41 protein-coding genes and 1 riboswitch are annotated in these 57,671 nt (G+C 72.5%); of the genes, 21 read left to right on the top strand and 20 right to left on the bottom strand.

The annotated features are described in order from the left end of the window. Window positions 1–249: 249 nt before the first annotated feature. Window positions 250–1,359, bottom strand: a complete 1,110-nt coding sequence (gene nicT / locus LN042_RS26560) for a Nickel transporter NicT (protein WP_230053908.1) — start codon at window positions 1,357–1,359, stop codon at window positions 250–252. 34 nt (window positions 1,360–1,393) lie between these two features. Next, a riboswitch (cobalamin riboswitch) is annotated at window positions 1,394–1,608 on the bottom strand. 83 nt (window positions 1,609–1,691) lie between these two features. On the opposite strand from nicT, the gene LN042_RS26555 reads away from it, so the two are divergent. From LN042_RS26555 to LN042_RS26535, 5 genes are all read left to right on the top strand, one after another. After that, window positions 1,692–2,057, top strand: a complete 366-nt coding sequence (locus LN042_RS26555; RefSeq protein ID WP_230053907.1) for an ArsR/SmtB family transcription factor — start codon at window positions 1,692–1,694, stop codon at window positions 2,055–2,057. Between the two features lie 301 nt (window positions 2,058–2,358). Beyond that, window positions 2,359–3,768, top strand: coding sequence for a Y4yA family PLP-dependent enzyme (locus LN042_RS26550; protein ID WP_230053906.1), 1,410 nt, complete (start codon window positions 2,359–2,361; stop codon window positions 3,766–3,768). Further along, on the top strand, window positions 3,765–5,084 hold the full coding sequence (locus LN042_RS26545; protein ID WP_230053905.1) for a pyridoxal-phosphate dependent enzyme: 1,320 nt from the start codon (window positions 3,765–3,767) through the stop codon (window positions 5,082–5,084). The genes LN042_RS26550 and LN042_RS26545 overlap by 4 nt, the downstream gene beginning before the upstream one ends. Window positions 5,085–5,096: 12 nt before the next feature. Next, window positions 5,097–6,281, top strand: a complete 1,185-nt coding sequence (locus LN042_RS26540) for an aminotransferase class V-fold PLP-dependent enzyme (protein WP_230053904.1) — start codon at window positions 5,097–5,099, stop codon at window positions 6,279–6,281. A gap of 117 nt (window positions 6,282–6,398) precedes the next feature. Continuing rightward, the gene (locus LN042_RS26535) at window positions 6,399–7,184 is read left to right on the top strand and encodes a class I SAM-dependent methyltransferase (RefSeq protein ID WP_230053903.1); all 786 of its coding nucleotides are present in this window, start codon (window positions 6,399–6,401) and stop codon (window positions 7,182–7,184) included. A gap of 159 nt (window positions 7,185–7,343) precedes the next feature. Here LN042_RS26535 and LN042_RS26530 read toward each other — a convergent pair whose 3' ends face one another. From LN042_RS26530 to LN042_RS26500, 7 genes are all read right to left on the bottom strand, one after another. Continuing rightward, window positions 7,344–8,573, bottom strand: a complete 1,230-nt coding sequence (locus LN042_RS26530) for a GTP-binding protein (protein WP_230053902.1) — start codon at window positions 8,571–8,573, stop codon at window positions 7,344–7,346. A 103-nt stretch (window positions 8,574–8,676) separates the two neighbouring features. Then, window positions 8,677–9,888, bottom strand: a complete 1,212-nt coding sequence (locus tag LN042_RS26525) for a GTP-binding protein (protein ID WP_230053901.1) — start codon at window positions 9,886–9,888, stop codon at window positions 8,677–8,679. Window positions 9,889–9,956: 68 nt separating this feature from the next. Continuing rightward, a complete protein-coding gene (locus LN042_RS26520; protein ID WP_230053900.1) occupies window positions 9,957–10,208 on the bottom strand; it encodes a type B 50S ribosomal protein L31 in 252 nt (83 codons plus the stop codon). A gap of 21 nt (window positions 10,209–10,229) precedes the next feature. Next, window positions 10,230–10,394, bottom strand: coding sequence for a 50S ribosomal protein L33 (rpmG, locus tag LN042_RS26515; protein ID WP_109886461.1), 165 nt, complete (start codon window positions 10,392–10,394; stop codon window positions 10,230–10,232). Between the two features lie 189 nt (window positions 10,395–10,583). Further along, entirely contained in the window at window positions 10,584–13,400 is a 2,817-nt protein-coding gene (locus LN042_RS26510; RefSeq protein ID WP_372495826.1) for a SpoIIE family protein phosphatase, read from the bottom strand. A gap of 285 nt (window positions 13,401–13,685) precedes the next feature. After that, window positions 13,686–13,982, bottom strand: a complete 297-nt coding sequence (locus tag LN042_RS26505; RefSeq protein ID WP_230053898.1) for a hypothetical protein — start codon at window positions 13,980–13,982, stop codon at window positions 13,686–13,688. 196 nt (window positions 13,983–14,178) lie between these two features. Next, the gene (locus LN042_RS26500) at window positions 14,179–15,045 is read right to left on the bottom strand and encodes a class I SAM-dependent methyltransferase (RefSeq protein ID WP_230053897.1); all 867 of its coding nucleotides are present in this window, start codon (window positions 15,043–15,045) and stop codon (window positions 14,179–14,181) included. A 72-nt stretch (window positions 15,046–15,117) separates the two neighbouring features. Between LN042_RS26500 and LN042_RS26495 the strand changes: the two genes are divergently transcribed. After that, window positions 15,118–15,783: a PadR family transcriptional regulator gene (locus LN042_RS26495; protein WP_230053896.1), complete on the top strand. Its 666-nt coding sequence runs from the start codon at window positions 15,118–15,120 to the stop codon at window positions 15,781–15,783. Window positions 15,784–16,110: 327 nt separating this feature from the next. Here LN042_RS26495 and LN042_RS26490 read toward each other — a convergent pair whose 3' ends face one another. Next, window positions 16,111–16,809 carry a hypothetical protein gene (locus LN042_RS26490; RefSeq protein ID WP_230053895.1) on the bottom strand — a complete coding sequence of 233 codons (699 nt, stop codon included), beginning with the start codon at window positions 16,807–16,809 and terminating at the stop codon, window positions 16,111–16,113. A 109-nt stretch (window positions 16,810–16,918) separates the two neighbouring features. Here LN042_RS26490 and LN042_RS26485 point away from each other — a divergent pair, with 109 nt between their 5' ends. From LN042_RS26485 to LN042_RS37395, 5 genes are all read left to right on the top strand, one after another. Then, window positions 16,919–17,353, top strand: a complete 435-nt coding sequence (locus tag LN042_RS26485; RefSeq protein ID WP_230053894.1) for an Hsp20/alpha crystallin family protein — start codon at window positions 16,919–16,921, stop codon at window positions 17,351–17,353. Between the two features lie 433 nt (window positions 17,354–17,786). Continuing rightward, the gene (locus LN042_RS26480) at window positions 17,787–18,311 is read left to right on the top strand and encodes a PadR family transcriptional regulator (protein ID WP_230053893.1); all 525 of its coding nucleotides are present in this window, start codon (window positions 17,787–17,789) and stop codon (window positions 18,309–18,311) included. Beyond that, complete coding sequence (locus LN042_RS26475) at window positions 18,311–19,045, top strand: ABC transporter ATP-binding protein (protein WP_230053892.1); 735 nt, start codon at window positions 18,311–18,313, stop codon at window positions 19,043–19,045. Before LN042_RS26480 ends, LN042_RS26475 begins: the two co-directional genes overlap by 1 nt. Continuing rightward, window positions 19,039–21,378 (top strand): FtsX-like permease family protein, encoded by a 2,340-nt coding sequence (locus tag LN042_RS26470; protein ID WP_230053891.1) that lies wholly within the window; start codon window positions 19,039–19,041, stop codon window positions 21,376–21,378. Before LN042_RS26475 ends, LN042_RS26470 begins: the two co-directional genes overlap by 7 nt. 263 nt (window positions 21,379–21,641) lie before the next feature. Further along, window positions 21,642–21,980 (top strand): cupin domain-containing protein, encoded by a 339-nt coding sequence (locus LN042_RS37395; protein WP_283843917.1) that lies wholly within the window; start codon window positions 21,642–21,644, stop codon window positions 21,978–21,980. Between the two features lie 12 nt (window positions 21,981–21,992). On the opposite strand, the gene LN042_RS26460 is transcribed toward LN042_RS37395, so the two are convergent. From LN042_RS26460 to LN042_RS26410, 11 genes are all read right to left on the bottom strand, one after another. Continuing rightward, window positions 21,993–22,835: a hypothetical protein gene (locus tag LN042_RS26460; protein WP_230053890.1), complete on the bottom strand. Its 843-nt coding sequence runs from the start codon at window positions 22,833–22,835 to the stop codon at window positions 21,993–21,995. A gap of 116 nt (window positions 22,836–22,951) precedes the next feature. Further along, complete coding sequence (locus tag LN042_RS26455; RefSeq protein ID WP_230053889.1) at window positions 22,952–24,289, bottom strand: MFS transporter; 1,338 nt, start codon at window positions 24,287–24,289, stop codon at window positions 22,952–22,954. 118 nt (window positions 24,290–24,407) lie between these two features. Continuing rightward, complete coding sequence (locus LN042_RS26450; RefSeq protein ID WP_230053888.1) at window positions 24,408–25,919, bottom strand: aminopeptidase P family protein; 1,512 nt, start codon at window positions 25,917–25,919, stop codon at window positions 24,408–24,410. Between the two features lie 49 nt (window positions 25,920–25,968). Next, window positions 25,969–26,529 (bottom strand): MaoC family dehydratase, encoded by a 561-nt coding sequence (locus tag LN042_RS26445; protein ID WP_230053887.1) that lies wholly within the window; start codon window positions 26,527–26,529, stop codon window positions 25,969–25,971. Window positions 26,530–26,622: 93 nt separating this feature from the next. Further along, window positions 26,623–27,981, bottom strand: coding sequence for a hypothetical protein (locus LN042_RS26440; RefSeq protein ID WP_230053886.1), 1,359 nt, complete (start codon window positions 27,979–27,981; stop codon window positions 26,623–26,625). Beyond that, window positions 27,968–28,996 (bottom strand): ornithine cyclodeaminase family protein, encoded by a 1,029-nt coding sequence (locus LN042_RS26435; protein WP_230053885.1) that lies wholly within the window; start codon window positions 28,994–28,996, stop codon window positions 27,968–27,970. The genes LN042_RS26440 and LN042_RS26435 overlap by 14 nt, the downstream gene beginning before the upstream one ends. Then, window positions 28,993–29,880, bottom strand: a complete 888-nt coding sequence (locus LN042_RS26430) for an HpcH/HpaI aldolase/citrate lyase family protein (RefSeq protein WP_230053884.1) — start codon at window positions 29,878–29,880, stop codon at window positions 28,993–28,995. The genes LN042_RS26435 and LN042_RS26430 overlap by 4 nt, the downstream gene beginning before the upstream one ends. Next, window positions 29,877–31,130: an 8-amino-7-oxononanoate synthase family protein gene (locus LN042_RS26425; RefSeq protein ID WP_230053883.1), complete on the bottom strand. Its 1,254-nt coding sequence runs from the start codon at window positions 31,128–31,130 to the stop codon at window positions 29,877–29,879. The genes LN042_RS26430 and LN042_RS26425 overlap by 4 nt, the downstream gene beginning before the upstream one ends. Next, entirely contained in the window at window positions 31,130–31,996 is an 867-nt protein-coding gene (locus tag LN042_RS26420; RefSeq protein ID WP_230053882.1) for a cupin-like domain-containing protein, read from the bottom strand. Before LN042_RS26420 ends, LN042_RS26425 begins: the two co-directional genes overlap by 1 nt. 29 nt (window positions 31,997–32,025) lie before the next feature. After that, window positions 32,026–33,069, bottom strand: a complete 1,044-nt coding sequence (dmpG, locus tag LN042_RS26415; protein WP_230053881.1) for a 4-hydroxy-2-oxovalerate aldolase — start codon at window positions 33,067–33,069, stop codon at window positions 32,026–32,028. Further along, complete coding sequence (locus tag LN042_RS26410) at window positions 33,066–33,995, bottom strand: acetaldehyde dehydrogenase (acetylating) (RefSeq protein ID WP_230053880.1); 930 nt, start codon at window positions 33,993–33,995, stop codon at window positions 33,066–33,068. Before LN042_RS26410 ends, dmpG begins: the two co-directional genes overlap by 4 nt. Window positions 33,996–34,736: 741 nt before the next feature. Between LN042_RS26410 and LN042_RS26405 the strand changes: the two genes are divergently transcribed. The 10 genes from LN042_RS26405 to LN042_RS26360 form a co-directional block, all read left to right on the top strand. Next, window positions 34,737–36,017: an MFS transporter gene (locus LN042_RS26405; protein WP_230053879.1), complete on the top strand. Its 1,281-nt coding sequence runs from the start codon at window positions 34,737–34,739 to the stop codon at window positions 36,015–36,017. A gap of 99 nt (window positions 36,018–36,116) precedes the next feature. Continuing rightward, the gene (locus tag LN042_RS26400; protein ID WP_230053878.1) at window positions 36,117–37,508 is read left to right on the top strand and encodes a hypothetical protein; all 1,392 of its coding nucleotides are present in this window, start codon (window positions 36,117–36,119) and stop codon (window positions 37,506–37,508) included. Between the two features lie 318 nt (window positions 37,509–37,826). Continuing rightward, on the top strand, window positions 37,827–38,933 hold the full coding sequence (locus LN042_RS26395) for a PP2C family protein-serine/threonine phosphatase (RefSeq protein WP_230053877.1): 1,107 nt from the start codon (window positions 37,827–37,829) through the stop codon (window positions 38,931–38,933). 100 nt (window positions 38,934–39,033) lie between these two features. Next, the gene (locus LN042_RS26390; protein ID WP_372495825.1) at window positions 39,034–40,842 is read left to right on the top strand and encodes a SpoIIE family protein phosphatase; all 1,809 of its coding nucleotides are present in this window, start codon (window positions 39,034–39,036) and stop codon (window positions 40,840–40,842) included. 164 nt (window positions 40,843–41,006) lie between these two features. Further along, entirely contained in the window at window positions 41,007–41,363 is a 357-nt protein-coding gene (locus tag LN042_RS26385; RefSeq protein ID WP_230053876.1) for a helix-turn-helix transcriptional regulator, read from the top strand. Between the two features lie 108 nt (window positions 41,364–41,471). Beyond that, the gene (locus LN042_RS26380; protein WP_230053875.1) at window positions 41,472–41,882 is read left to right on the top strand and encodes an STAS domain-containing protein; all 411 of its coding nucleotides are present in this window, start codon (window positions 41,472–41,474) and stop codon (window positions 41,880–41,882) included. A gap of 153 nt (window positions 41,883–42,035) precedes the next feature. Beyond that, window positions 42,036–43,529, top strand: a complete 1,494-nt coding sequence (locus LN042_RS26375) for an SDR family oxidoreductase (protein ID WP_230053874.1) — start codon at window positions 42,036–42,038, stop codon at window positions 43,527–43,529. A gap of 453 nt (window positions 43,530–43,982) precedes the next feature. Next, window positions 43,983–44,942 carry a TauD/TfdA dioxygenase family protein gene (locus LN042_RS26370; protein WP_230053873.1) on the top strand — a complete coding sequence of 320 codons (960 nt, stop codon included), beginning with the start codon at window positions 43,983–43,985 and terminating at the stop codon, window positions 44,940–44,942. Between the two features lie 472 nt (window positions 44,943–45,414). Further along, window positions 45,415–46,077 carry a DUF1707 SHOCT-like domain-containing protein gene (locus tag LN042_RS26365; protein ID WP_230053872.1) on the top strand — a complete coding sequence of 221 codons (663 nt, stop codon included), beginning with the start codon at window positions 45,415–45,417 and terminating at the stop codon, window positions 46,075–46,077. Window positions 46,078–46,505: 428 nt separating this feature from the next. Beyond that, on the top strand, window positions 46,506–57,671 hold an 11,166-nt coding region (locus LN042_RS26360; protein ID WP_283843916.1), incomplete at its 3' end, for a type I polyketide synthase.

The following is a 57,671-nucleotide window of genomic DNA, read 5'->3' as shown; positions in this document are numbered from 1 at the left end:
GCCGGACTCGCCCGCGTGCACGGGCCCACCGGCTTCGCTGCCTGGCGCGCTGCCGGATACCCGCATGATCGTGCAGGTGTCCGACCGCGGCACCCTAACATGTCGGCCACCTGGGAGCCCGGTGCGGCCGAGTGCTCTTCGGCCCCTTGCACGGGTCGACCGGATCCCGTGGGACCGGGACCGCGCCGTCCGCACTCGGCGGTGCGGACCCGCGGTCCCGGCTGAGTCCTGCGGATCGGCCTCATCGCCTCATCGGCCGCTGGGCCAGCGGCTCTCGACCTTGGCGAGGCGCCAGTACGCGAGTGCGCAGGCCCAGACCACGACGAACAGGCCGACGATGACGAAGCCGACGTTGTTGAGGTCGATGCCGGAGATCCAGTCGGTCACCGGGTCGGTGAGGTCCAGCTGGTCGTGGAACACGCCGATCAGCTCGATGCTGCCGATCAGGAAGGCGACGGCGATGGAGAGCCCGGTGATGGTCAGGTTGTAGTAGACCTTGCGGATGGGGTTGGAGAACGCCCAGTGGTAGGCGAAGTTCATGAAGGTGCCGTCGAGGGTGTCGAACAGGCTCATGCCGGAGGCGAAGAGCAGCGGCAGGCACAGGATCGCGTACCAGGGCAGGCCCGCGGCGGCGCCGGAGCCGGCCATGGCCAGCAGGACCACCTCGGTGGCGGTGTCGAAGCCGAGGCCGAAGAGCAGGCCGATCGGGAACATCTGGCCGGGGCGGGTGATGGACTTGGTGAGCCGGCCGAGGATGCGGTTCAGGAAGCCGCGGTTGTCGAGGTGCTTCTCCAGCTCGTGCTCGTCGAACTGTCCCTGCCGCATGGCCTTGAAGACCCGGTGGATCCCGGCGAGCGAGACCAGGTTGAGCGCGGCGATCAGGTAGAGGAAGCCGCCCGAGACGCTGGTGGAGACCACGCCGAGCACCTGCTTCGTGCTGGAGTTGTCGCTGGTGAGAGTGGTGGCGATGTGCGCGCCGGCTGCGACCAGGCCGGCCAGCAGGCACACGATGGTGGAGTGCCCGAGCGCGAACCAGAAGCCGACCGAGACCGGCCGCTTGCCGTCGGCCATCAGCTTGCGGGTGGTGTTGTCGATCGCGGCGATGTGGTCGGCGTCGAACGCGTGCCGCATGCCCAGGGTGTAGGTGGTGACGCCGAGTCCGAGGCCGAAGACCTGGGTGCCGACGCTGTAGTGGTGCGGGGCGACCATCGTCAGCAGTACGCCGAAGGCGACCACGTGCATGGCCGCGATCACGGCCACCAGGCCGCCGGTGCGGATCCAGTCCCTTCTCTCCCACCGCAGCGACGTGGTGGCCGCACTCGTGGGGGCGGGCGCAGCAGCGGTTTCGGGCATGGTCATCTAAGGCAGCCTCTCCAACACCTCGTGGACAGTTCTCGTGGCTCATGCCGTGGCCGGTCTCCTGGCTGACGGGTCAAGCGTTCCCGCACCCGGCCTTCCCAGACGCACAGCGCCCAGTGACCGCCCGCCGGCACGCGGCGGGGATGGTGCGGAGACTTCCCGATTCACAGTGGCGAGGGCCGCTCCGGACTTGCTGTGCCAAGGCACAGTGCACCGGTCTTCCCGAACACCACGGCGGGAGACACCGTAGGGGCCGCGAGTCCTCGCCCACAAGCCTGCAAAGCTGTGCATGTGTTGGACATCACCGGCGCACGGTGGTGAAGATGGCCCCCATGCACCTGGTACCCGAGGACCGCGCGCACCGGCGCGCCATCGACGAGCACAGCGTCTGTGAGGCGATCGCCGGCATCGGCGACCCGGACACCGTCCGCACCTGGGCCGAGCGGTTCTCGCTACTCGCCGATCCGAACCGGCTGTCCGTGCTGCTGGCGATCCACCGCGCGGGGCCGATCGCCGTCACCGACCTCGCCCTGGCGACCGGCGTCAACGAGTCGGCGGTCTCGCAGATCCTGCGGCTGCTGCGGGTCTCGGGAACCGTCGCCGCGACCAAGGACGGCAGGGTCGTCCGGTACCGGCTGGTCGACCACGACACCGCGACCCTGCTCGAATCCGTCCCCGCGCTGCGTCAGGCCGGGTGAGCAGGGGCAGCGGTGACAGGCTCGCCTCGGCAGTGTCTCTCCAGCGACCCGGTCGGCGTCCCGCCACCGGGGGAGGTGGCGCTGATCGGCCGACGGTATTTGGCCGGTTCTGGTGGCATGGTGCTCGCCGGTGAGCCGAAGGCCTGTCAGCTGAACTCGAAAGTCGTTATCGTGAGCTTCAAGAGCCAGCGCTGGACGGCCGGTTGTGCCGGTGCTGCGCGTAGGGAGTTCTCTCGCGGGGAGGCACGTGCACTTACCGCCGTTGTACCTGGACCCTCGTGTGGAACCGCTGCTCCGATCGGTGCTGCAATCCACCGACTTGCTGCACACCCTGGTGGATGGCCTGGGCTCTCCGCTGAACCTGGTGCTGCCGGAGCAGATCGTGGCGAGCGTGGAGCGGTTCCGTGCCGTCTACCGGCGCCACCACCTATCCGGCGGGATCTTCTTCGCGCACAAGGCGAACCGCTCCAGCGCCCTGGTGCGGCAGCTCGCGGCGACCGAGGCGGGCATCGAGGTCGCCTCGCTGGCTGAGCTGCAGCACGCACTCGGCGCGGGCTTCACGCCGGACCGGATCACGGCCACCGGGCCGAAGAATCCGGAGTTCCTCTGGCTGGCCGCCCGCGCCGGTGCCATCGTCAACGTCGACTCGCGGGCCGAACTGCTGGAGCTGGTTGCGCTGGTCGGCAGGCACGGGCTGCCCCGGGTGCGCGTGATGCTGCGCCTGTCGGCGTTCGAGGCGCCCGGCGTCACGGTGCTCAGCCGGCCGAGCCGGTTCGGCACCCCGGTGGCCGAGGTGGCGGGCCTGCTGGAGGCGGTCGAACGGCACGGCGACGCGGTGGAGCTGATCGGGGTGTCCTACCACCTCGACACCATCGGCCTGGCCGAGAAGGCGGTGGCGCTCGAAGCCTGCGTCAAGGTGATGGACGAGTGCCGGCGTCGCGGACTGCGGCCGCGTGCCATCGACATCGGCGGCGGGTTCGGCGTCGACTACCTCGCCGACGAGGGGCAGTGGCAGCGCTACACGAGCGAGCTCGGCAACGCCGTGCTCGGCCGGCGGCCGGCGTTGACCTGGCAGGGCCACGGCTACGGGCTGCGCGCCGAGGCCGGCACGCTGCGCGGGACGCTGGGCCTGTACCCCGCCCACCGGCCGGTCGCCGCCGCGGACTACCTGGACGAGCTGCTGTCGCTTCCGGCGCCCTCCCTGGGCCGCCCGCTGGCCACGCTGCTATTGGAGAACCTCTACGACCTGCACATCGAGCCGGGCCGCGCCCTGGTCGACCAGTGCGGGGTCACATTGGCGAAGGTCCTCCAGGTGCGGCACACGTCGAGCGGTGAATGCCTGGTGCGCGTCGAGGGGAACGCCGGCGACATCGGCCTGGAGGCTCGCGGGGTGCTGATGGACCCGATCGTCGTCCCCCGGACCGGCGGGCGCCCCGGGCCGACCGAACCGGTCGGCGTGTACCTGGTGGGCAACCTGTGCCTGGAGGCCGATCTGATCACCCGGCGGATGGTCCACCTCCCCGGCGCACCCGCCCCGGGGGACCTGCTGGCCTTCGCCAACACCGCGGGCTACGCCATGGACTTCGACGCCGACCACGCCCAGCAGCAGCCCATCGCCCGCAAGGTCGCCGCCTACCAGGCCAACGGCACCTGGCGCTGGCGGCTCGACCCGCAGTACTGGCCCAACGTTCCCACGGGGGAGGCGCAGTGAGATACGAGAGCATCACCGAAGCGATCGGCGACACCCCGCTGGTCCGGATCAGCCCGCTGGTCCACGGGCTGAAGAACATCGACCTGTACGCCAAGTTGGAGATGCTCAACCCGTTCGGATCGGTGAAGGACCGGGCCGCCTGGAGCATGGCCCGCCCCCGCCTGGACGGCGCGGTCGAGCGCGGTGACACCATCGTGGAGCTGTCGAGCGGCAACACCGCCAAAGCCCTGGCCGTCATCGCCGGAATGCACGGGCTGCCGTTCAGGAGCGTGACGAACCGGATGAGGGTCCCCGAGGTAAAGGACCTGCTCCTGCTGCTCGGCGCACAGATCGAGGAACTGCCGGGGCAGACCGAATGCCTGGACCCCACCAACACCGACGACCCGCTGACCAGGATCCACCGGATGCTCTCCGAGGCGGACAGCGGCTACCTGCACACCGACCAGTACTACAGCCCGCTCAACACCGAGGCGCACCTCACGGGCACCGGGCCGGAGATCCTGCGCGACCTCGACGGCCGGGCCCCCGACTACTTCATCGCCTGCGTCGGCACGGCCGGCTCCTCCACCGGGGTGGCGTCCGTCCTGCGCCGCAGCAACCCGGCGATCGAGGTCGTCGGACTGGTCGCCGACAAGTCGGACTTCATTCCGGGCATCCGCAACATCGACGAGGTCCACGAGGTCGGTCTCTTCGATCCCGACACCTACGACACCATCGACACGGTGACCGCCGACGAGGCGATCGACGGGCTGCTGGTCCTGAACCGTCGCTGCGGCATGCTGGCCGGTCCCACCGGCGGCGGCGCCTACCACGGCGCCCTGCGCCACTTGCGGGCGGTGGACGAGGAGTTGACCGAGCGCAGGACGGCCGTGTTCATCGTCTGCGACCGGATCGAGAGCTACCTGAGCTACGTCCGCCAGCGCCGGCCGGAGCTGCTGAACCAGCCACCGCGACGGAACTCGGTGGCGACGCTGACCGAGGCCGAGCTGGCCGCGGTCACCTCGATCGACGTGGACGCGGCCCGCAAGTGGATCGCCGCGGAACACCCGTTGGTGGTCGACCTCCGCGGCTCCTTCGCGTATGCCGCGCTGCACATCGAGGACTCGATCAACATCGTCGACGAGCTGTTCGAGGAACTCCTGCACGGTGGACTGCCGTTCGGGAAGAAGCAGCCGGTGCTGCTGGCCTGCCCGGTCGGTGAGAAGTCGGTGCGGTACGCGGCCCTGCTCACCCGGATGGGACATCCCGACGTGCGCAGCCTGGCCGGCGGCATCATCGGCTGGCGCGATGCCGGCGCTCCGCTGGTCCGGGACTGAGTGGCGGGCATCATGTCCGTGCTCGACGATCTCCAAGACTGGCAGGCCGAGTTGCGGGCCCAGTTCCCGATCATCACGGCCAACCCGGACCAGGCCTACCTCGACAGCGCGGCGACCTCGCAGAAGCCGCAGGCCGTCCTCGATGCCGTCCACGCCTATCTGACCACGGCCAACGCCAATGCCGGGCGGGGGAGTTACCCCTGGGCCAACGCCACCACCGCGCTGGTCAACCGGACCCGGGAGCGGGTCGCCCGGTTCCTCGGCGACCCGGACCCGAGCCGCTCGGGCGTCCACTTCGTCAGCGGCGCCACCGAAGGACTGCGCACGGTGGCGCTCGACTGGCTGCCCGCCCACCTGCGCGACGGGGACGAGATCATCGTGCCGTTCGCCGACCACCAGGCGAACGCACTGCCCTGGTTGGAGGCGCGGGACCTGCTGGCCCGCCAGGGCGTGCGCATCACGGTGCGCGAACTGCCCTACCAGAAGTCGTCGTTCGACTATGACACGAGGGCGTTGGCCGAGCTGGTCACCGAGCGGACCGCGTTCGTCTCCGCCACCCATGTGCACCACGTCTACGGCGGCAACATGAACGTGCACCGCCTGCGCGCGGCCGTCGGCCCGGACGTGCCGATCTGCCTCGACGCCGCGCAGAGCGTCGGACACCTGCCGGTGGACGTCGCGGCACTCGACGTCGACTTCGTGGTCTTCTCCGGTCACAAGGCGATGGCCCTGCCCGGCAGCGGGGCGATCTGGGCACGGAACCTGCGCGGCCCCCACTTCACGCCCGGCGGCTGGTCCGGCACGCCCAACACCGCCGGAATAGCCGCGCTGGAAGCCGCCCTCGACTGGCTGGACGCGGCCGGCTTGGACCGGATCGAGCAGTGGACGGTCGCGTTGGCCGCCCGCCTCACCGACACCCTGCGCCGGCTGGACGGCTACGAGGTCCTCGGCTGCCAACTGAGCCTGGCCGCCGACTCCGTGGTCCAGCGGCGGGAGGGGATCGTGACGTTCCGCCACCGCGGGATCGGCGCCAGTGACCTGGGCTTCATCCTCGCCGCCCAAGGCTTCATGGTGCGTGCCGACGGACACTGCCAGGGCCGGGCCGGTGAGCGGGACAGCTCCGTGCGGGTGAGTCTGCACGTGTACAACACCGTGGCGGAGATCGACCGCCTGCTCTCCGTCCTGACCACGATGTGACGAGCCTTCCGAACAGGCTCGCGAAATGGTTTTCGTTTCCATTTGATGTACAGTGGGCACCGAAGCCGATCGCAGCGGAATCGCAGTGGAACCGCTGCGGAGAGGAGCCCGCCCGCCATGCCCGAGAACGCCCGCCTGCAACCCGGTGCGCATTCTCCGGCGAGGTCGGGCGACTGGGTCGAGCGCTGGGAGCGTCAGCAGGAGCGGTACGCGGTGGACCGCGAGGAGCGGTTCACCGTGATCGCCGATGTGGTCGAGCACGTGACCCAAGGCCAGGAACGACCCCTGCTGGTCGACCTCGGCAGCGGGCCCGGCTCGCTCTCGGTGCGGCTGGCCGCCCGCCTGCCCCGTGCGCGGATCATCGCGGCGGACATCGACCCGCTGCTGCTGGAACTGGGCCGCTCGCACCACGCGGAAGCGGTCCGCTTCGTCGAGGTGCTGATCGGCCAGCCGGGATGGGTCGACGCCCTGGAGCTGGACCAGCCGCTGGACGCGGCGGTGTCCAGCACCGCCCTGCACTACCCGGAACCGCAGACCCTGCGGGAGATCTACCGGGACCTCGGCGGCGCGCTGCGCCCCGGCGGAGTCCTGGTCAACGGCGACCACCTGGTCCCGGAAGACCCCGTCCTCGCCGGCTTCACCGAGCTGGTCGGCCGCCGCCACCTCGGGCGGCACGGCGTGGCGAGCGCTGAGGACTGGCCGAGCTGGTGGGCCGGCGTGGCGCGCGAACCCGGGTTCGCGGAGCTGCTCACCGCACGCGAGCGGCAACCCGCTCCGGCGGCCGGCGACGGCAACGGCCTGTCGGCGGCCCAGCACGAACGGCTGCTGCGGGAGGCCGGGTTCCGGCATGTCGGGCCGGTCTGGCAGTACGGGAGCAGCTGCGTTCTGGTCGCCGTGCGCTGAGCGTGCGGCGGCAGGCCGGTGGTGCCGTGGGGGCGCCATCGGAGGACGGTCCGGTCGACGGCCGTGGGGGACGACGACCGGACCGTGGCCACGGGGGAGGGCGGTGAGGCAGGCAGCAGCCGGCCTCACCGCCTTCGGTATGGGCCCGCCTCCCGGCCCTCATGGTGCGGCGGGCTGGTCCTGTCCCGGGCCGCCGAGCAGTGGGTCGGGCAGGTCGCGCCAGCAGTCCGGGCCGAGGGCGAGCTCGTGGTCGGCGAGTTGTACGGCGTTCAGGATGGCGTGCAGTCGCACCGGGTCGAGGTCCGCGCCGGTGAAGACGATCTCGTTGCGGCGCTCACCGTAGTAGTCGTCCCAGTACCAGGAGGCGAGGGTCCGCCGCGTCGGCGAGGCGTGCCGCCAGTGCTCGGCGGCACCGTCCTCCAGCCAGTCGCCTGCCGCGCGCAGTTCCAGGTGCCGACCGGCCGATCGCCAGGTCACCACCGTGCCAGGGCGGTTGGCCAGCCACAGGTGACCGCGGCTGCGCGTGACCGACCGCGTCACCTCGGCCAGGCAGCCGGCCAGCCGCTCCGGGTGCAGCGGGCGCCGGGTTCGCCACAGCACCGACGAGATGCCGTGGTCGAGCAGCGGCCGTCGCACGGGCGCGCGGACGGGCTCGAAGGCGTCGGCCAGTGCTGGAGCGGCCTGCCGGGAATGGGGATCGACCAGCGCTCGCCGGACCTCCGCGGCTGCCCGGTGGTCGCGGAGGTCCGGCAGGCGCAGCAGTGTCGCGAACGGGTTGAGATGGGTGAGCAGCGCGCACGCCGCCCGATGGCCGTCCGCATCCGCCTGGGGTGCGACGGGAACGACCAGCCGCCCGGCGGCTTCGACAACACGCGCGGCGGCCTCGGCCACCGTGACCGCCTCGGTCCCGTCGCCGCCGGCCCGGAGCGTGACCGTGCGGTGGGTGCAGCGCAGGTCGCGGAGGAAGTGCCGCGGATCGATGGCGACCGTGACCGGTGCCAGGTCGTAGCGGCGGGACAGGGGCGTTGTGCCGATGGGAGCGCGCCACAGGTCGGCGAGGAACGGCGTGGTCTCCAGGCTGTTCGGAAGCACCAGGACGACGTGGTGACCGGGGAGGGCGCGGGAGATGGCCGCCAGGTCCTGACGGATGATCACTGCCGGGTCGCCGGTGGCCGAGCGGATGACCGCCAGGTCGGCGGGCAGGTCGTGCCCGGAGACGAAGCGTTGCACGGTCGGATAGCGGCCACTGCCGGCCCCCACGGCCACCGCCAGGGCCAGCGTGTCTCGGTTCCCGTGCAGCAGGAGGTCCACCAGGCGCCCGCTGATTCCGGTCGTGTTGCCGCAGACCACGCTCAGCAGGTTGCGCCCGTGGCCGGTGCCGCTGTTCACCGCTGTCTCCCTCGGGGTCGGTCGCCGAGTTCACCGACGAGCACGTGGACGGGAGCCGGCACGCCGGGGAGGCGTGAGGCGTGTCGTCGCGGTCGGTGCGAGGTCAGTGGGCGTGGGCCGGTGCGGTGGGGCAGTACTCGGCCCAGGCCGGGAACTGGTCGTCGTAGGCCGACCAGGCGTCCGGTCCCGCCGTGAGCTCCGCGTCCGTCAGCAGGCACTCGTCCAGTGCGGTGCGTAGCCGCTCCGGGCGCAGTCCGGTGCCGATGAAGACCAGCTCCTGGCCGCGCGCGGCCTCGTCCGAGCCGTCCAGCGGCTCGGGGCGGGAGGCGTGCACGCCGGAGGGTTCGAACCGGGCGACCGCGCCTGCCTGGGACCAGAGGCCGGTGACGGTGGGGCGGGTGGCGAGCTGGAAGAAGCCCTTGGAGCGCAGGACGGTGCCGAATTCACCGGTGTCCAGGCGGTGGCTGACCAGTTCCCAGAGGCTCTCGGGGTGGAACGGCCGGTCGGCGCGGTAGACCAGGCTGGAGATGCCGTACTCCTCGGTTTCGGGCACGTGGTCGCCGTTGAGTTCGGCGACCCAGCCGGGGGCTTCCTGGGCGCGGGCGACGTCGAAGCGGCCGGTGCCGAGGACTTCGGCGGGCGGGATCCGGCCGAAGGTCGAACGGACGATCCGGGCGGCCGGGTTGAGGCGGCTGAGGGTGGCCGAGAGCGTGTCGGCCGCCTGGGGGGTGATCAGGTCGGTCTTGTTGAGGACGATCACGTCCGCGAACTCGACCTGGTCCATCAGGAGGTCGCTGACGGTCCGCTCGTCGTCCTCGTACTGGTCCAGGCCGCGTTCGGCGAGGTCGTACCCGGCGCGCAGCTCGGGCAGGAAGTTGGCGGCGTCGACGACGGTGACCATGGTGTCCAACCGGGCGATGTCGCCGAGGGTCGCGCCGTCGTCGCGGGCGAAGGAGAAGGTGGCCGCGACCGGCATCGGTTCGGAGATGCCGCTGGACTCGATGAGCAGGTAGTCGAAGCGTCCTGCGCGGGCGAGCCGGTCCACTTCCTCCAGCAGGTCGTCGCGCAGGGTGCAGCAGATGCACCCGTTGGTCATCTCGACCAGCCGCTCCTCGGTGCGCGAGAGCGCGCCGCCACCGTCGCGGACCAGGGCCGCATCGATGTTGATCTCGCTCATGTCGTTGACGATGACCGCGACGCGCAGGCCCTCCCGGTTGTGCAGGAGGTGGTTGAGCAGGGTGGTCTTGCCGGCGCCGAGGAAGCCGGACAGGACGGTGACGGGCAGCGGCGTGGCGGGAGTGGCATGCTCCGGCACGAGCGGCTCCTTGCGAAGTGGGCCCCGGCCGGCGTGAGTGCGGGCCGGGGCGGGCGGGTGTCGGTGGGTCAGCTGCGCTTGGTGCCGTAGCGGCGCTGGAAGAGCTCGACGCGTCCGGCGGTGTCCAGGACACGGGCGGTGCCGGTGTAGAAGGGGTGGCTGGCTGCGGAGATCTCGACGTCGATGACGGGGTAGCTGTTGCCGTCCTCCCACTCGATGGTCCGGGTGCTGGTGGCGGTGGAGCGGGTGAGGAAGGCCAGGCCGCCGGCCTTGTCGCGGAAGACGACGGGGCGGTACTCGGGGTGGATGCCGGACTTCATGGGAGTACTCCTTCGGGGCGGTCAGCGCTCTTCGCGGAAGTCGACGTGCCGGCCCACGACCGGGTCGTACTTGCGCAGCACCAGGCGGTCCGGGTCGTTGCGGCGGTTCTTGCGGGTCACGTACGTGTAGCCGGTCCCTGCGGTGGACCGGAGCTTGATGATCGGGCGCAGTTCGTTGCGAGCCATCGGGAACGTCCTTCCAGGATCGGTCGACAACACTATACCGAAATGGAAGTCGTTTTCATCTAATCGCTTCCGCCAGGACGGGCCGTGCGCCCGCGCGCTACGGCGGCACGAGGGCCCTTCTGGTCGCCGGCGGTGACGTCGTGGGCGACACCAGGTCACGCGCACGTGGTGCCCGCGATCCGCGTGATGTCACAGCAGCATCGCCTCGAACTGGAACTGGGGTGCGACCAGTGGTTGTTCGGACCAGATGACCTTGCCGCGGGCCGTGTACCTGGTGCCCCACCGCTCGGCCAGCCGGGCCACCAGGAACAGGCCCCGGCCGCCCTCGTCGGTGAGGGCGGCGTAGCGCAGGTGGGGGGCGGTGCTGCTGCCGTCGGAGACCTCGCAGACCAGGCTGGTGTCGCGCAGCATGCGGACACGGATCGGCTGGGAGCCGTAGCGGAGGGCGTTGGTGATCAGTTCGCTGAGGATCAGTTCGCTGGTGAAGGCCAGTTCCTCCAGGCCCCAGGCGGTCAGCTTGTCGGTGCACGCGTTTCGGATGCGTGAGACGGCAGTGAGGTCGTCGGGCACGTCCCAGGTGGTCACCTGGTCGGGCTCGAACAGGCGGGCGCGGGCGATGAGGAGTGCGATGTCGTCGCGCGGGCGCGGCGGAACCAGCGCCTCGAACACGGCCTGACAGGTGTCCTGGGGGGATGCATCGACCGGGGTGCCGGCCAGGGTGGCACGCAGTGCGGCGAGTCCGGTGTCCAGGTCGCGGTCGGGGTTGGTGACGAGTCCGTCGGTGTAGAGGACCAGCGTGGTGCCGGGCGCCAGCTGGAGTTCGGTGGTTTCGAAGGGCAGGCCGCCCACGCCGAGCGGCAGTCCGGCGGGCAGGTCGATGAACTCCACGCTGCCGTCGGTGCGGACCAGCGCCGGCGGTGGGTGGCCCGCCCTCGCCATGGTGCAGTGCCCGGAGACCGGATCGTAGATCGCGTACAGGCAGGTGGCGCCCGTCACCGTCCGATCGCCATCGCCATCGCCATCGCCGTCGCTCCCGCTCTCACTCCGGACCGTGACATCGCCGTCCCCTGGGCCCATCTCGCCCTGGTCGAGCCGGGTGACGAGTTCGTCAAGGCGGGCGAGCAACTCGTCCGGGGGCAGGTCGAGGGCGGCGAAGTTGAGAACGGCCGTGCGCAGTCGGCCCATGGTGGCCGCGGAGTGCAGGCCGTGGCCGACGACGTCGCCGACGACCAGTGCCACGCGGAAGCCGGGCAGTGGGATGACGTCGAACCAGTCCCCGCCGACCGTGTGCAGTGCCGGCAGGTAGCGGCGGGCCACGTCCATGGCGTTCTGCTCGGGCAGTCCATGGGGCAGCAGGCTGCGCTGCAGCGTCTCGGCCATCCGGTGTTCGCGGGTGTAGCGGCGGGCGTTGTCGACGGTGATCGCCGCGCGGGCGACCAGTTCCTCGGCGAAGGCGACGTCCTCCTCCCCGAACGGCGCGGACCGCTCCGCGCGCCAGAAGCTGACCGTGCCCAGGATCAGACCGCGCGCTCGTAGTGGCGCGGAGATCAGCGAGTGGATCCCGAAGGCGAGGATCCGGCCGGTGGTCCGCGGGTCACGTGCCCGCCAGGCGTGTGCCTGGTGCAGATCGGCGGCCAGCGTGGCGCGCCCGGTCTCCAGGGTGGTGGCCTCCGGGGTGCCGGGCAGCGGACTGATCTGCGAGCCCATCGGGTAGAACGGCCACTCCTCGCTGATGCCGCTGGCGGCCGCGCGGAGGATCCGCTGGCCCTGCCCGATGCCCAGGAGGTCGGCGAGCGGCTCTTCACCGCGGAGCACCGGCTCCGCCAGTTCGACCGTGGCGAAGTCCGCGAACCGAGGCACCGCCACGTCCGCCAGTTCCTGCACGGTCCGCGCCACATCCAGGGTGGTGCCGACCCGTAGCCCGGCGTCGTACAGCAACTCCAGCCGGGCCCGCGCCGCCTCGGCCTGCCCGGTCAGCGCCCGCAGCTCGGTGGTGTCCCGGACCGTCGCGACACTGCCGGACTCGCCGCCGAACGGCGCGGTCGGTCGGTTGCTGACGGCGAGCAGCCGCTCTCCGGCCGGGTGCACCTCGTCGGTGGCGGCCTGCCCCGAGGCCAGCAGCTCCGCCAACCCCGGATCGAGCCCCAACTCGGCGACCGGCCGTCCATCCGCCTCGGGCGGCAGCTCCAGCAACCGCCGCGCTTCGTCGTTCGCCAGCACCACCCGACCGTCGCCATCGACGATCAGCACACCCTCCCGGACCGCGTGCAGCACCGCGTCATGGTGTTCGTACATCCGTGCCATCTCGGCCGGGCCCAATCCGCGCGTCTGGCGGCGCAGCCGCCGCCCCACCAGCGCCGCCCCGCCCAGGCCCGCGGCGAGGGCGGCGGCCGTGCCACCGATCAGCACCGGCAGCTGCCGGCTCACCGCGCTGCCCGTGTGCGCGACGGTGTAGCCCACGGTCACCAGGCCGGCGACCGAGCCGTCCGGCCTGGTGACCGGCGCGACGGTGTCCGTGTCGTGTCCCAGTGGGGTGACCTCCTGGTAGCTGAACGGCCCCTTCAGGGCTTGCTGATAACCGCCGTAGACGTGCTGTCCGATCAGCTCGGGGTGGTCGGTGGAGGCGTAGCGGATCCCGTCGGTGCTGAAGAACACGATGTAGTCGAAGCCACCGCGCCGCTGCACGTCCACGGCCAGCGGTTGCAGCACCGCGGTCGGATGGGCGCTGTCCATGGCGGCCGCCACCCCGGGAGACTGCGACAACGTGATGGCCGCGGCGCGCGTGCGGTTCTCGGCCTCGCTCGTGGCGTGGTTGCGGGCCTGCAGGATGAGCGCGGTCAGCGCCGCGCCGGCCAGCAGCACCACCACGAGCAACAGGCAGAGGAACACCTGTCCGGCGACGCTGCGCACCCGCAGCCGCGAGCGCAGCCGACTCCACGTGGACCGGCGGTCCCCCGGTCCACCGGCTTCCGCGCCCCCTGGGGCGTGGTCGTCCCCTGCGTGCATCCAGGCCGTCCCCGCGCATCCGAGTGTCGACTCCTCCTCCACGCTGCCACCTGGCTCGAAGATGCGCATGCCTGAACCCCCGGATGACCGCACACACGGGCCGGTGGTGGGGGTGGGGCGTCCCGAACGGACCGCACCATGGCGGGACCTGCTCGACGCCGTCACCCGGCCTCTTCGACAGCAGAGCACGCGGTCCTGCGTGACCCGCTCGGAGCAGCCCGTCAACTCGTGGTACGGCTCGGGCCGGCGACGCACGCATTCGCGGGCCCGAGCCGGACCGGTGGCTCAGCTGTGCCCGGCCTTGCGCAGGCCGCTCTGGACGTCATCGAGGTTCATCACCGGGATGAACTCCACCTTGGCGCCGAGCTCCACGAAGAAGGTCTCGGCGATCGTGGGGATGTCGGACGGTTCCTTCAGGTCGAAGACGATGAAGGCGGTGCGTTGCCCGTTCTTCGCGCCGAAGTAGGAGGCCTCCGGGCGAAGCGGCTCCAGCGCCGTTCGCATGAGTCCACCCAGCCTGTTCTCCTGGATCGCCTTGTTCGCCTTCTCGGTGTCCATCTCGACGGTCAGCAGCATCCTCATGGCTTCCTGCCTTTCGTTGGCGTCCGGCACCCTGTGCCTGTCCGCCATCGTGGCGAGAACCGGGCGGCGGTGCCGCCGGGGTGGGCCATCAGGGGCTGCGGGTGACGGTGACGGTGCTGCTGTGCCACTTCGGCCGGCAGCATTCCCACCGGGAGGGCCGGCGGCGCCGTGGAGGGTTGCGCCGTCGGCGGGGGTGTCAGCCCGTGGTGTCCTGCCGCCGGGCGGTGATGAGCCAGGTGCCGGAGTCGAAGAGCACTCCGGAACGGGTCGCGTGGGCGTCGATCGTGGTCCGCAGGTCGGCCAGGGCCCGGTTGCGGTCGGCGTCGTCGAGGTCGGTGAGCATCCAGCCGAGGAGTCCGGTGACGAACCGGTGCGCCTGGTCGGCGTCGGGGCCGAAGTGCATGGGTGCGCTGACGGCCTCGAAGGTCGGTTCGTCGAATCCGGCGGTGGTGAGGAGGGCGCGGACCCGGTCGGGGTCGGCCAGGGAGAAGGGCCCCGGTGCGTCCGGTGGCGGAGCCGGTAGCGTGCGGCCGGCGGCCAGGGCGGAGGTCAACTCCGTGAACCACGGGTTGTGCGACGGTGCTTGCCATACGAGTTGCACCAGACGGCCGCCGGGGCGCAGGGCCCGGGCGGTGTTGCGGAAGGCCGCAGCGGGATCGGCGAAGAACATGGTGCCGGTGCGGCTGATCGCCGCGTCGAACGGCTCGGCGCCGAAGTCGTGGATCTGGGCGTCGGCCTGCGTGAAGTGGACGTTGCGCACGCCCTCGTGTGCGGCCGTGCGCCGGGCCACGGTGAGCATCTTCGCGGACAGGTCGACTCCGAGGGCCGCGCCGTCGACGGCGCGGCGGGCCGCGTCGAGGGTCGTCCGGCCGGTTCCGCAGCCGATGTCGAGGACCCGCTCCGCAGGGCCGATGGCGGCCGTGTCCAGGAAGCGGGTGTGGTGGCCGCCGACGGCCGCGTCGAACTGCGCGGCGTTCGCGGCCCAGAAGCTGCCCTCGTCGCCGTCCCAGGCGCGTGCCTGCTCCGCGTTCGAGGGGTCCACCAGAAGGGTCTTCGTACTCATCGAACTCGCCTTGCTTACTCCCCAAGGGACTATGATGTCTGATATGTCCGGAATACTCCCCTGGGGAGCAAGATGTCAAGGGCTTCGGAACTCACCACCACCTCCTACGCCATCCTCGGCCTGCTCGCCGTGCAGCCCTGGAGCACCTACGAACTGGCCAGGCAGATGGACCGGAGCCTGGGACGGATCTGGCCCAGGGCCCAGAGCAAGCTCTATGAGGAGCCGAAGAAGCTGGTCCGCCACGGCCTCGCGGAAGCGACCAGGGAATCGGTGGGTCGCCGCCCCCGCACCGTCTACTCGATCACCGATGACGGCCGGCGCGCGCTCGCCCAGTGGCTGCACGAGCCCGGAACGGGACCGGTGCTGGAGTGCGATCAGCTCCTCAAGATCTTCTTCGCGGAGAACGGATCCCGCGATGACGCGCTGGCCACCCTTCGTGCGGCCAGGGCCTGGGCCGCCGACCGCAACCGCGAGAACCTCGCCGTCGCCCGCGCCCACCTGGCCGGCCGGGCCCCGTTCCCCGAGCGCGCCGCGCAGACCCAGCTCGTGGGCCGCTTCCTCACCGACTACTACCGCATGGTGGACACCTGGGCCCAGTGGGCGATCGAGCTCGTCGAACAATGGCCGGCCGACCCGAGGAACGCGACGCCCGACCCCGACGCGATCAGGGAGACCGTCCGGCGCGCCGGCTGGAGCGAAGCCCCCGGCTCGGACGACGCCGGCTCCCGCAGGCCCTGAACCCGGCTCGCCGCCCCGCCGGAAAGTCGGCGGCGGCGCTCGCCTCCCGGCCCACGACCGGACGTGCGAGGCGGGAGGGGCCGGTACTCGCGGCCGGTCACCCCGGCGCCGGCGCGAAGGCGCAGACCTCCGGCAGTCCGCGCCGGCGAGTGCGGCCGGGGCGGCTTCGGGGGAGACGAGGGGCGAGGGGGAGGAGGGTTTCCCTGGTCTGGGCGTGCATGCGGGCCCGGACCAGGGCGGGCTGGTCCCAGGACCAGGGCGGGCCGGTCCTGGACGTGGGCGGGCCGGTCGGGGATGTCGCGCCGGCGGTCCTGCTCGGGGTCGGTGTCAGGCGCGCCGTCGGTTGCTGTCGTTGCGGAGTTGGTCGGTGCGGCGGGTGAGGTCGTCCAAGCGGGCGGCCAGGGCGGGGTGGTCGGCGCCGAGGTGGGGGCGCATGCCGGCCAGGGGTGCGATGAGGTCGGCGGCGTCGGCTGCGGCCAGCGCGGTGTGCACGGCGTTCTGGGCCGGGCGGGCCCCGGGCGCCAGGCCCGTGAGCGCGCACAGCTGGGCGGCGACGACGCGCAGGTCGGCGGCGTTGGCGCGGGCCCAGGCGGTGACGGCGCGCTCGGCCGCACGGCGGTCGCGCACGGCCTTGACCCGTTCGGCGCCGGTGGGTGCCGACTCGGTTTGGGGCGTGCTGCGGGTGGGCCGCAGGCGCAGGTAGCGGTTCTCGGCGGCCTGGCGGCTGGCGACGCCCATGGGCTGGGCGAGGTCGGCCCAGGTGGCGCCGGCGGCTCGGGCGCTCTCCACCAGGCCTGCCTCCCAACCGGCGAGTTCGGCGCGGACCTCGCGCAACAGCATCAGGGCGGCCAGGGCCGACTCGCGTCCGGGCACTGACTCGGGGCCCGTCGTCCGGCCGGGCGCCGGGGTGCGGGCTGTGCGCACGACGTCGTCTATGGCGGCCAGGGCCGCGGCGGCGGCGAGGAAGGGGACCGGCTCGGAGGGCACGGTCGGGCTGTTCGGCGGCTGGGCGGGTGTCTCAGGCATCGATGTCACTCTCTAGGCGACGGGGCAAGTTGTCATCGGATGGATGACATGTTAGAACGGATTCAGACGAAGCGCACTGGCACCCGTCAAGTACTGGAGGTGTTTCGCGATGCTGATGCGCACTGACCCGTTCCGCGAGCTGGACCGGCTCACCCAGCAGTTCCTCGGTGCGACCGGCACCTGGTCGCGCCCGGCCCCGATGCCGCTGGACGCCTACCGGACCGGGAACGAGTACGTGATCTGCTTCGACCTGCCCGGCGTGGACCCGCAGGCGATCGACATCGACGTCGAGCGGAACATGCTGACCGTCAAGGCCGAGCGCCGCCCGCGCCACGAGGGCGAGGACGTGAAGTGGGAGATGGTCGAGCGCCCGCTGGGGGTCTTCTCCCGCCAGATCATGCTCTCCGACACCCTCGACCCGGAGGGCATCAGCGCCGACTACGACGCCGGCGTGCTGACCCTGAAGATCCCGGTCGCCGAGAAGGCCAAGCCCCGCAAGATCGCGATCAGCCACAGCGGCGACCGCAAGCAGATCCGCGCCTGAGCGCCCCAGTCGTTCCGCGCCGCCTCGTCCACCCCCGGGGGCGGCGCGGAACACACTTTCAAGCCGGCCTCGCGCCCCACGGCCGCCACCCCATCGCAGTCGCTCCGCGGCCATCGCCCCATGACTCGGCCTCCGCCGCCCGCTTTCCGGCTGCCCGGGCTTTGCGGCTGCGCTGGCCGGCGAGGTGCCGCTCCGATGATCGGGCCACCACTAACGCAGTCAACTGCATTGCTGTCATGACTCATTGAGGCCGCGTTAGTAGGATCGCACGGTTGCCGTGGGAATCCCCCTATGCCGGTCGTCTCCTGGAGTGCGAAGCCGTTCCGGGACGACCAGCCCAAAGGCTGGGCAAGCCCACACGTTTGATGTCCTGTCACGGAGCCTGCGCCCATGTATACACACGAGGTATACATGGTGTGTATAGTCCCTTGGCATGTCACTGGGTCACACCATCCTGGGGCTGCTGGAGTCCCAACCGCGCCACGGCTACGACCTCAAACGGGCCTACGACGAGCGCTTCGGCCACACCCGCGCCCTGCACTACGGGCAGGTCTACGCGACCCTGTCACGGTTGCTGAAGAACGGCCTGGTCGAGGTCGACGGCACCGAGCCGGGCGACGGCCCCGAACGCAAGCGCTACGTCATCACCGACGCCGGGATCACCGATGTCACGCAGTGGCTCGCCACGCCGGAGAGCCCGCAGAGCCACGTGCAGAGCACCCTCTACACCAAGGTCGTACTCGCCCTGCTCACCGGCCGCCCGGCCGCGGAGGTGCTGGAGGCCCAGCGTGCCGAACACCTCCAGTACATGCGCGAACTGACCCGGCGCAAGCTCTCCGGCGACCTCGCCGACCAACTGCTGTGCGACCACGCGCTCTTCCACCTCGAGGCCGACCTGCGCTGGCTGGCGTTGACCGCGCAGCGCCTCGACGAACTCGCCCGGAAGGTGCGCGCCTGATGCCCGTCTCCCCGATCGAACCCGCCACCGCCGCCCACCCGGCCGCCGCGCCCGACCCGCAGGCGATCCTCACGGCCACCGGGCTGCGCAAGACCTTCGGTCCCACCCCCGCGCTGGACGGCGCCGAACTCGCCGTCAGCCCCGGCGAGTTGGTCGCCGTGATGGGCGCCTCCGGCTCCGGCAAGTCCACCCTGCTGCACTGCCTGGCCGGGCTGACCAGGCCCGACGAGGGAGCCGTGCACTACCGTGGCCAGGACCTCGCGGAGCTGTCCGACGCGGCGCGCAGCGCGCTGCGCCGCTCCGACTTCGGCTTCGTGTTCCAGTTCGGCCAGTTGGTCCCCGAACTCAGCTGCCTGGCCAACGTCGCACTGCCGCTGCGGCTGAACGGGCTGCGCCGAAAGGCCGCCGAGGAGCGGGCCGAGCAGTGGCTGGCACAGCTCGACGTGGCGCAGCTGGCGGCCAAGCGGCCCGGCGAGATATCCGGCGGCCAGGGCCAGCGGGTGGCGATCGCCCGCGCCCTGGCCACCGAGCCCGCCGTGCTCTTCGCCGACGAGCCGACCGGCGCGCTGGACTCCCTGCACGGCGAACGGGTGATGGCGCTGCTCACCGCGGCCGCCCGGGAGAGCGGCGCCGCGGTGGTGCTGGTCACCCACGAGATGCGGGTGGCGGCGTACGCGGACCGCGAGGTGGTCCTGCGCGACGGGCGCACCGAGCAGTCGGGAGCGGCATGGTGAGCGGGCGTCGGTTCTTCGTCCGCTGGGCGGGCGATCTCGCGCTGGGCCTGCGGCTGTCCGTCACCGGCGGCCGGGAGAGCCGGCTGCGCACCGTGCTGATCGCCTTCGGCGTCGGCTGCGGGGTGGCGACACTGCTGCTCGCCTCCGCCTTCCCGGCCGTGCGGCACCACCGGGACGACCGGCTGCACCTGCAGAACGGCGCGCTGTTCGACGTCGAACCCATCGACCGCTCGGCACACAGCCTGCTGATGGTCGACATCAGCACCGACTTCCACAGCCGGCACGTGGTCGGCCGGGCCGTCCGGCCCGAGGGGCCGCAGGCGCCGCTGCCGCCGGGCCTGAGCACCTTCCCGGCTCCCGGCACGATGGCCGTCTCACCCGCGCTGGCCGCGCTGCTGCACACCCCGGGCGCGGACCTGCTGCGCGAGCGGTTGAACCATCCGATCAGCGGGACGATCGGCCAGGCGGGCCTGGTCGGGCCCGGCGACTACGCCTTCTACCTGGGCAGCGACCAGCTGACCACCCAGACCGGCGCGACGCGGATCGACCACTTCGGGGGCGAGCTGCCCACCAAGCCGCTCGACCCGCTGCTGGTGCTGCTGACCGTGGCGGGCTTGGTCATCCTGCTGACCCCGGTGGGTGTCTTCGTCGCCGCGGCGGTGCGCTTCGGCGGCGAGGCCCGTGACCGGCGGCTGGCCGCGCTGCGGCTGGCCGGCGCCGACCGGGCGGCCACCGCGCGGATCGCGGCCGGCGAGTCGCTGGCCGGCGCGCTGCTCGGCCTGGGCGTGGGAACGGTGTTCTTCCTGATCGGCCGCCGACTGATCGAGCGGGTGACCGTGCAGGGCCTGAGCGTCTACTCCGCCGACGTGCGGCCGCAGCCGGCGCTGGCCGCCCTGGCACTGGCCGCCGTCCCCGTGCTCGCCGTCCTGGTCACCGTGCTGACGATGCGTCGGGTCGCCGCCGAACCGCTCGGCGTGGTGCGCGGCGCCACCACCCGGGCACGCCGGCTCGGGTGGCGGATCGCGCTGCCGCTGGCCGGCGCCGCCCTGCTGGTCAGCCAGCGTGACCGGCTGGCCGAAGTCGGCAGCACCCGCAGCCTGGTGGTGCTCGTGGGCGGCCTGCTCCTGCTCCTGGTCGGCGCCACCCTGCTGCTGCCACCGCTGCTCGACCTGGCCGGGCGCGCGCTCAGCCGGCGCGGCGGCCCCCCGGCCTGGCAGCTGGCGGTGGGGCGGATCCACACCAACCCGGAAAGCGCGGGACGTCCGGTGGCCGGCATCACGGTCACGGTGGCCGGCGCGATCGCCCTGCAAACCCTGCTCGGCGCGATGAACACCTCCTACACCACCATGCCGGCGGCCCCGCGCCCGACCGAACCCGGCGTGATCACCGTCAGCGTCCCGACCGCCGGCGACCGGGCCGCGGTGCTCGCCGACCGGCTGCGGCAGGCTCCGGGCGTGCGGTCCGCGGTCGGCCTCACCGCGCTGCTCGCCAGCGTGGGCGGCCCCGAGCACGGACTGCCGCTCCGGGTGGGTGACTGCGCGGCGCTGCGCACCATCGCCCTGATCCCCGACTGCGCGAACGGTGATGCCTTCGCCGTCGGCGGTGCCGGCACGCCGGTCCCGGCGGCGGGCACCCCGATCAGCATCCTGCAGGTGTCCGGTGGCACCGCCGAATGGCCCGCCCCGACGATCCGCGCCACGGTGACCGCGCAACACGACGACCCCTTGCTGCCCGGCTCGATCGGCGGGGACGGCCGCACCGTCCTGCTGGCCACCCCCGGCGCGCTCCCGCCCGGGCTGCTGCGGCCCGAGTTCGCGGACATCACCCTGCACACCGTGCCGGGCGCCCCGGACGAGCTGGAGCAGATCCGCACCGCGGCCACCCTGCTCGACCCGCGGGCCGGCGTCCACGTGCCCGGATCCCCGCTGACCGACGCCTACTTCACCGGCATCCGGCGCGCCCTGAGCGCCGGCACGGTGGCCGTGCTCACCCTGATCGGCGCGAGCATGCTGGTGACCTTGCTGGAGCAGTTGCGCGACCGCCGCCGCACGCTGGCCGTGCTGGCCGCCTTCGGCACCCGCCGCCGCACCCTGGCGCTGGCCGTGCTGTACCAGAGCGCCGTGCCGATCCTCTTCGGCCTGGCGCTGGCGGTGGCCACCGGGGTCGCCCTGGCGCTGGCGCTGCTGGCCCTGGCCCACCTGCCGGTCTCCCTCGCCTGGCCGCAGATCCTCACCCTGGTCGGCACCGGCGGCGCGGCGCTGCTGGCGATCACCGCCCTGAGCCTGCCCGCCCTGTGGTCCAGCAGCGCCGCCACCAACCTGCGCTACGAGTAGCCGCCCCGGCACGCCCCGGCACGCCCCGGAACGCGGCGGACGCGGCGGACCTGACCCGCGGCGTCCGCCGCCCGCTGCCGCCCACGCCGGCCGGCTCCCGGGCAACCGAGGCCCGGCGGCGCCCGATGGTGCCGGGCCGAACTGATGGAAGGGGCAGCCCGATTGGGCTGAGCGGATTTTACCGAACGGTCGACCAACGCGGGCGTCCAAGCGGATAGCGTGCGGAGCATCCACGAAGACGGGCCCGAGAAGGGGGCATTGCCATGCGCGTGATCGATCTGGCGGCGAGGGCGGCCGAGTTGCCGCAGGTCTGGACGTCCGACCTGGCGGCCCGGGTGGGCTCCGGCGAGATCCGGGTGCTGCGCATGGACGGCGCCGAACTGCCGTGGGAGGTCCACGAGTCGGACGAGGCGCTGGTCGTGCTGGCGGGCCGGTTGAACCTGGAGCTGGCCGATCGGGCGGTACCGGTGACGACCGGCCGGCTGGTGGTGGTGCCGGCGGGCACCGAACACCGGGTGGCGGCGGGCAGTTGGGGCACCCTGGTGCTGGTTCCGGCCCCGGTCGCCGTGGCCCCGGATCCGGGAGCCGGGCCACGGCGGTGACGTCGGTCGTGGTCACTCCCGCCGGTTCACTGGGCCCACGGCGGCGCGATGGTGACCCCGCCGGCGGTCGCCTTCGTGCCGGCGCTGGTCACGGCCGTGAGCCTGGCGGGGTTGCGCGGGCACGGGGCCGCCGGCCGCATCCCCGCCGCCCTCACGCACCAGGTCCTGACTCGACGGCACGGCATCCTCGACGGGCTCGCCGGCCGTCTCCGCGGCCCGCCCGATCCTCTTGCGCATCCAGCCCCAGGCGAACTGCGACTCGTAACAGGTCCACCAGCCGAAGCCGAACGAGAACAGGCCGAGCAGGCCGCCCAGGCCGACGTACTCGGCCAGTGCGTCCGACTTCTCGCTCATCACGTGCAGCGACACCGGATCGACCCGGGCCGTCACCGTCCGGTCGTCCTTGTACTCGTCGTCCGTCTCGTGCCGTTCGGCGATCACCTGGCCATTGACCGTGACGTGCTCGACACAGCTGTAGCTCGGGTCGTCCCCGAAGCTCTCCTGCCGGCAGTCGGTCACCACGGCCCGGGTCACCGGGTACTTGCGCTCGTAGTCGTGCTCTTCGCGCAGTCCCGCCCGGATCAGCACCAGCGACCCGGCTGCCGTGGCGAGCACCAGCAGCCAGCGGGCCAGCGTGGGCCGGAAGTCGCCCCGGCCGACTTTCCGAACACCCAAGGCGGACAGCAGCATGGCCAGCAGTCCGCAGGCCAGCACGGGCAGCCCCACCACCCACAGCGCCGACCGGCGCCCCGGGTCCGGCCACCACGTGACGACCACACCCACCGCCGCCAGGCCCGCCCCCGGCCACCAAGCATCCAGTGCGGCCCTGGACCGCCCCTCCCGATAATGTGTCACGCCGGGATCCTGCCACCGATCGCCGGGTACGAAGCACCATCTGACGATTGGTCAATTGTGCCTTCCTGCCGGAGCCGGTCGCCGGGTCCGGGCGCCGAGCAGGGGCCGAGCGGCGGTCAACCGGTCGTGGGGGCCGGGCTGGGGTCGGCGGGGGCCTTCTCGTGCTCTGCACGGACGGCGGCCGCGTGCGGAGAGGTGCGGTGGTCGTAGCGGAGCAGGCTGGGCAGTGACGCGGTGACGGCGAGCACGGCGACGACGCAGCCCAGGCCGCCGCTCCAGACGGCGGCGCGGACGCCGACCACGCCTGCCATGGTGCCGGCCCGGACCTGGCCGAGCTGCGGGCCGACGGAGTAGCTGAGCAGTTCGACGCCTGCCATCCGGCCGCGGACCTCGTCCGGGATGGACTGGTTCCACATGGTCGAGCGGGCGATCCCGCTGATCTCGTCGGCACCGCCGGCCAGCGCCAGCCCGAGCAGCACCAGCCAGGCGCTGCCGGCCAGGCCCGCCAGCGCCATCGCCGCACCCCAGCCGAGGGCGGCGGCGACCAGCAGACGGCCGTGCCGGTGGACCCGGGATGTCCAGCCGCTGGTCGCCCCGACCAGCAGGGCGCCCGCCGCGGAGGCCGCGTACATCGGGCCGAGTGCCCAGTTGGCGCCCAACTCCGATGCGAGGAAGGGGAAGACGGCCACTGGGTAGGCGAACAGCATCGCGCAGGTGTCGATCGCGTACGTGCCGAGCAGGTCCTTGCGGCTCCACGCGTACCGGACGCCGATGAGGACGGCCCGTACGGACGGCCGCTCGGCGCCGGTCGGCGGCGGCACCGCCCGGATCCGGGCGAGCAGCAGCAGCGAGCCGACGAAGGTGAGCACATCCAGCGCGTACGCGGTCTGCACCCCGGAGAACGCCACGACGACGCCCGCCAGCGCCGGGCCGGCCACCGAAGCGACGTTGCGGTACAGGGAGTTGAGGGCGAACGCGGCGGTCAGCTGGTGGTGCGCCACGATCCGCGGGACGAGCGATTCCAACGCCGGGCGCTGGAGGCCGTCGGCGGCGGCGACCAGCGCGGAGACCAGGTAGACCGGCCAGAGCAGCGGGGTCGGCAGCAGCGCGTTGAGCAGCAGCAGGCAGGCCAGCAGGCCCAGTCCGGCCTCGGAGAACAGCACCAGCCTGCGACGGTCCAGGGCGTCGGCGAGGGCGCCGCCCCAGAGGCCGAAGACGACCAGCGGAACCAGTTCGAAGGCGCCGACCAGGCCGACCGCGAAGGAGGAGCCGGTGATGTCCTTGATCTGCATCGGTACGGCGACGTACGTGAGGAAGCTTCCGAAGCTGGTCACGCAGCCGGACAGCCAGAGCAGCCGGAAGTCGCGCGAGGAGCGCCAGGGCGCCAGGTCGGGGCGCAGCGAGCGCAGGAGCGCGCGCAGTCGCCCGGTATGGGATGGGTCGGAGTCGCTCACGGGCCACCATCCTCGAACGGCCCTTCCGGGCCTCGCAACGGGTTTTCCGTCACCCGGGCGAAGAGCCGATCGAGCCGCGGTGGAACCGCGGCTCGGTCGTGCCTGCGCTGCCCGACGGTCAGCTATCCGCTGCAGGACCTGACACCCGGGCGATCCACTCCTCCACTTCGTGGGAACCGCGCGGCATCGCGGCGGACAGGTTCTCGTAGCCGTCCTCGGTCACCAGCACGTCGTCCTCGATGCGCACCCCGATGCCGCGGAACTCCTCCGGCGCCAGCAGGTCGTCCGCCTTGAAGTACAGGCCCGGCTCGACCGTGAGGACCATGCCCGGCTTCAGCTCGCCGTCCATGTAGTCCTCGCGCAGCAGCAGTTGGCAGTCGTGCACGTCCATGCCCAGGTGGTGCGAGGTCCCGTGGACCATCCAGCGGCGGTGCCAGCCGCCGCGCTCCGGATCGAGGGTCTGCTCGAGCGTGACCCCCTCCGGCAGCAGCCCCCACTCGTGCAGGTGGCGGGCGATGACCTCGTTCGCGGCGGCGTGGATGTCGCTGAACTTGTTGCCGGGCCGCACCGCTTCCATGCCGGCCTGCTGCGCCGCGTGGACCGCGTCGTAGATCTTGCGCTGGACGTCGGTGAAGCGGCCGCTCACCGGCAGGGTGCGGGTGATGTCGGCGGTGAACAGGGAGTCGATCTCGATCCCGGCGTCGACCAGGATCAGGTCACCCTCGCGGACCTCGCCGGTGTTCTTCGTCCAGTGGATGGTGTTCGCATGGTCGCCGGCCGCGCAGATCGACTCGTATCCGATTCCGTTGCCCTCGTGCCGCGCGTACAGGCCGAAGACGCCCTCGACCCATCGCTCACCGCGGCCCTTGCGCACGGCCTCCGGCAGGGTGGCGATGATCGCGTCGAATCCCTTGTGGGTGGCGGCGATCGCCTTGCGCATCTCGCCGATCTCCCACTCGTCCTTGACGATCCGCATCCCGGACAGCTCGCGGGCCAGTTCCTCGTCGGCCTCCTGCTGCTGCTCAGCGGTCAGGGACGTGCCCGCCTGGGTGCGGGTGGTGTCGACGAGCTCGGCGAGCTTGGGGTCGGCCGACCGGACCACGCGCAGCCGGGAAGCGGCGTCGTCCTTCGCCAAGTCATCGGCGAGCGAGTCGATGTGGCGGCCCGTGAGCCCGAGCTCCGACTCGACGTCGGCGATGGTCGGGCGGTAGCCGACCCAGAACTCCCCGTACCGCGAGTCGGCGTAGAACTCCTCGGTGTCCCGCGGGGCCGGCGGGCGGAAGTACAGGACGGCTTCGTGTCCGCCCCCGGCGCGGGGCTCCAGGACGAGGACGCTGTCGGGCTCGGCTTGCGAACCGAGCCCGGACAGGTGGGCGAACGCGGTGTGCGGCCGGAAGGTGTAGTCGGTGTCGTTGCTGCGCACCTTCAGGCCGCCGCCGGGGATGACGAGCCGCTCGCCGGGGAACCGCTGGGACAGGGCCGCCCGTCGGCGCGCCGCGTGATCGGCCACCTCGGCGCGGGGCGCGGGCGGACGGTCGTCGGCCGCCCATCCGGAGGCCATGAACTCGCGGAACTCGGTGCTGACGGGAATGTCGCGGTGGCCGGCCTTGGGCTGATTCTCGCTGGTCATGTCAAACATCCTGTCATATCGAACAATCGTGCAAATCGCTGATGAGAGCTCAAGACCCTGCGGTGGAAGGGGCGTCGAAAACGGCGTCCGCGGCCGCGGATCGTCGGTCATCCGCAGGATCGACCGCCTCGCGGCAGCGCACCATGAACGACCGCTCGAAGACGATGACGACCTCTCCCGTCGACTTGGTGCCCGTCGTCTCCACCGTGATGATCCCCTGCCCCGGTCGGGACCGGGACAGCCGCTTGTCGAGGATCCGGCTCGTCGCGTAGAGGGTGTCGCCGACGAAGACGGGCGCCTTCAGGCGGACCCTGTCCCAGCCCAGGTTGGCCACCGCCCGCGCCGACAGCGCCTGCACGGTCATCCCGCCGACCAGGCACAGGGTGATGCCGCTGTTCACCAGGACCTTCCCGTACTCGGCGCCGGCGCCGTAGTGCTGGTCGAAGTGGAGCGGGTGCTGGTTCATGGTCAGCAGGGTCAGCCAGGTGTTGTCGGCCTCGGAGAGGGTGCGGCCCGGCCAGTGCCGGATCACCATGCCCGGTTCGAAGTCCTCGAAGTCCCCGCCGTGTTCCTCGACGTACTCGTTGGCTTTGACCTGACGCAGCGTCATATCGATTACTCTCCGGTGTGGTTGCTGGAAGGGGGCGGTGCTTGGCGCGGGCGGCGCGCCGGTACGAAGGGCGGAGTGCGAGCGGTGCCGCGGTCAGATCGCCACCATCACGTTGTCGGAGCTGCTCGTCCCCCCTCGGACGCTGACGATCCCGGCGGAACCGTCGCCGAAGAACCGGCAGAACAACCCGGCCGGGCGACCGCCGAACAGCAGGGGGCCCAGCACCGGGGCGACATCGACGTCATGCGGTTCGTCGGAACCGTCGGCGATCAGCGCGACCCTGCAGGTCTGCGGCCGCACGAACTCCTGCACCACGCTGGTGCCGCCGACGGCGGCCTCACCGACGGCGGCCTCCCATCCGGCCTGGTCGACCTCGCGGCCGATGACCACCTGCTTCCCGCTCTCCCCGAGGCCGGCCTTGAGCACCAGCAGGTCCCGGTTCGCCAGCACGAACGGGAGCAGGTCGACCTGCTGACCCCGGCGGTCGGTCCTGCGCTCCGCGAGGATCCGGGTCCACGGCAGGTACCGCTCGACGAGCCTGCGGTCGCCCTCGGTCATCCAGGGCCGCCCCTCCGACAGCAGGCCCATGGTGAGCTTGCTGTGCAGGAACGTCGACGTCTGGGTGCCCACCAGCACGCAGCCGTTGTCCAGCGCGTCCTGGACCGGCGTGGTGTCGAGGCCCACCTCCAGCCAGTCGGGAATGGTGAAGTTCCGCAGTCCGATCGGATGGCGCAGGTGCGGCGCGCAGTCCCAGGCCTGGTGCAGCTCCTCGGGCTCGAAGAAGCGCGCGGTCAGTCCGTGGCTGTTGTAGTAGTCGGTCTCCATCTCGAAGTACCGCCGCTCCACGCCGATCACCCGGGAGCTGCCGACCACGGCCACGCGCGGTGCCAGCGCCAACTCCGCGCTGAGCGAACGGAACATCTCGGCGCGCACGGCGAGCGGGCTCGGCGAACGGTACGGGGTGCGGCCCTCCTCGTCGGCGTGGAGCCTGTTCCACACCGCCAGACGGCTCTGCGTCTCCACCACGCCACCGAGCGCGCCGCTGACGTTGAACTCCAGGAACTGCGGGCCGTTCGGCCCGATGACCAGGTCCGGACGGACCACGCTGTCGGCGTACCGCTCCTCGATGAAGGGGTCGTCCATCCACAGCCGGTCCTCCTCGGCGGGCATGGCGTAGGCCCTCAGCCGGTCGGCGGTGGTGCGCCCGGTCTCCAGGGCGGTGCGGCGCAGCAGCTCGATCAGTGCGGCGCTCACTCGGAAGACCTCGGCGTAGGCCGCGCGCGGGATGGCCATCGGTGCCGCGGGAAGGACCCGCTGGTACGGCCAACCGGTGTCCCGGAGCTCGTGCCGCAGCATCTGCCGGATCGTGCCGGCCGACGCGGCGGGCCTCAGCCGGTGCCCCCCGAACCACGGGTGCCCGCTTCCCGTACCGAGGTCCTCATGCGTGTCCATCCGGCGCTCCCTCCCTTGTTGGCGCAACGACCGACGGGTCGCCCGGTCCCTGCGTGGCCGCCCGATGCTGGTCGAACAGCGCCACCGCGGCGGCGGTGTCCTCGATGGCCATGCCGACCGTGCGCAGGACCGAGGTCCGGCCGGCGACGGCGACCTCGCCGCCCACCAGCCCGCCCAGCTCGTGAAGGTCCTCGGCCTTGATCAGGCCGCCGGCCAGCGCTGCCCGGATCTCACCGGCGCCGTCCAGCGCCGCGGTCCGGTCCTCGACGATGGTCACGGCGTCGGCCAGCAGGGCCGGGTCGAGTTCGACGGCGTCCGGATGGGTGCCACCGATCACGTTCACATGTGCCCCGGATGCCACCCAGCCCGCCTCCACCACGGGTGTGCCGTCACCGGTGGAGGTGGCCGTGCAGATGATCGCCGCATCGGTGACGGCAGCCCTCGCGGTGTCGCAGACCGTCGCGCGGACGGGTCGGGGCGCGGTGTCCCGGACCCAGTGCGCGAGCTCCTCGGCGCCGGCCCGCGTGCGGGAGTGGATCCGGACGGTGCGGATCGGGCGCACCGCCGACACCGCCCTGATCAGGGCACGCGCCTGCGCCCCCGCGCCGATCACCGCCAAGTCGTCGGCGTCGTCGGGAGTGCACCAGCGGGTCGCCAGGGCGGCGACCGCTCCGGTGCGGACGGCGGTGAGCTCGGCGCCGTCCAGCAGGGCGGTGATCCGCCCCGTCTCCAGGTCGGTGAGCGCGACGATCCCGTGGATCAGGGGCAGCCCGCGGGCCGGGTTGTCCGGGGTGAGCGTGGTGACCTTGACGCTGCCCACCCCGCGCTGCTCCCAGACGGCGGGACTGGCCAGGAGGACGCGCCGGTCACCGTGCTCGACGACGGTACGGGCCGGGGACCGGGTCCGGCCGGCGGCCAGGTCCACGAACATCTCGCCGAGCACGTCGATCACGCGGGTCATCGCCAGGGTGCCGGACATGTCGGCGGCCAGGACCATCCGCGGTGCGGCGGTCATGCCGCTCCGCCGTCTCCGCCGGCTCCGGCGTCGCGGCCGAACCGACTCGTCCAGGCGTCCTCGCGCGCGACCGTGTCGCGCGCCAGCCGGGCGAACGGCGGCCCGACCATGTTGCCGTCCAGCACGGCGATCCCGCCGTTGGCCGCGGTCACGGCCTGCGCCACCCGGCGCGCCAGTGCCACTTCGTCGGGCCGGGGGCGCAGGATGCGGTTGATCACGTCGAGTTCGCGCGGGTGCACCGTCGCCTTGCCGTGGAAGCCGAGCGCCCGCACCCGGGTGGTCTCCTCGGCGAGCACCGCGGGTTCGGCGAGCCGGTAGTTGGCCGTGTCGATGCACGCCGTACCGAACCGGGCGCAGGCCATCGCCATCGCCTGGCGGGCCGCCTGCATGGCCTCCCACGTGATGTCGACCCCGAGGGTGGCGGCCAGATCGGCCGAGCCGAACACCAGGCCGTCGGCGGAGCGTGCGATGGAGTCGATGCGGGTGACCGCCTCCACCGTCTCCACCGTCACGTAGACCTCCGGATGCGCGCCCGCCGATGCCAGCATCCGGCGCAGCAGGTCGACCTCCTCCGCCGAGGTCACCATCGTCATCAGGACGATGCCGGGCTTCACCTGACTGTCGGTCAGCATCAGTACGTCGTGCACCGCGGCGAGGCTACCGAGCTCGTTGATGCGCACGGCGACGTTCACCGGCCGCGGCGACTCCTCCAGCGCGGCCCGGCAGACCGTGCGGGCGGCCGGCTTGTCGGCGGGCGGTACGGAGTCCTCGAGATCGATCAGGTGGACGTCCGCGTCGTACGACCAGGCCTTCACCACCCGCTCCAGCGACAGGGCCGGCGTGTACAGGATGCTGCGCGGTACCGCCCTGGCCACGCCGGTCACTCGGCCACCGCCCCGGGCCGCGCGGCCGCCGGACGCGCTCCGGCCTGGATGAGTGCGCGGGCCAGGAGCCTGATCTGCTCCTCGGTCTGACCGGCCCGCAGCATCACGCGCAGTCCGGCGGTGCCGCGGGCGACGATCGGGAAGAACACCGGCGAGGTGTAGAAACCGGCCGCGAAGACCTGCCTGGCGGCGTCGACGACCGTCTCGTCGGTCATCGGCACCAGGCGGATCGGGAAGGTGCTCCCGGCCTGCTCGGTCGAGACCAGTGAGTCGAACAGCGCGATGTTGGCCCGCAGGCGCCCCTGCAGCCGGGTCAGTTCCTCGGTGCGGTGGATCTCGGCCGAGGCGATCGCCGCACCGACCGCGGCGGCGTTCATCTTCTGCGAGTAGCCCAGCGGGCCGGCGAAGCGTTCGATGAGCCGCCGGGTCTCCTGGGAGTAGCCGTCGAGCAGGATCGCCGTGCCGCCGGCGCCGAATCCCTTGGTCAGGGTGGCCACGGTGATGGTCCGCTCGTCCAGCACCGGGGAGTGCGAGCGGACGTAGCCGATGCCGCGCTCGCCGTACGCGGACAGCGAGTGCGAGTCGTCGTAGAAGACCAGGAGGTTGTACTTCTCCTGCAGTTCGGCCAACTCGCGGACGGGCGCGTAGCCGCCGAGGCTGTCCGAGCCGTCGACCACGTAGCAGACGCGTTCGTAGGTGCGGCACATGTCCTCGAGGAAGTCGAGGTCATGGTGACCGCTGGTCACGACCTCGGTCTCGTCGGCGCAACTCGGCTTGGCGTTGGCCATCGAGACGTGGGCGTTCTTGTCGAAGACCATCAACGGCCGGGTGCCGTTGCCGAGGTGCCCCGACGCGATCAGCGGGAGCAGGCCGGTGCTGGCCGCCGCGGTGGAGAGCGCACTGATCACCATCGAGCCGAACAGCTCGCCGAGCGACTCCTCCAGCTCCAGCAGGACGGTCGTCTGGACGCGGGTGCGCGGGATGCAGTGGTCCAGCACGCCGAAGCGGCGCAGTGAGTCGACCGCGCCGTCGATGACCTTGGGGTGGGTGTCCAGGTCCAGGTAGGAGCAGACCGTGAAGTTGACGAACTCGTGCCCGTCGGGCATGTGGAACACGCCGTCCCGCAGGTCGCCCACGATGCCGGCGACCCCGTTCTCGTAGGACGTGTTCCAGAAGGCGTTGCCGATCCCGATGAGCTTGTCGTTGTTGCGGTACAGGTGGGTGGGAGTGATGGACTTGCGCTCGCTCATCAGGAGTTCACCTCGGTGGGTCTGTAGCTGTAGACGCCCTTGAGCCTCCGGTAGGCGTACGTGTACAGCGCGACGCCGAGCACGTGCGGCCTGCGGAGGATCTTCTTGGACTTCAGCCAGAAGTTGACGTTGATGTTCATGTCGTCCAGCGACTCGGCCTGGTGCCACCAGCCGAGCGGCAGGTAGAGCATGTGGCCGGGTTCGAGGACGAAGTCACGGCGTTGCGCGAGCTTGGCCGCCAGCCTCGGGTAGCGCTCCAGGTCGACGTCGTCGAGGTCGACCACCTGCGACTTGTCCCCGAACCCCCGCAGGATCGACCGCGGGTAGTAGTCCCGCACGCCGGGTGGAGCGATGATGAACCGCTTGCGGCCTTCGAGCGCGATGTTGAAGTTCTCGAACTCGTCGAAGTGGCTCTTGGTGAACACGCCCCGGTGGCTGATCCACAGGTTGGCCGCGTACAGCGCGTTGCCGTAGCCGAAGAGCTCCTCGGCGTCGAACCCGATCACGGCGTTCACATCGGCCGGACTGCTGCGTATGTTCGACACCACCCGGTGCCAGGTGTCCGAGCCGGTGAGGTGCCGCTCGTCCGCGAAGAACTCGCGGAGCTTGATGTCCCGCGTCTCCCAGCGTCCCGGGTAGTTCTTGTCGCCCGGTTCGGTGAACAGGGTGACGGTCATCTCGGCCAGGCGCGCCGCCACTTCGTCCCGGCCGAGGCCCTGCACGCTGCTCGGGAGCTCGATCACCGCGGGACGGTCCGCCTTGTACAGTCCCTGGGGACCCACGGCCATGAACTCGTCGAACGACATGCGGGTGACTTCCACACCCGCCGTCCGCGTCGACCCGGGCACGGTTTCCGGTACTGCCATGTCGTCTGTCCTCCTTCTCTGGAGCCGGGTCAGCTGCCGTCGTCAGCCGTCGGCCTGCGGCTGCCCAGCTCCGCCACCACGTCCACGATCAGGTCCTCCTGGCCGGCGATGGCCTGCCGCCGACCGAGTTCGAAGAAGACGTCGCGCGGGTCCACACCGGCGGCCGCGGAGAGCTCGACGACCCGGTGCTTGAAGCCGGAGAACACTCCCGCCAGGCCGCTGACGATGCTCATCGAGGCGGTCACCGGTGGCGCGGGCATGAGTTCGCGTTCGGCGAGCTCGGCGGCGTCGAGCAGGGCGTACAGGTCGATGCCCGTGGCGTACCCGCTCCGCTCCAGCACCGGGACCAGCACTTCGAGCTGGGTGTTGCCGGCTCCGGCGCCGAAGCCGCGGGCGCAGCCGTCGATGATCAGGGCGCCGGCGTCGGCCGCGGCCACCGAGTTGGCCACGGCCATGCCGAGGTTGTCGTGTCCGTGGAAGGCCACCGGGACGGTGCCGACCGCCTCGACGATCGCACCGATCCGCGCGGTGACGTCCGCAGGGAGGAAGTGGCCCGCGGAGTCCATGATCCCCACGCCCTGCGCCCCGTACCCGACGGCCCGGGCGGCTTGCTCGGCCAGCTCGCCGGGGGAGGCCATGTGACTCATCATCAGCAGGCAGTGGGCCTCGGCACCGGCATCCCGCAGGAAGCCCAGGTGGCGCTCGGCCAGTGACGCCTCCGTGGCGTGCACGCCGATCCGGAAGACGTCGACCCCGTGGGCGATCGCCCGCCGGAGGTCGTCGCAGGTGCCCCAGCCGGGCAGCATGAAGACACCCATCCGGCTGTGGCCCAGCGCCTCGCGGACGGTCGACAGCATCTCGTCGTCACTCACCGCGGCCTGCCCGACCTGCAGTGAGGAGGCGCCCAGACCGTTGCCGTGGCCGACTTCCACCACCGGAACCCGCGCGGCGTCCGCCGCTCGCGCGTAACGGCTCAGCGCGGTGAGCCCGAGCTGGTGCCGGACCGCGTGCTGGCCGTCCCGCAACGTCGGGTCGTGGATCACCACGGGCTTCCCGGGGCCGTTGTGCTTCATGAAGTGACTCCCGTCCGGCACGCCCGGTCCGGCCGGGTCGCGTACTGCTCGGCGACCATGACGGCGGCGGAGTTGATGATGTCGAGGTTCCCGGCGTACGGCGGCAGCACGTCGCTGTGCGCCGTGACCTGGAGGGTGATCGTCACCAGGTCGTCGACCGCCGTGCAGGCGATGACCTCGTACCCGGGAGCGAACGACCGCACCTGCTCGGCCGCCCGGTCGACCACCGCGCGCACCGCCACCGGGTCGGCGCCGGCCGTGCGGGCGTGGATGGCCGTCCGGAAGGTCGCCGGTGGCACCGCCGGACTGATGTTGAGGATCGCCTTGACGTCGGTCACGCCGGAGAAGGCCGTCACGGCGTTGCCGGTGGTCGCCACGTACTCGTCGAGGTTCAGCCTGGTCGCGCGGCCGGCGACGTCACTGGCCACGGTGGAGACGACCTCGAAGTACGTCACCGGGAAGTGGGCGGCGAGCGCGTGCACGACCGGGACGGACGCCTGGCCGCCGCAGCTGATCAGATTGACGTTGCGTCCGGTGGCCGGCGAGACCCCGGTCACGGTGGGCGCCACCATCTGCCCGACCTTGCTGGGCGTCAGGTCGATCACCAGTGTCCCGAGCGGTTCGAGCAGTGGCCAGTGGTCCCGGTGGGACGCGGCGCTGGTGGCGTCGAAGACGACGTCGAACGGGCGAGGGGCCGACAGTACGGCCTCGATGCCGCCGGCGGTGGTGGCAAGGCCGAGGCTCTCGGCGTACCGCAGGCCCGCCGACTCCGGATTGCGTCCGGCCACCAGTCGGCAGTCCAACGCCGGCGACCGGTCGATCTTGCTCACCAGGTCCCGGCCGATCGCCCCCGTGCCGATGACGGCGACCGTCACCGGTTCGGCGACCTCGGGACGGGCGCTCCTCAGACCCGCCGCGGGACTCAAGGTCTGCCTCCGGGGGACTCGGGGTGGCAGGTCCGCGGATGACCTAAGGGGCAACGGCGAGTGGTGTCGGTGTCCGGCGCCGCATCCGATGCGTAGGTTCCCATGAACGTTGCCCTCATCCTTCGATGTGCGCGGCTGCTCCGTGGCAACCCTGATTGCAGAGGCTCAGGTGACTCGTCGGGGTGTGCTCGGTTGCCGGACCGTGCGTCGACGCGGTTCGTTCACGCCGCCCCTGGCGCAGCCGACAGCCGGCCGTCACTACCGGCGAACCATCGCGAGGTGGGCATGAGGACGAGGAAGTCGACGTGTGGTCTGGTTCGGAGAACGGAGACGACTCGAAATCGGCCGCCGGTCGTCGCGCCGGATCAATCGGGCGCGAGCACGAACCGCGGGTCAAGAGGCAGTGTACGAAAGCCCGGTTACCGGCATGCCCTCCCATAACATGCACGTTGGCGCCACCGATTCAGCACCCAGCGGCCGCGAACATATCAGAAGACCGCAGGGCACGGGCCTCCTCCGACGCAGGGAATTCGATCTTCTTCGGAGGCGTCCGGCCGGTTCGGTCGATGGGCCCGATCTTTCCCTCGACGCCGCCGCGGACGCCGACTATTGTCGGCATCCGCGTGCTCCTGACCGTCCCGGCCGCGGCGGCCGACGACGGACGGATGGGGCGTCAACTACGGTGCGCCGTCTCGGCGGGGAGAAACCAATGGACCGTCGGCCGGACTGCCGCGCAGGGTCATGAGCACATCGACGATGGAGAAGTCCGGCTCGCAACGGCTGCGCCTGGGCGGTGACTTCTCCCGGCTGTGGTGGTCCGCCGCCGTCTCCTCGCTCGGTGACGGGGCCACGATCGCCGCCAGCCCCCTGCTGGCCTCCCGGCTGACCGACGACCCCCGCCTGATCGGCGCGGCCTCGGTCGCCTTCACCGTGCCGTTCGTCCTGTTCGGCATCCCGGCCGGGCTGCTGGGCGACCGCCTCGACATCCGGAAGATGATGGTGCGCGTCGACATCGTCCGGGCCGGCGTCCTCGCGGTGCTCACCGTCGGGATCCTCGGCGGCTGGGGCGGGTTGCCGCTGCTGTACGGGTGCATGTTCCTGCTCGGTGTCGGTGAGGTCCTCAGCCGCAACGCCGCGCAGGTGCTCGTCCCGTTCATCACTCCCAAGGCCGGGCTCTCCATCGCCAACGCCCGCATCATGGCCGCGCAGGAGGCGGGCACCGGTTTCGTCGGCCCGCTCCTCGGCGCGCTGATGTTCGGTGTGGTGGTGGTCCTTCCCTTCGGCGTGGACGCGACCACCTTCCTGTGCTCGGCCGTCCTGGTCAGCCGCATCCGCCGCACCCGGCCGATCGAGCCCGGACCGGGCAGGGCCGGCGTGATGTCGGAGATGACGGCCGGCGCCAGGTGGCTGTTCTCGCACCACCTGTTGCGCAGTCTCGCCCTGGTGTCCTGCCTCATCAACATCGCCGGGAACGCGATGCTCGCCGTGCTCGTGGTGTACAGCGGGAAGGTGCTCCACCTGGGCCCGTTCGGGTACGGCGTCCTGCTCGCCTGCCAAGCCGCGGGAGCCGTCCTGGCCGCACGGTTCGCCCCCGCCCTGACGGGACCTCTCGGTCGGGAAGGGGCGCTGGTCGCCACCGCCGTCCTGATCACCGCGAGCGAGACGGTGCTGGCCGCCGTGCCCTCGGTGTACGCGGCCGGCGCGGCCCTGATGATCTTCGCGTGCGGAACGGTGACGTGGAACGTCGTCGTGGTCGTCCTGCGGCAGACCATGGTGCCGCAGCACCTGCTCGGACGGGCGAACAGCGTGTACCGGCTCGTCGCCTGGGGCGGACTGCCCGTCGGTGCGGCGGCCGGCGGCTTCGTCGCCGCCGAGGCCGGCACCCGCGCCGTGTTCGGCGCCGGCGCGGTCGTCATGGCGGTCGTCGCGGTGGCGCTCTTCGTGGGCGCGCGCCGCCAGTGGATCACCCGCGCCGAGCAGGGCGCCGAGCAGGCTCCGACACCCACGTATGAAACGAACTGAGCGAACAGCCGGCCGACGCCCGGCACTGCGGTGCGCGTCGGCCCGCCGCGTCCTACTGGCCGTTCGCGGCACCGGTGAACCAGCGAATCAGGACATGCGATGACGACCACGAGCCTGCCGAAGCCCCCCAGATCGCGACTGGGCCACGTGTACGGGGAGCAGTTGGCGCAGCACGCGTCGACGGGCGGCGAGCATCCCACGGCCGCCGCCCGGGAGTCGGCCACCCTCACGCTGGCGTACCGGGACCGGTTCCTGAACGGCCCGGCCTTCCTCGGCGGGGCCGAGCGCCGCACCGTCGTCGAAGACCTCCACGCGGTCTACGGGTTGCTGCGCTCACTGCCGGAGCGGGTGTTCGGTGGAAGCCTCACCGCGCTGGCGGCGGCGGTCGGCATGGACCCCCTGCAATCGGCGCTGATCACGCGGAGTGCCCGGACCGGGACCCTGCTGCCGCTGGGGCGGGCCGATCTCTACCACGACGGTTCGGGGTTCAAGCTCCTCGAGTTCAATCTCACCAGCGCGCTCGGCGGCTTCGAGAACGCCGACATCAACCGGGCGATGCTGGCGTACCCGCCGCTCGAGGAGTTCGTGCGGCGGCACGGGCTCCGCTACCGGGACACGCTGGGCCACATGGTGCGGACCATGCGCGCCGAGTGCGCCGCGAACCTCCCCACCGACCGGGCACCCGTCGTCGCCGTGGTGGACACGGTGGCCAACTTCGCCGTCGTGGGACCCCGGCTGCGGGTGTTCGCCGCGAAGCTGGCCGACCACGGAGCCGAGGGGATCGCCTGCGACCTCGGCGAGCTCACCTACCCCAACGGCCGTCCGACGGTCTCCGGCCGAGCCGTCGACGTCGTCTTCCGGTACTTCCTGCCCGAGGACCTCACCGACCCTGCCTCGGCGGCCCAGCTGGAGCCGCTGCTGGTCGCGGTCGAGCAGGGCAAGGTGGGCCTCTTCAGCAGGCTGGATGCCGAACTGTACGGCAACAAGGGCACCCTGGCGATGCTCTCCGACGAGCAGCACCGGGAGCTGTTCGACCCCGCCGAACTGGCGTGCATCGACCGGCTCCTGCCGTGGACGCGGTACGTGCGCCCGCGCACCACGGACCCCGGCGGCTCCAGGGTCGACACGCTCGCCCATGCCCTGGCCCATCAGCAGGAGCTGATCCTCAAGCCGACCCTGCTGCACGGCGGAAACGGAATCACCGCCGGCTGGCAGGTGACCGCGGCGGAGTGGGAGCACCAGGTCACCTCGGCCATGGACGGTCCGTTCGTGCTCCAGCACCGGGTGCGTCCCGCCGCCGAGCCGTTTCCGGACGGCGTCGGCGGCGTGCAGGACCTCTTCCTCAACTGGGGCCTCTACCTGGGTGCACGGGGCGCCGACGACGACGGGTACGGCGGGGGCTTCGTACGGGCCAGCGCCGATCCGGCCGTCGGGGTGGTCAGCATGGGCAGTGGCGCCGCGGTCGGTTGCGTCTTCCACGGGGATGACTGAAGTCGCGCGCAGCGGGCGCCTACCACCGGATGAACGTCATCTGCCGGACGCCTGCGGGAAGTTACCAGCCCGGTCAGTGGTGAGTCGGTTCCGCCTCCGGCTCCTTGGGGTGGGAGGCGGACCCGCGTTCCAGCCGTGCCGTGGGCCCGGCAGCGCACGAGCCCGAGCACCGGGCAGCGCGCTGACGGCACGCCCCTCGGTGTCGCGCCCCAGGGAAGGCAGGGGTGGTGGCCCGACCGTGGCCGATCCGGCGGGTCGGGCCATGGCCGCGAGGGGTCCCGCTGTGCGGTGGCCAGGGGATCGGCGCACTCTGGAATCGTGCTCACCCGGCGGCTGGCCATCGCCGCTCGGCAGCTGTGGAAGCCGAGCCACGCGCTGCTGGCGTTTCCTCTGGTGCTCATCGTGGCGATCACCGCGGCGGACCTCGTGGTGCCGGCCGACGTCCACCTCGGCCCGCTGCTGGTGATCGCCCCCGCGATCACCGCTTCGTTCGCGGGTCCGAGGCTGACCGGGCTGGTCGGACTGCTGGCCATCGCGGCACAGGCGTTCATCGGCTTGCACTACGGCGTGCTGTTCTCCCGCAACGTGCTGGTGCAGATCCTCGCCCTGGTGGTGCTGTCGACCCTGGTGGTGATCTTCTGCGCGGCGCGCGAGCGGCGCGGTGTGGAGCTGGCCCGGGTCCGCTCGGTGGCCGAGGCCGCCCAGCAGGTGCTGCTGTGGCCGCTGCCGGAGCGGATCGGCTCACTGGAGGTCTCAAGCTTGTACCTGGCGGCCGAAGCCGAGGCCCATGTCGGCGGCGACCTGTACGCGGTGGCCCGTACCGACGGCGCGGTCCGCCTGCTGATCGGCGATGTCCGCGGCAAGGGCCTGGCCGCCATCGGTGAGGCCGCCATGCTGCTGGGGGCCTTCCGGGAGGCGGCGCACCACCACACCACCCTGCCCGACCTCGCCGCCGCCCTCGAACAGAGCACCACACGCTACCTGGCCGACTTCGAACCCGCCGAGGAGGCCGGTGAGCGCTTCACCACCAGCCTGTTCCTCGAAGTCCCGGACCACGAGGCGATCAGCATGATCACCAGCTGCGGACACCCCGCGCCGCTGTTGCTGCACGCGAACGGCACGGTCACCACGCCGTGCCTGCACCCGGCACCGCCGCTGGGAGTCGGCCTGCCGGCCGCGGACGGACACACCGTGGACGTGCTCGCCTTCCGGCCCGGTGACACGCTGCTGCTGTACACCGACGGCGTCATCGAGGCCCGCGACGCCTCCGGCCGCTTCTACCCGCTCCCCGAGCGGGTCGGCCGCTGGGCGGCGTGCAGCCCCGAGGACCTCCTGCAGAAGATCCGGCGCGACCTGCTCACCTACGTCGGGGGACACCTCACGGATGACGCGGCACTCGTGGCGCTCCAGCGAAAGCCCCGGTGAAGCCGCCGAGGGCCCGACCGCGACCGCTGCGCGGAGCCGGGCCGCCGGGAGGACACTTGAGCCGATGGCCGAGTCCGGCCGTCCGAAGAGGTGAGTGACCGTGTCCCACCAGCCCCACGCGGCCCTGCGCGGCACGGCACGGCTACGCAGCCGGCTGCCCTCGATCGCCAGGCACGCGGCTGCGTACGTGTCCGGCCGCCTGCGCGGATTGAGCGATCTGGCATGGCTCGACGAGGCGGGCACGGCCATCGGCACCACCCTCGACCTGGAGCGCACGGCGCAGGAGCTCGCCGACTTCACCGTTCCCCGCCTCGCCGGCTACGCCGCCGTCGACATGCTGGAGTCCGTACTGAGCGGCGAGGAGGGTTCCGGGGCCGCCACCTTTCCGCTCACCCGGGCCGTGGCGGTGGCCTTCGTCGACGAGCTGCGCGCCTTGGAGCCCACTCCCATCGGAGAGCCCGTCTCCACGGAGGCGCTGTACATCCAGAAGTGCATCGCCAGTCACGAGCCCGTGCTGGTCCCCCGGATCCGGCGCTGGGAGTACCCGCTGATCGCCCCCACCCCGCATGCGGGGGAGGTGCTGCGCTCGGCCGGAGTGCACAGCTACCTGGCGGTCCCGCTGATCTCCCGAGGCGTCCTGATCGGCACCGCCGACTTCGTCCGGGGAAGGAACCAGCCGCCGTTCACCCGCCGGGACCTGGCCCTGGCGCTCCAGCTCGCCTCCAAGGCCGCGGTCTTCGTGGACAACGCACGGCTCTACGGACGCGAGCGGGAACGGGTGGTGACCCTCCAGCGCAGCCTGCTGCCGCGCAGCACCCCCAGCACCCCCGGACTGGACGTCTCCACCACCTACACCCCGCCGACGGACCCCGGCGGGGTGGGCGGGGACTGGTTCGACGTGATAGCCCTGCCCGGCGGCCGGACCGCGCTGCTCGTCGGGGACGTGATGGCCCACGGCCTGCCCGCGGCGGCCACCATGGGGCGGCTGCGGGCGGTCGCCCGCACGCTGATGGCCCTGGACATCGCGCCCGAGCGGCTGCTCGCCAGGCTCGACCTGGCCGCCCGCGACCTGGAGGAGGACCAGATCGCGACATGCCTGTGCGCGGTCCACGACCCCGCGGACGGCAGCTACACCGTGGCCAGTGCCGGCCACCCACCGCCCCTGCTGATCGGCCCCGACGGCGTCGCCGGCTACCCGGACGTGCCCACGGGCGCGCCGCTCGGAGCCGGTGTCATCCCGTACGACGCGGTCCGGCTGCCGGCCGCCGCAGGGAGCCGCCTGGTGCTCTACACCGACGGACTGATCAAGACCCGCGCCGACGACGTCGACGTCCAGCTGGCGTGGCTGCGCCGGAACGCCGAGCAACTGACCCCCGACCTTGAACACCTGGTCGACGCCAAACTCGACGGCGCGAACCGCTTCGACGACGCGGTGCTCCTGGTCACGGCCGCCCGCCCGGCGGACCGCACCGTCCGGATCGTGCAGTGGGACCCGCCGCCGGAGGACTCGGCCGCGGCCCTGGCGCGGCGACTGGTCCGGGAGCGGCTGGCCGACTGGCACCTGGAGGACCTCGGCGCCACCGCTGAGCTCGTGACCAGTGAGTTCATCGGCAACGCCCTGCGCTACGGCAACGGCCCCGGACGGCTGCGCCTGCTGTGCGCCGACCGCCTGGTGATCGAGCTCTCCGACACGGGCCCGGACCTCCCGCAGATCCAGCACGCCACCCTTTCGGACGAAGGCGGCCGGGGCCTGCAACTGGTCAACATGCTCTGCCGCCGCTGGGGCTCCTGCCGCACCGCCGCCGGCAAGATCGTCTGGGCCGAGCTCGACATCCCCGACCAGCCGGAGAAGCGGCCGGCACAAGCCGCGGGAACCGGCGGGGGAGACGCTGACCGCCGGTGCGGATGACGGCCGACCGACGGCACGCCGACCGTCCGTCTCCGGGGCGATCGGTCATCGGGCCGCTGTGCCGTGCGCCTGCCGGTGGCTGGCGCGGCAGGCGGCGTCCGCCCCACGCAGCGGATCCCGTGATCCGGCATCGCAAAACAGGAATCCGGGTTCATACTTGTGGTGTGCCAGACAGGCCGGAGCCGCGGACGAGCTGGACGTTCCTGACGCACCACGCCCGGGTGCTGCTGATGATCTCGCGTGACGCCGAGGTGCGCCTACGGGATCTCGCCGCGATGTGCGGGATAACCGAACGCGCCGTGCGCGCGATCGTCGCGGACCTGGAGAAGGCCGGCTACCTGACCCACACCCGGCACGGACGCCGCAACCACTACCACGTCATGCACGGCACCTTCTTCCGCCACCCCGCCGAAGCCCACCACGAGATCACCGGGTTGTTGGCCCTGTTCGCCGACCTCGGTCCCCGCACCCACCCATCGCCCGCGACCCTCACCGGTGAGCACCATGCTGAGCATTCGTGATCCCGCGCCAGACCGCCCCCCGGACCGTACCGTGCCCTGCCCCCGCCGCGGCCGGCCGCGCGGCCGGGCACACGGACTCATTGACACGCCCGCCGGGCGGTGAGTCCGATGCACGACCGGCAGGACCGCACCGACACCCCGTGGGTCCTGGCACCGCGCCTGAGGATCACCACCACGACGGCCCCCGGGACGGCGGTGATCGTCCGCCTCGACGGCGAGGCCGACCAGGACGACCGCCACGAGCTGGAGGACACGTTCGACCGGGCGGTCCGGGCCCGTCCGCCCAGGCTGATCGTCGATCTGACCGGCCTGACCTTCTGTTACTCGGTGTGCCTCAACGTCCTGTTGGCCGCCCGCCTGGACGCGAAGGCCGCGGGCGTCGAGATGGTGCTGGCCGCCCCGCCGCGCCAGACCCTGCGGCTGCTGGAGATCACCGGCACCGCCGAGCTCTTCACCTGCTACGCCGGCGTCCGCGCCGCCCTCGCGGCGCCGCTGCCCGCCGGTACGTCGGGCGGGTAGGGGCCCGATCCCATGGTGCTCAGTCGCGCCGAGAGCCCCTGACATCGGCGGCGTCACCGAGTACGCCAAGGGCCGGTGGGGCGTGCACCAGGCCCGCGCCCGAGGCGTCGCGGTCGCCGCCCTCGACGAGAGCACGTCGGAAGAGGAGTCGACATGGAGATGCTGCGATCCGGACCGAAGCACTGCCTGGTGACCGGCGCGAGTGGCTACATCGGCGGCCGTCTGGTCCCCGAGCTGCTCGCCCGCGGACACGCCGTCCGCTGCCTGGCGCGCAACCCGGGAAAGCTGCGGGACCAGCCCTGGCGGGCCGACGTCGACGTCGCCGCCGGCGACGTGAGCCGGCCCGAAACCCTCGCCGGGGCCTTCGACGGCATCGACGTCGCCTACTACCTCGTGCACTCGCTCGGCACCGGACCCGCGTTCGAGGCCACCGACCGTGCGGCCGCGCGCGCCTTCGCCGCCGCCGCCGCGTCCGCCGGCGTCGCACGCATCGTCTACCTGGGCGGCCTCGTCCCCGCCGGGGTGCCCGAGGCACGCCTCTCTCCCCACCTGCGGTCGCGCGCCGAGGTCGGACGCATCCTGCGCGCCGGCGCCGTCCCCACCGCCGAGCTGCGCGCCGCGGTGATCATCGGCTCCGGCAGCGCCTCCTTCGAGATGCTCCGCTACCTCACCGAACGGCTGCCCGCGATGGTCACCCCCCGCTGGGTCTCCACCCGGATCCAGCCGATCGCCGTCCGGGACGTGCTGCGCTACCTCGCCTGCGCCGCCGAGCTGCCGTCCGAGGTGAACCGCACCTTCGACATCGGCGGGCCCGACGTCCTCACCTACCAGCAGATGATGCAGCGCTACGCCCGAACCGCGGGACTGCGCCGGCGCGTCATCGTCCCGGTGCCGGTGCTCACACCGAGCCTCTCCAGCCAATGGGTCGGTCTGGTGACCCCGGTACCCAACTCCATCGCCCGCCCGCTCGTCGAGTCACTGCGCCACGAGGTCGTCTGCGGCGAGCACGACATCGCCCGCTGGGTGCCCGACCCACCGACCGGTCTGACCGGCTTCGACCAGGCCGTCACGCTCGCCCTGCGCCGGATCAAGGACGCCGACGTCGCCACCCGCTGGTCCTCCGCCTCCCTGCCCGGCGCTCCCAGCGACCCGCTGCCGAGCGACCCCGACTGGGCCGGCGGCAGCCTCTACCAGGACGTCCAGCGACGCACCGTGACCGCGTCACCCGACGCCGTCTGGCGGGTGATCGAAGGCATCGGCGGCGACAACGGCTGGTACTCCTTCCCGCTCGCCTGGGCCCTGCGCGGCTGGCTCGACCGCCTGGTCGGCGGCGTCGGCCTGCGCCGGGGCCGCCGCGACCCCGCCCGACTGCGGGTCGGCGACTCCCTCGACTTCTGGCGCGTCGAGGAGATCGAGCCGGGCCGGCTGCTACGGCTGCGGGCCGAGATGCGGCTGCCCGGCCTGGCTTGGCTCGAGCTGTCCGTCGCACCCGACGGTGACCACGGAACGTGCTACCGGCAGCGGGCGGTGTTCCATCCGCGCGGCCTGGCCGGCCACGCGTACTGGTGGGCCGTCGCACCCTTCCACACCGTGGTGTTCGGCGGAATGGCCCGCAACATCACCGAACGCGCCCGCCAGGAAGCATGATTCGGCTCGGCGTCGGGGCGGTCGGATCGCCACGCCGTGCCGCCGGACAGCACGCGCACCGGCAGCGGCGGCGGAATCGACGGTGACCCGCACGCCGGTCCTCCCGTGCGGCACGGACGGCCCCGGGGCGGTCGGCGCGATCGGCGGCCATCCGCGGAAATACGGCGCCATGTATCGTCAACACCCGCTCCCACCAGGCGAGATGGTGTTTGACAGCCCGCCTGGCGGCTCGCCAGCATGGGTCAGCACCTGATCGCAGCCGAGACTCGAAGGAGGGGCGACGACCGCCATGTGCCTTGCCGCGTGCCCCTCCTGTCGCCGCGCCTCCTGACGCTCCTTCCCGCGCTCCGCCGTCGGCCGCGCAGAGGCCTCCGCCCGCGCAGAAGCCTCCGCCTGCGCAGAGGCCTCCGCCCGCGCCGCCCACTCCTCCCGCACGACTTCCGAGGGACAGCCATGACCACTGCCACCACTGAACTGCGTCTCACCCCGGCCGCCGGCCGGATCGGCGCGGTCGTCCACGACGTGCGCCTCGGCGGCGACCTGCCCGCCGGGACCGTCACCGCGATCGAGACCGCCCTGTACCGGCACAAGGTGCTGTTCTTCCGGAGCCAGCAGCACCTGGACGACGCCGAGCACGAGGCCTTCGCCCGACTGCTCGGCCAGCCGGTGGACCATCCGACCGTGCCGAGTGCCGACGGCCGGTACATCTTCGAACTCGACGCCACCAAGGGCGTGCGCGCCAACAACTGGCACACCGACGTGACCTTCGTGCCCTCGTACCCGAAGGCGTCGATCCTGCGCGCGCTGGAGCTGCCGGAGGCCGGCGGATCCACGGTGTGGGCCAACACCGCGGCCGCCTACCAGGACCTGCCCGCGCCGCTGAAGACACTGGCGGAGAGCCTGCGCGCCGTGCACACCAACGACTACGACTACGCCGCCACCCTGGCCCTGACGCCCGAACTGGCGGAGAATCCGCAGGTCGCCAAGCTGTTCCGGCAGGTCTTCGTCTCGACGGCGTTCAAGACCGAGCACCCGGTGGTCCGGGTCCACCCGGTGACCGGTGAGCGCAGCCTGCTGCTCGGCGCCTTCGCCCAGCGGATCCAGGGGGTCCCGAGCGCCGACAGCAAGGCGCTGATCGCGCTGTTCCAGCGGTACGTCGAGCGCCTGGAGAACACCGTCCGCTGGGCGTGGCAGGTCGGCGACGTGGCGCTCTGGGACAACCGCGCCACCCAGCACTACGCCGTCAACGACTACGGCGACCAGCCGCGCCTGGTCCGCCGGATCACCCTGGACGGCGACCTGCCGGTCGGTGTGGACGGCACCCCGAGCAGGCTGCTGGAGCCCACCGAGCCGCCGGCGGTGGCCGGACTCGTGCCGGCCGAGCAGCTCGAGGAAGCCCGGCTCGGCGCCTGAGTCCACCGTGCCGACAGCTCCGCGCTGCCCGTGCAGGAAACGCCGGACAGCCGCGGCCCCGCCCGCCGCGAGCCGCTCACCGGTACGAGGTGCCGACGGGGCGGCTGCCGGAACGCGCGGGCGGGGCAGCCGGGGCGGGCAGCGCCGCCCACCCCGGCGTGCCCCGAGGGGCTGAGCCGGTGGCGCGGGTGGGCGTCATGCGACCTGCCGCCCGGGCGTGCCGATGCACCGACCGGCAGTCGGTCCAGTAGACGGCGGTGGGCTCCGGGGCCCGCCTCACGTCGTTCAACTGCCGTGCCCCTGACGGGGATCGCACCGCCGGTCGGCCGTGGCCACCCCGGGATCCGTTCAGGCGCGCGGGTGCTGCCAGTTGAACAAGCCACCGGATCTTCCGTTCGCGGTCGGTGAGCCATCCGGTGTCATGTACCGTCATCTGGAAGTGACGCTCCCAGAGGAAGATCAGGCTGGAGACATGACGGATGACAGGTCGTCAAGCGGTCACCGTGCCGAGGGCGTGTCCGCGCAGGACATCCGGGCTTCGCACGCCGACCGGGACGAGGTCGTCGAGATCCTCCGCGACGCCGCGGTGGACGGCCGGCTCACGGCCGAGGAACTCGACGAGCGCCTCACGGCGGCGCTGAACGCCCGCACCTTCGGTGAACTGGCCGCTCTCACCCGCGACCTGCCGGTCTCCCCCCTTCCCGCACCCACTCCCGTTCCCCGCGCCGGGGCGGTCGGGCCGGGCAAGGACGTGGTGGAGATCAACCAGCGGTTCGGCACCCTGCGGCGGATCGGACCCTGGGAGGTCCCGCGCCGGCTGGACATCCGGATGCACGGGGGCGACGTCAAGCTCGACTTCACCCAGGCGGTGATCCGCCACGCCATCCTCGACCTCGACGTCTACCTGAGCATCGGCGGCGACATGGTCATCGTGGTCAGGCCGGGCATCGTGGTGGCGACCCACGACCTCGCCGTCGGTGGCGACCTCAAGGTCCGGGTGCCCAAACCCGGCCCGCACGAGCCGGTCGAGCTGCGGGTGAACCTGACCGGCCGGATCCGGGGCGGCGGCGACGTGGTGGTCAGGTACCCGCGGCGGACGCTCGGGCAGTGGATGCGCGGAGAGAGCGCGCTCTGAGACCCGGGCCGGACGGGATCCGGCGCAAGTGCAGCACGGAGGGCGGTGGCCGGCTCGCGGGAGCCGGCCACCGCCCTCCGCGTTGCGGCGGGCGTCGCGGCAGCGAGCCGGGGAGCGGGTGGCAGCCGCTGGACGGGCCGTTGTATCCGAATAGCCGGCCGTGGTATTCAATGCTGTCCGGCACCGGTGCGGTCCGGTGGCTCGAGTGACGATTCCTCGATTTCCCTCCGCGGCCCAGTGGTTCAACTGTTCAACTGCCACGTTTGCGGCGCCCGCCAGGGGTGGATACGTTCCTGTTGCTGGTGGGCTCGGTGCTTTTCAGGCATTGGGGAGTCCCCGATTTTGCGTAATTCCCCGCGGTAATCCCGCACCGCGGCTGTGCAGATCAGAATTGGCATATCCTCGGCAAGCAGGGGTGGCAGAATTAAATGGCCAACGAAGACAGGCTCCGCGATTATCTGAAGCTCGTGACGGCTAATCTGCGTCAGGTCCGCCGTCGACTGGCTGAGGTCGAGGAGCGGAGCCAGGAGCCGATCGCGATCGTCGGCATGGGCTGCCGGTTCCCCGGCGGGGTACGGAACCCCGAGGAACTGTGGAAGCTGCTCGCCGACGGGACCGACGCGATCGGCCCGTTCCCGCAGGACCGCGGCTGGGACCTGGAGAACCTGTACGATCCGGACCCTGACCACCCGGGCACCTCGTACGCGCGGCACGGCGGATTCATGTACGACGCCACCGAGTTCGACGCCGGCTTCTTCGGGATCAGCCCGCGCGAGGCGGTCACCATGGACCCGCAGCAGCGCCTGCTGCTCGAGGTGTCCTGGGAGGCGCTGGAGCAGGCGGGCATCGACGCCGCCTCGCTGCGCGGCAGCCGGACCGGCGTGTTCGCCGGCGCCTACAGCCAGGGCTACGGCGCCGACCCGGCGGTGCAGACCGGAGGGTCGGAGGGCCACCTCCTCACCGGCATCGCGACGAGCGTCACCTCGGGACGCGTGGCATTCACCCTCGGCCTGGAGGGCCCGGCCGTCACCATCGACACCGCGTGCTCGTCGTCCCTGGTGGCGCTGCACCTGGCCGCCCAGTCGCTGCGCTCCGGCGAGTGCTCGCTGGCGCTGGTCGGCGGCGCGACGGTGATCTCCAGCCCGTCCGTCTTCGTGGGATTCTCCCGGCAGCGCGGCACGTCGGTGGACGGGCGCTGCAAGTCGTTCGCCGCGGCGGCGGACGGCTCCGGATGGGCCGAGGGCGTCGGCGTCCTCGTGGTGGAGCGGCTGTCGGACGCCCGGCGCAACGGGCACAGGATCCTGGCCGTGATGCGTGGTTCGGCGGCCAACCAGGACGGTGCGTCCAACGGCCTGACCGCCCCGAACGGCCCGTCGCAGCAGCGGGTGATCCGCGCGGCGCTGGCGAACGCCGGGGTGCGCGCCGACGAGGTCGACGTGGTGGAGGCGCACGGTTCGGCGACCACGCTCGGCGACCCGATCGAGGCCGAGGCGCTGATCGCGACCTACGGTCAGGAGCGGCCGGAGGGCAGGCCGCTGTGGCTGGGCTCGGTGAAGTCCAACATCGGGCACACCCAGGCGGCCGCCGGTGTGGCCGGTGTGATGAAGATGGTGCTGGCGCTGCAGCACGAGCAGTTGCCCGCCACGCTCCACGCGGACCAGCCGACTCCGCACGTGGAGTGGGCGGCCGGCGACGTCAAGCTGCTGAACGAGGCGGCGGCGTGGCCCAGCGGGGAACGGGTGCGGCGCGGTGGTGTGTCGTCGTTCGGGATGAGCGGCACCAACGTCCACATCATTCTGGAGGAGGCTCCGAGCGGGGACGGCGAGGCTGCGGGGGTGGACGGGCCTGCCGGTGAGGGTGCGGACGGGGACGCGGGCGAGGCTGTGGCCGCCGCTGAGGTCGGGGCGGCTGCCGTTGCTCCCGTGGTGGTGGAGGGGGCGCCGGCGGCGTGGTTGGTGTCGGCGCGTTCGGCTGAGGGGTTGGTGGCGCAGGCGGGCCGGTTGCGGGAGTGGGTGGTGGCGCGGCCGGAGTTGGCGTCGGGGGATGTGGCGTGGTCGTTGGCGTCGACGCGGTCGGTGTTCGAGCACCGGGCCGTGGTGGTCGGTGGTGACCGTGAGGCGCTGCTGTCGGGGCTGGGTGGTGTGGTTGACGGGTCGCGTTCGGGTGCGGTGGTGTCGGGGGTTGCGCGTTCTGGTGGGCGGACGGCGTTCGTGTTCGCGGGTCAGGGTGCGCAGTGGGTCGGTATGGGCCGGGAGTTGGTGGGGTCGAGTCCGGTGTTCGCGGCGCGGCTGGCGGAGTGTGAGCGGGCGTTGGCGCCGCATGTGCCGTGGTCGCTGGGTGAGGTGATCGCCGGTGTGGCGGGGGCTCCTGGGCTGGATTCGGCGGATGTGGTGCAGCCGGTGCTGTGGGCGCTGATGGTGTCTTTGGCGGCGGTGTGGGAGGCCGCGGGTGTGGTGCCGGATGCGGTCGTCGGTCATTCGCAGGGTGAGATCGCGGCGGCCACGGTGGCGGGGATGCTCTCCCTGGAGGACGCCGCCCGGGTGGTGGCGGTTCGGGCCAGGGCGCTGTCGGGCTTGTCCATCCAGGGTTCGATGGTGTCGGTGGTGATGCCGTCGCCGGCGGTGCGGGAGATCGTTGAGGGTTGGGGTGAGCGGTTGTCGGTGGCGGCGGTGAACGGGCCTGCGGCGGTGGTGGTTTCGGGGGAGCCGGAGGCGTTGTCGGAGTTCGAGCGGGAGTTGGCGGCGCGCAAGGTGTTGCGGTGGCGGATTCCGGCGACGGATTTCGTGGCGCACTCGCCGGCGGTGGAGCCGTTGGAGGCGTTGCTGGCTGAGGAGTTGGCCGGGATCGCGCCGCGGGTGGGTCGGGTGCCGATGATTTCCACGGTGACGGGTGAGTGGTTGTCCGGTGGTGAGGTGGATGCCGGTTACTGGTATGCGAACTTGCGGCGGATGGTTCGTTTCGAGGAGGCCGTGCGTACGCTCCTGGGTGCCGGTTTTGGCGCGTTCGTGGAGGTGTCGACGCATCCGGTGCTGACCGCTGCTGTCGCGGAGACGGCTGAGGATGCGGGTGTTGCCGATGTGTTGAGCGTGGGCACGGTGGAGCGTGACAACGCGGGTGCCGCGCGTCTGGTGACGGCGTTCGCGCAGGCTCATGTCGGTGGTCTGCCGGTGGATTGGAAGGCCGTGTTGCCCGCCGCCGACCGGGTGGAGCTGCCGACGTATGCGTTCCAGCGTCAGCGGTTCTGGTTGGAGCCCTCGGCCGCGGCGGCGTCCCCGGTGGGTGGTGACGGTGCGAGTACCGAGGCGGAGGCCCGGTTCTGGGCCGCCGTCGAGGGCGGCGACCTGGCCCGGATCGCGGACACGCTGGCGATCGAGGACCAGGAACAACTCAGCGCCGTGCTGCCCGCGTTGGCGTCCTGGCGGCGCCGTGAGCGGGACCGCTCGGTGACCGACGGCTGGCGCTACCGCGTGACCTGGACACCGGTGACCGAGCTGCCCTCGGCCGCGCCGTCCGGGAGTTGGCTGGTCGTCATCCCGGCGGGCCGGGCCGACACCGGCCTTGCCCGGCAGTGCGCGGCGGCGCTGACCGCCCATGGAGCCGAGGCCGTGTTCGTCGAGGTCCCGGCGGGAACGGTCGACCGCGCGGACATGGCCGGGCTGCTCACCGCGGCACCGCAGGCCCCCGAGGCGGTGTCCGGCGTGCTGTCGCTGCTCGCGGCCGACGAGTCGCGCCTGCCCGCCCACCCGTCCGTCTCCGGTGGCCTCGGCGCGACCCTCGCCCTCGTGCAGGCGCTGGGCGACACCGGCGTGGCCGCCCCGCTGTGGGTCGTCACCCGCGGCGCCGTGGCGGCCACGCCGGGCGAGGCGCCGGCCGGCCCGGTGCAGTCCCAGGTGTGGGGCCTCGGTCGCGTCATCGCACTTGAACACCCGGACCGCTGGGGCGGGTTGATCGACCTGCCCGAGACGGCCGACGAGCGGGTGGGCGAGCGGCTGGCCGCCGTCCTGGCCGGCTGCGGCGAGGACCAGGTCGCCATTCGCCGGACCGGCCTCCTGGCCCGCCGGTTGACCCGCGCCCCGCAGCCCAAGGAGGGCCGGCCCTGGAAGCCGCGCGGCACCGTGCTCGTCACCGGCGGCACCGACGCGATCGGCGGGCACGTCGCCCGCTGGCTGGCCGGTCAGGGCGCGCCCCGACTGGTGCTGACCGGTACCACCGGCCCCGCCGCCCCCGGGATCGCGGCGCAGGCGGCCCAACTCGCCGCGCAGGGCGCCCATGTGGAGGTCGTCGCCTGCGACGCCGGGCAGCGGGCCGAGCTGGCCGGGCTGCTCGGCCGCATCGCGAGCACCGGCCCCGCGCTGTCGTCCGTCCTGCACCTCGCCGAGGTCATCGACAACAAGCCGATCGACGACCTCGACCTCGCGGAGTTCGCCGCGGTCCTCGCGGCCAAGGCGGACGCGGCGGCCTGGCTGGACGAGCTGACCGCCGGCCTGGACCTCGACGCCTTCGTGCTGTTCTCCTCGGTGGCCGCCGTCTGGGGCGGCGGTCAGCAGCCCGGCTTCTCCGCGGCCAACGCCCACCTGGACGCCCTGGCCGAGAGCCGCGCGGCCCGGGGCCTGGCCGCCACCTCCGTGGCCTGGGGGCCGTGGAGCGTCGGCGCGATGGGCGCCGGGGCCGACGGAGCCCAACTGGAGCGGCGCGGGCTGCGGCTGATGAGCCCCGACCTGGCCACGCGCACCCTCGGGCAGATCCTGGACGGCGGGGAGGCGCTGACCACGGTCGTCGACGTGGACTGGGCGCGGTTCGCCCCGCCGTTCACCCTGCGCCGGCGCAGCCCGCTGATCGAGAGCCTGCCCGAGGTCGCCGCGGCCCTGGCCGGCGACGGGCCCGACCAGGCCGTCGACCAGGACGCCGGCACGCCCCTGCGCCGGCAACTGGCCGGCCTGCCGGCCGCCGAGCAGGACCGCACCCTGGTCAACCTGGTCAGGGCCGAGGCCGCCGCCGTGCTCGAGTACTCCTCGGCGGAGGCGGTCGGCAGCAGCCGGGCCTTCAGCGAGCTGGGCTTCGACTCCCTGACCGCCGTGGAACTGCGCAACCGGTTGGGCGCCGCCACCGGCCTGAAGCTGCCCGCCACGCTGCTCTTCGACTACCCGAACCCGACGGTGCTGGCCGGCTACCTGCGGTCCGAGCTGCTGGGCGACCGGACGGCGAACGCCGGCGGGGTCGTCGTGGCGAGCACGGCACCGCTGGACGACGATCCGGTGGTGATCGTGGGCATGGGCTGCCGCTTCCCCGGCGGGGTGCGCAGCCCGGAGGAGCTGTGGGAGCTCCTGGATTCGCGCACGGACGCGATCGGCGCGTTCCCGCAGGACCGCGGCTGGGACCTGGACGCCCTCTACGACCCGGACCCGGACAACCCCGGCACGGCGTACGTGCGCCAGGGCGGATTCGTCTACAACGCGGCCGAGTTCGACGCCGGCTTCTTCGGCATCAGCCCCCGCGAGGCGCTGGCCATGGACCCGCAGCAGCGGCTCCTGCTGGAGACCTCCTGGGAGGCCCTGGAGCGAGCGGGCATCGCCCAGTCGACGCTGCGCGGCAGCCGGACCGGCGTGTTCACCGGCGCGAGCTACGCGGGGTACGGCCTGGTCGGGCCGGACGCCTCGGAGGGCCTCGAGGCCCACATGCTGACCGGCACCACGACCAGCGTGCTCTCCGGTCGGGTGGCCTACACCTTCGGCCTGGAGGGCCCGGCGGTGACCGTCGACACGGCCTGCTCGTCGGCGCTGGTGGCGGTCAACCTGGCCAGCCAGGCGCTGCGTTCGGGCGAGTGCTCGCTCGCCCTGGCCGGTGGCGCGTTCATCGCCTCCGCCCCGGACCTCTTCGTCTGGGTGAGCAAGCAGCGGGGGCTGTCCCCCGACGGCCGGTCGAAGTCGTTCTCGGCCGCGGCGGACGGCATGGGCGTCGCCGAGGGCGCGGGCATGGTGGTGCTGGAGCGCCTGTCGGACGCCCGCCGCAACGGCCACCCGGTGCTGGCCGTGGTGCGGGGCTCCGCGGTGAACCAGGACGGTGCGTCCAACGGCCTGACGGCGCCCAACGGCCCGTCGCAGCAGCGGGTGATCCGGGCGGCCCTGGCCGACGCCGGACTGACGACCGCCGACGTCGACGTGGTGGAGGCGCACGGGTCCGGCACGGTGCTGGGTGACCCGATCGAGGCGCAGGCGGTGATCGCCACCTACGGCCAGGACCGGCCGGAGGGGCGGCCGCTGTGGCTGGGGTCGGTGAAGTCCAACATCGGTCACACCCAGGGCGCGGCCGGTATCAGCGGCCTGATGAAGATGGTGCTGGCCCTGCAGCACAAGAACCTGCCGGCCACGCTGCACGCGGACGAGCCCTCGCCGCACGTGGACTGGTCGGCCGGCGACGTCCGCCTGCTCACGGAGTCGCGGCCGTGGCAGACGGACGGACGCCCGCGCCGGGCCGGGGTGTCCTCGTTCGGGGTCAGTGGCACCAACGCCCACGTGATCCTCGAGGAGGCCCCCGACCCGGCGGACGTCGAGGCGGCCGCGGCGGACGGCGGCGTCGGCGCGCCGCGGGTCCCCGCGGTCCTGGACGCCGCCGGTGCCGGTGCCTGGGTGGTGTCGGGGCGGACGGCGGACGGCCTGCGCCGCCAGGCGGCCCGGCTGGCCGAGTACCTGGCGACGCGGCCGGAACTGGACCCGGTGGACGTGGCCTGGTCGCTGGCGGCGACCCGGTCGGTGTACGAGTACCGGGCCGTGGTGACCGGGACCGGCCGGGAGGAGCTGGCCGCGGGCCTGGCCGCGGTGGCGGCCGGGGAACGGGCTCCCGGGGTGGTCGCCGGCACGTCGGCTGCCGCCGAGGCGAGCGAGGCGGTGTTCGTCTTCCCCGGCCAGGGTGCCCAGTGGGCCGGCATGGGGCGGGAGATGCTGGCGGCCTCGCCGGTCTTCGCGGCCCGGCTCGCCGAATGCGCGCAGGCCCTGGAACCGTACGTGGACTGGTCGTTGACCGACGTGCTGGCCGGCGCCGACGGCGCACCCGCGCTGGAGCGCGCCGACGTGGTCCAGCCGGCGCTGTGGGCGGTGATGGTGTCCCTGGCCGCCGTCTGGGAGGCCGCGGGCGTCGTGCCGGGCGCCGTGGTTGGCCACTCCCAGGGCGAGATCGCGGCGGCCACGGTGGCCGGGATCCTGTCGCTCCAGGACGCGGCCAAGATCGTGGCGGTCCGCAGCCAGGCGCTGTCCGGGCTCGGCACCGGCGGCGGGATGCTGTCGGTCGTCATGCCCGCCGCGGCGGTGCGCGAGCTGCTCGAACCCTGGGGTGACCGGCTGGCGGTCGCGGCCGTGAACGGGCCGGCCGCCACCGTGGTGTCCGGCGAGACGGAGGCGCTGGCCGAGTTCGGCGCCGAACTGGCCGCCCGCAAGGTCATGCGCTGGCCGATCCCGGTGACCGACTTCGTGGCGCACTCGGCCGGGGTGTCCGAACTGGAGGGCGTGCTGACCGAGCGGCTGGCGGGGATCCGGCCGGGCGCCGGACGCGTGCCGCTGTTCTCCACGGTCGAGTGCCGGTGGATGAACGGCCCGGAGCTGGACGCCGAGTACTGGTTCGCCAACGTCCGCCGGACCGTCCGCTTCGACGAGGCGGTCCGGGAGCTGGCCGCGGCCGGGAACCGGACGTTCATCGAGGTCTCCCCGCAGCCGGTGCTGACCGGGGGGATCGCCGAGACCATCGAGGACCTGGGCACCGCCGGTGCCCCGGTGGTCACGGGGACGCTGGACCGCGAGAACAGCGGCCCCGCGCGACTGCTGCAGGCCCTCGCCCAGGTGCACGTGGCCGGCCCCGCCGTCGACTGGCAGCAGGTGCTGCCGGCCGGGCGGCGCACGGACCTGCCCACCTACGCCTTCCAGCACCAGCGGTACTGGCTCACCGGCTCCCGCCTGGCCGTGCCGGCGGCGGCCGGCGGGGACGGCGCGTCCTCGGAGGCCGAGGCCCGGTTCTGGGCGGCCGTCGAAGGCGGCGACCTGACGCAGCTCGCCGACACGCTCGCCGTGGACGGACAGCGGTCCTTCGGCGAGGTGCTCCCCGCGCTGGCGTCCTGGCGCCGGCGCGAACGGGACCGGGACGTCACCGGGAACTGGCGCTACCGGGTCGGTTGGGCGCCCGTCACCGACCCGGCGCCGGCCAAGCCGGCCGGCACCTGGCTGGTGGCGGTCCCGGCGGACCGGTCCGGCAGCGCCGCGGAGCTGGTCCAGGCCTGCGTCCGCGCGCTGACCGCCCGGGGCGCCCAGGTCGCGGTCGTCGAGGTCGATCCCGGCACGGCGCGGCGCGAGCAACTGGCCGCCGACCTCACCCGGGCCCTGCCGGCCGGCGCCGACCAGGACACCCCGGCGCGCGTCACCGCGGTGGTGTCGCTGCTCGGCCTGGACGAGACGCCGCTCGCCGACCGGCCCGTGGTGCCCGCCGGCCTGGCCGGCACCCTGACCCTGATCCAGGCGCTGACCGACGCCGCGATCACCGCTCCGCTGTGGACGCTCACCTCCGGGGCGATCGCCACCGGCCCGGGCGACCCGCTGACCAACCCGGTGCAGGCGCAGACCTGGGGCCTCGGCCGGGTCGTCTTCCTGGAGCAGCCGGACCGCTGGGGCGGTCTGATCGACCTGCCCGCCGTGCTCGACGACCGGGCCGCGAGCCGCCTGTGCACGGTGCTCGCCGGCGGCGGTGAGAACGAGGTGGCGATCCGGCCCGCCGGCATCCTGGGCCGCCGCCTGACCCGCGCCCCGCAGCCCAAGGCGGGCCGGGACTGGGTGCCGCGCGGCACCGTGCTGATCACCGGCGGGACCGGTGCGGTCGGCGGGCACGTGGCCCGCTGGCTGGCCGGCCGCGCGGAGCGGCTCGTCCTCGCCAGCCGGTCCGGCGTCACCGCCCCGGGTGCCGTGGCGCTGGCCGCGAGCCTGGCGGCCGCCGGAACCGACGTCGAGATCAGCAGCTGCGACAGTGCGAGCCGCGCCGACCTCGCCGGAGTCATCGACCGCATCGGTGCGGGCGGCCCGCCGCTCACCACGGTCATGCACACCGCCGGCGTGCTCGACGACGGTGTGCTGGACAGCCTCGACCACGACCGGCTGGCGAGTGCCCTCGCCCCCAAGGCCGCCGGTGCCGTCCACCTCGACGAGCTGACCGCGGGCCTCGACCTCGACGCCTTCGTGCTGTTCTCCTCGGCCGCGTCCACCTTCGGCGGCGCCGGCCAGGCCAACTACTCGGCCGCCAACGCCTTCCTGGACGCCCTGGCGGAGAACCGGCGCTCCCGCGGCCTGCCCGCCCTCTCGGTGGCCTGGGGCCCCTGGGCCGGCGAGGGCGTGTCCGGGGGCACCGAGGCCGCCCGCCAGCGACTGCGCCGCAACCGCTGGGAGGTCCTGATGGACCCCGAGATGGCGGTCAAGGCCCTGGGCGGCGCGATGGCCGGCCCGGACACCGTCCTGACCGTCATGGACCTCGACTGGCCCGCCTTCGCGGCCGCTCCCGGCCAGGCGCAGATCCTGGACGTCCCGTTCCTGCGCGACCTGCCGGACGCCCTGCGGCTGAAGGCGGCGCAGCGGACCGAGACCGGCGGCGGGCGGCAGGCCGAGGGCGAGCTGGCCCGGCGCCTGGCCGGCCTGTCGCGGGCGGAGCAGGAGCGGATCCTGGTGGACACCGTCCGCGAGGAGGCCGCCGCCGTCCTCAACCACGCGAGCTCCGACGAGGTGGAAGCCGGCCGTGCCTTCAGCGAGTTGGGCTTCGACTCGCTGACCTCGGTCGAGCTGCGGAACCGGATCGCCACGGCGACCGGGCTGCGCCTGCCGGCGACGCTCATGTTCGACTACCCCACCCCGACGGTGCTGGCCGAGTACCTGCGGACGGAGTTGCTCGGTGCCTTGGCCGACAACGGGACCGCGCCGGTCGTGCCGACCGCCGTGGTGACCGACGACGAGCCGGTCGCCATCGTCGCGATGAGCTGCCGCTTCCCCGGCGGGCTGAACACCCCCGAGGAGCTCTGGCAGCTGCTCGCCGCGGGCGGAGAGGGCATCTCCGGCTTCCCGCAGGACCGCGGCTGGGACACGGCCGCCCTGTTCGACCCCGATCCCGCCCACGCCGGGACGACCTATGCGCGTGAGGGCGGCTTCCTCCACCAGGCGGGCCGGTTCGACGCGGGCTTCTTCGGGATCAGCCCCCGTGAGGCGCTGGCGATGGACCCGCAGCAGCGGCTGATGCTCGAACTGTCGTGGGAGGCGCTGGAGTCCACCGGTGTCGACCCGACGTCCCTGGGCGGCTCGCGCACCGGCGTGTTCATCGGCGGGTACTCGTCGAACTACGCGCTGGTCAGCATGCAGCTCGGCGGCCAGGACGGCGCCGGGCAGGTGGAGGGCCACCTGGTGACCGGGAACGCGACCAGCATCATCTCCGGCCGGGTGGCGTACCTGCTGGGCCTGGAGGGCCCGGCAATCACGATCGACACGGCGTGCTCGTCCTCGCTGGTGGCGCTGCACACGGCCGCCCAGTCGGTGCGGTCGGGCGAGTGCTCGCTGGCACTGGTCGGCGGTGTCGCGGTCATGGCGACGCCGTGGGAGATGGTCGGCTTCGCCCGGCAGCGCGGGCTGGCGGCGGACGGACGGTCCAAGGCCTTCTCGGCCGCGGCCGACGGCATGGGCATGGGTGAAGGCGCCGGCATGGTGGTGCTGGAGCGGCTCTCCGACGCCCGGCGCAACGGGCACCGGGTGCTCGCGGTGGTGCGCGGTTCGGCGATCAACCAGGACGGCGCGTCCAACGGCCTGACGGCGCCCAACGGTCCGTCCCAGCAGCGGGTGATCCGGGCGGCGCTGGCCAGCGGTCGGCTGACCGCCGCCGATGTGGACGTGGTCGAGGCGCACGGGACGGGCACCCCGCTCGGGGACCCGATCGAGGCGCAGGCGCTGCTCGCCACCTACGGCCAGGAGCGCGGCGAGCGCGCGCCGTTGTGGCTGGGATCGGTGAAGTCCAACATCGGGCACACCCAGGCGGCGGCCGGCATGGCTGGTGTGATCAAGATGGTGCTGGCGCTGCAGCACGAGCAGTTGCCGCGCACCCTGCACGTGGACGAGCCGTCGCCGCACGTGGATTGGGCGTCGGGCGAGGTGCGGTTGCTGGCGGAGTCGGTGCCGTGGCCCGCGGGTGAGCGTCCGCGTCGGGCGGGTGTCTCGGCGTTCGGGATCAGCGGCACCAATGCGCACGTCATCGTGGAGGAGGCGCCGGCGGTCGAGGATGTCGAGGCTGTGCAGGCTCCGGCCGTGGTGCCGGTGGTGTCGGGTGCGGGTGCGTGGGTGGTGTCTGGGCGGTCGGCCGAGGGGCTGGTTGCTCAGGCGGGTCGGTTGCGTGAATGGGTGGTGGCGCGGCCGGAGTTGGAGCCGGTGGATGTGGCGTGGTCGCTGGCCACGACGCGGTCGGTGTTCGAGCACCGTGCTGTGGTGGTGGGCACCGAGCGTGCCGAACTGGTCGGCGGTGTGGAGAGTCTGGCCGCTGGGGTCTCCTCGGGTTCGGTGGTGTCGGGGGTGGCGCGGCCGGGTGCGCGGGTGGGG

The organism is Kitasatospora humi, assembly GCF_020907985.1.
In the GTDB taxonomy this organism is placed as follows: domain Bacteria; phylum Actinomycetota; class Actinomycetes; order Streptomycetales; family Streptomycetaceae; genus Kitasatospora; species Kitasatospora humi.
Note: the sequence above shows the minus strand (reverse complement) of the source record. Positions and strands in the feature narration are given on the sequence as shown.

What these genes read in the sequence shown, in the direction of transcription:
- nicT (WP_230053908.1), bottom strand. Translation starts at nt 1,359, where the DNA reads ATGACCATGCCCGAAACCGCTGCTGCGCCCGCCCCCACGAGTGCGGCC.
- LN042_RS26555 (WP_230053907.1), top strand. Translation starts at nt 1,692, where the DNA reads ATGCACCTGGTACCCGAGGACCGCGCGCACCGGCGCGCCATCGACGAG.
- LN042_RS26540 (WP_230053904.1), top strand. Translation starts at nt 5,097, where the DNA reads ATGTCCGTGCTCGACGATCTCCAAGACTGGCAGGCCGAGTTGCGGGCC.
- LN042_RS26535 (WP_230053903.1), top strand. Translation starts at nt 6,399, where the DNA reads ATGCCCGAGAACGCCCGCCTGCAACCCGGTGCGCATTCTCCGGCGAGG.
- LN042_RS26520 (WP_230053900.1), bottom strand. Translation starts at nt 10,208, where the DNA reads ATGAAGTCCGGCATCCACCCCGAGTACCGCCCCGTCGTCTTCCGCGAC.
- rpmG (WP_109886461.1), bottom strand. Translation starts at nt 10,394, where the DNA reads ATGGCTCGCAACGAACTGCGCCCGATCATCAAGCTCCGGTCCACCGCA.
- LN042_RS26510 (WP_372495826.1), bottom strand. Translation starts at nt 13,400, where the DNA reads ATGCACGCAGGGGACGACCACGCCCCAGGGGGCGCGGAAGCCGGTGGA.
- LN042_RS26505 (WP_230053898.1), bottom strand. Translation starts at nt 13,982, where the DNA reads ATGAGGATGCTGCTGACCGTCGAGATGGACACCGAGAAGGCGAACAAG.
- LN042_RS26500 (WP_230053897.1), bottom strand. Translation starts at nt 15,045, where the DNA reads ATGAGTACGAAGACCCTTCTGGTGGACCCCTCGAACGCGGAGCAGGCA.
- LN042_RS26495 (WP_230053896.1), top strand. Translation starts at nt 15,118, where the DNA reads ATGTCAAGGGCTTCGGAACTCACCACCACCTCCTACGCCATCCTCGGC.
- LN042_RS26490 (WP_230053895.1), bottom strand. Translation starts at nt 16,809, where the DNA reads ATGCCTGAGACACCCGCCCAGCCGCCGAACAGCCCGACCGTGCCCTCC.
- LN042_RS26485 (WP_230053894.1), top strand. Translation starts at nt 16,919, where the DNA reads ATGCTGATGCGCACTGACCCGTTCCGCGAGCTGGACCGGCTCACCCAG.
- LN042_RS26480 (WP_230053893.1), top strand. Translation starts at nt 17,787, where the DNA reads ATGTCACTGGGTCACACCATCCTGGGGCTGCTGGAGTCCCAACCGCGC.
- LN042_RS26475 (WP_230053892.1), top strand. Translation starts at nt 18,311, where the DNA reads ATGCCCGTCTCCCCGATCGAACCCGCCACCGCCGCCCACCCGGCCGCC.
- LN042_RS26470 (WP_230053891.1), top strand. Translation starts at nt 19,039, where the DNA reads ATGGTGAGCGGGCGTCGGTTCTTCGTCCGCTGGGCGGGCGATCTCGCG.
- LN042_RS37395 (WP_283843917.1), top strand. Translation starts at nt 21,642, where the DNA reads ATGCGCGTGATCGATCTGGCGGCGAGGGCGGCCGAGTTGCCGCAGGTC.
- LN042_RS26450 (WP_230053888.1), bottom strand. Translation starts at nt 25,919, where the DNA reads ATGACCAGCGAGAATCAGCCCAAGGCCGGCCACCGCGACATTCCCGTC.
- LN042_RS26445 (WP_230053887.1), bottom strand. Translation starts at nt 26,529, where the DNA reads ATGACGCTGCGTCAGGTCAAAGCCAACGAGTACGTCGAGGAACACGGC.
- LN042_RS26440 (WP_230053886.1), bottom strand. Translation starts at nt 27,981, where the DNA reads ATGGACACGCATGAGGACCTCGGTACGGGAAGCGGGCACCCGTGGTTC.
- LN042_RS26435 (WP_230053885.1), bottom strand. Translation starts at nt 28,996, where the DNA reads ATGACCGCCGCACCGCGGATGGTCCTGGCCGCCGACATGTCCGGCACC.
- LN042_RS26425 (WP_230053883.1), bottom strand. Translation starts at nt 31,130, where the DNA reads ATGAGCGAGCGCAAGTCCATCACTCCCACCCACCTGTACCGCAACAAC.
- LN042_RS26420 (WP_230053882.1), bottom strand. Translation starts at nt 31,996, where the DNA reads ATGGCAGTACCGGAAACCGTGCCCGGGTCGACGCGGACGGCGGGTGTG.
- dmpG (WP_230053881.1), bottom strand. Translation starts at nt 33,069, where the DNA reads ATGAAGCACAACGGCCCCGGGAAGCCCGTGGTGATCCACGACCCGACG.
- LN042_RS26405 (WP_230053879.1), top strand. Translation starts at nt 34,737, where the DNA reads ATGAGCACATCGACGATGGAGAAGTCCGGCTCGCAACGGCTGCGCCTG.
- LN042_RS26400 (WP_230053878.1), top strand. Translation starts at nt 36,117, where the DNA reads ATGACGACCACGAGCCTGCCGAAGCCCCCCAGATCGCGACTGGGCCAC.
- LN042_RS26380 (WP_230053875.1), top strand. Translation starts at nt 41,472, where the DNA reads ATGCACGACCGGCAGGACCGCACCGACACCCCGTGGGTCCTGGCACCG.
- LN042_RS26375 (WP_230053874.1), top strand. Translation starts at nt 42,036, where the DNA reads ATGGAGATGCTGCGATCCGGACCGAAGCACTGCCTGGTGACCGGCGCG.
- LN042_RS26370 (WP_230053873.1), top strand. Translation starts at nt 43,983, where the DNA reads ATGACCACTGCCACCACTGAACTGCGTCTCACCCCGGCCGCCGGCCGG.
- LN042_RS26365 (WP_230053872.1), top strand. Translation starts at nt 45,415, where the DNA reads ATGACGGATGACAGGTCGTCAAGCGGTCACCGTGCCGAGGGCGTGTCC.